General features: G+C 66.3%; 51 protein-coding genes, 1 tRNA gene, 1 other RNA gene, 3 pseudogenes and 1 CRISPR repeat array (1 of these 57 running past the window's edge). Of the genes and pseudogenes, 24 read left to right on the plus strand and 32 right to left on the minus strand.

What is annotated here, in order from left to right:
• The 9 genes and pseudogenes from NS6_RS33035 to NS6_RS33080 form a co-directional block, all read right to left on the minus strand.
• Positions 1-1,920, minus strand: a 1,920-nt coding sequence (locus NS6_RS33035) for an nSTAND1 domain-containing NTPase (RefSeq protein ID WP_443093663.1), incomplete at its 3' end; no start/stop codon positions are given.
• Positions 1,921-2,029: 109 nt separating this feature from the next.
• Positions 2,030-2,404, minus strand: coding sequence for a Het-E N-terminal domain-containing protein (locus NS6_RS33040; RefSeq protein WP_068050221.1), 375 nt, complete (start codon positions 2,402-2,404; stop codon positions 2,030-2,032).
• A gap of 195 nt (positions 2,405-2,599) precedes the next feature.
• Positions 2,600-4,125, minus strand: a pseudogene (locus tag NS6_RS33045) (ISL3 family transposase).
• A gap of 77 nt (positions 4,126-4,202) precedes the next feature.
• A complete protein-coding gene (locus tag NS6_RS33050) occupies positions 4,203-5,192 on the minus strand; it encodes a hypothetical protein (RefSeq protein ID WP_157113082.1) in 990 nt (329 codons plus the stop codon).
• Between the two features lie 63 nt (positions 5,193-5,255).
• The gene (locus tag NS6_RS33055) at positions 5,256-5,771 is read right to left on the minus strand and encodes a hypothetical protein (protein ID WP_157113084.1); all 516 of its coding nucleotides are present in this window, start codon (positions 5,769-5,771) and stop codon (positions 5,256-5,258) included.
• 383 nt (positions 5,772-6,154) lie between these two features.
• Positions 6,155-7,978: a hypothetical protein gene (locus NS6_RS33065; RefSeq protein WP_068050228.1), complete on the minus strand. Its 1,824-nt coding sequence runs from the start codon at positions 7,976-7,978 to the stop codon at positions 6,155-6,157.
• A gap of 10 nt (positions 7,979-7,988) precedes the next feature.
• Positions 7,989-9,251 carry a cytochrome P450 family protein gene (locus tag NS6_RS33070; protein ID WP_068050230.1) on the minus strand — a complete coding sequence of 421 codons (1,263 nt, stop codon included), beginning with the start codon at positions 9,249-9,251 and terminating at the stop codon, positions 7,989-7,991.
• Positions 9,252-9,319: 68 nt separating this feature from the next.
• On the minus strand, positions 9,320-10,483 hold the full coding sequence (locus tag NS6_RS33075) for a cytochrome P450 family protein (protein ID WP_084471682.1): 1,164 nt from the start codon (positions 10,481-10,483) through the stop codon (positions 9,320-9,322).
• 124 nt (positions 10,484-10,607) lie between these two features.
• Complete coding sequence (locus tag NS6_RS33080; protein WP_084471684.1) at positions 10,608-11,498, minus strand: SAM-dependent methyltransferase; 891 nt, start codon at positions 11,496-11,498, stop codon at positions 10,608-10,610.
• A gap of 382 nt (positions 11,499-11,880) precedes the next feature.
• Between NS6_RS33080 and NS6_RS33085 the strand changes: the two genes are divergently transcribed.
• The 3 genes from NS6_RS33085 to NS6_RS33095 all read left to right on the plus strand — a co-directional run bounded on the left by NS6_RS33085 (position 11,881) and on the right by NS6_RS33095 (position 15,669).
• Positions 11,881-13,050, plus strand: coding sequence for a helix-turn-helix domain-containing protein (locus tag NS6_RS33085; RefSeq protein ID WP_068050235.1), 1,170 nt, complete (start codon positions 11,881-11,883; stop codon positions 13,048-13,050).
• Positions 13,050-13,889 carry a class I SAM-dependent methyltransferase gene (locus tag NS6_RS33090; protein WP_068050237.1) on the plus strand — a complete coding sequence of 280 codons (840 nt, stop codon included), beginning with the start codon at positions 13,050-13,052 and terminating at the stop codon, positions 13,887-13,889. The genes NS6_RS33085 and NS6_RS33090 overlap by 1 nt, the downstream gene beginning before the upstream one ends.
• 1,531 nt (positions 13,890-15,420) lie before the next feature.
• Positions 15,421-15,669: a hypothetical protein gene (locus NS6_RS33095; RefSeq protein WP_157113085.1), complete on the plus strand. Its 249-nt coding sequence runs from the start codon at positions 15,421-15,423 to the stop codon at positions 15,667-15,669.
• A 9-nt stretch (positions 15,670-15,678) separates the two neighbouring features.
• Here NS6_RS33095 and NS6_RS33100 read toward each other — a convergent pair whose 3' ends face one another.
• Together NS6_RS33100 and NS6_RS35075 are read right to left on the minus strand one after the other, a co-directional pair.
• A complete protein-coding gene (locus tag NS6_RS33100; RefSeq protein ID WP_068050241.1) occupies positions 15,679-17,295 on the minus strand; it encodes a recombinase family protein in 1,617 nt (538 codons plus the stop codon).
• Positions 17,296-17,333: 38 nt separating this feature from the next.
• A pseudogene (locus tag NS6_RS35075) lies at positions 17,334-17,459 on the minus strand (transcriptional regulator); the annotation flags it as partial.
• A 157-nt stretch (positions 17,460-17,616) separates the two neighbouring features.
• On the opposite strand from NS6_RS35075, the gene NS6_RS33105 reads away from it, so the two are divergent.
• Both NS6_RS33105 and hisN read left to right on the plus strand, forming a co-directional pair.
• Positions 17,617-18,207, plus strand: a complete 591-nt coding sequence (locus NS6_RS33105; RefSeq protein WP_068050243.1) for an NADPH-dependent FMN reductase — start codon at positions 17,617-17,619, stop codon at positions 18,205-18,207.
• A gap of 108 nt (positions 18,208-18,315) precedes the next feature.
• Positions 18,316-19,101, plus strand: a complete 786-nt coding sequence (gene hisN, locus NS6_RS33110) for a histidinol-phosphatase (protein WP_068050245.1) — start codon at positions 18,316-18,318, stop codon at positions 19,099-19,101.
• A 119-nt stretch (positions 19,102-19,220) separates the two neighbouring features.
• Here the strand turns inward: hisN and NS6_RS33115 are convergent, their stop codons facing one another.
• Positions 19,221-19,760 (minus strand): DinB family protein, encoded by a 540-nt coding sequence (locus tag NS6_RS33115; RefSeq protein ID WP_068050313.1) that lies wholly within the window; start codon positions 19,758-19,760, stop codon positions 19,221-19,223.
• A gap of 222 nt (positions 19,761-19,982) precedes the next feature.
• On the opposite strand from NS6_RS33115, the gene recQ reads away from it, so the two are divergent.
• From recQ to NS6_RS33130, 3 genes are all read left to right on the plus strand, one after another.
• A complete protein-coding gene (gene recQ / locus NS6_RS33120; protein WP_068050247.1) occupies positions 19,983-21,845 on the plus strand; it encodes a DNA helicase RecQ in 1,863 nt (620 codons plus the stop codon).
• Between the two features lie 98 nt (positions 21,846-21,943).
• Entirely contained in the window at positions 21,944-22,714 is a 771-nt protein-coding gene (locus tag NS6_RS33125; protein ID WP_157113087.1) for a hypothetical protein, read from the plus strand.
• A 48-nt stretch (positions 22,715-22,762) separates the two neighbouring features.
• Positions 22,763-23,755 carry a helix-turn-helix transcriptional regulator gene (locus NS6_RS33130; protein WP_068050251.1) on the plus strand — a complete coding sequence of 331 codons (993 nt, stop codon included), beginning with the start codon at positions 22,763-22,765 and terminating at the stop codon, positions 23,753-23,755.
• 103 nt (positions 23,756-23,858) lie between these two features.
• Here the strand turns inward: NS6_RS33130 and NS6_RS33135 are convergent, their stop codons facing one another.
• The 9 genes from NS6_RS33135 to NS6_RS33175 all read right to left on the minus strand — a co-directional run bounded on the left by NS6_RS33135 (position 23,859) and on the right by NS6_RS33175 (position 29,704).
• On the minus strand, positions 23,859-24,848 hold the full coding sequence (locus NS6_RS33135) for an alpha/beta fold hydrolase (RefSeq protein ID WP_084471686.1): 990 nt from the start codon (positions 24,846-24,848) through the stop codon (positions 23,859-23,861).
• Positions 24,849-24,882: 34 nt separating this feature from the next.
• Positions 24,883-25,980, minus strand: a complete 1,098-nt coding sequence (locus NS6_RS33140; protein ID WP_068050254.1) for a PDR/VanB family oxidoreductase — start codon at positions 25,978-25,980, stop codon at positions 24,883-24,885.
• Positions 25,977-26,879 carry a metal-dependent hydrolase gene (locus NS6_RS33145; RefSeq protein WP_068050256.1) on the minus strand — a complete coding sequence of 301 codons (903 nt, stop codon included), beginning with the start codon at positions 26,877-26,879 and terminating at the stop codon, positions 25,977-25,979. Before NS6_RS33145 ends, NS6_RS33140 begins: the two co-directional genes overlap by 4 nt.
• A 173-nt stretch (positions 26,880-27,052) precedes the next feature.
• A complete protein-coding gene (locus NS6_RS33150) occupies positions 27,053-27,688 on the minus strand; it encodes a DUF2461 domain-containing protein (protein ID WP_068050258.1) in 636 nt (211 codons plus the stop codon).
• Between the two features lie 50 nt (positions 27,689-27,738).
• Positions 27,739-28,086 (minus strand): hypothetical protein, encoded by a 348-nt coding sequence (locus NS6_RS33155; protein ID WP_245669602.1) that lies wholly within the window; start codon positions 28,084-28,086, stop codon positions 27,739-27,741.
• 153 nt (positions 28,087-28,239) lie between these two features.
• Positions 28,240-28,608: a transfer-messenger RNA gene (ssrA, locus tag NS6_RS33160) on the minus strand.
• Between the two features lie 87 nt (positions 28,609-28,695).
• Positions 28,696-29,169, minus strand: coding sequence for an SsrA-binding protein SmpB (gene smpB, locus NS6_RS33165; RefSeq protein WP_068050260.1), 474 nt, complete (start codon positions 29,167-29,169; stop codon positions 28,696-28,698).
• A 49-nt stretch (positions 29,170-29,218) separates the two neighbouring features.
• Entirely contained in the window at positions 29,219-29,458 is a 240-nt protein-coding gene (locus NS6_RS33170; RefSeq protein ID WP_068050262.1) for a WLR motif membrane protein, read from the minus strand.
• 48 nt (positions 29,459-29,506) lie between these two features.
• Positions 29,507-29,704 carry a hypothetical protein gene (locus NS6_RS33175; protein ID WP_068050263.1) on the minus strand — a complete coding sequence of 66 codons (198 nt, stop codon included), beginning with the start codon at positions 29,702-29,704 and terminating at the stop codon, positions 29,507-29,509.
• 514 nt (positions 29,705-30,218) lie between these two features.
• On the opposite strand from NS6_RS33175, the gene NS6_RS33180 reads away from it, so the two are divergent.
• Positions 30,219-30,962 carry an SIR2 family NAD-dependent protein deacylase gene (locus NS6_RS33180; protein ID WP_068050317.1) on the plus strand — a complete coding sequence of 248 codons (744 nt, stop codon included), beginning with the start codon at positions 30,219-30,221 and terminating at the stop codon, positions 30,960-30,962.
• 46 nt (positions 30,963-31,008) lie between these two features.
• Here the strand turns inward: NS6_RS33180 and NS6_RS33185 are convergent, their stop codons facing one another.
• Together NS6_RS33185 and NS6_RS33190 are read right to left on the minus strand one after the other, a co-directional pair.
• A complete protein-coding gene (locus tag NS6_RS33185) occupies positions 31,009-32,304 on the minus strand; it encodes a D-arabinono-1,4-lactone oxidase (protein ID WP_068050265.1) in 1,296 nt (431 codons plus the stop codon).
• Between the two features lie 70 nt (positions 32,305-32,374).
• On the minus strand, positions 32,375-33,052 hold the full coding sequence (locus NS6_RS33190; RefSeq protein ID WP_068050267.1) for a TetR/AcrR family transcriptional regulator: 678 nt from the start codon (positions 33,050-33,052) through the stop codon (positions 32,375-32,377).
• A 139-nt stretch (positions 33,053-33,191) separates the two neighbouring features.
• Here NS6_RS33190 and crcB point away from each other — a divergent pair, with 139 nt between their 5' ends.
• From crcB to NS6_RS33220, 6 genes are all read left to right on the plus strand, one after another.
• Positions 33,192-33,635 carry a fluoride efflux transporter CrcB gene (gene crcB / locus NS6_RS33195; protein ID WP_068050269.1) on the plus strand — a complete coding sequence of 148 codons (444 nt, stop codon included), beginning with the start codon at positions 33,192-33,194 and terminating at the stop codon, positions 33,633-33,635.
• An 88-nt stretch (positions 33,636-33,723) separates the two neighbouring features.
• Entirely contained in the window at positions 33,724-34,083 is a 360-nt protein-coding gene (locus NS6_RS33200) for a fluoride efflux transporter FluC (protein ID WP_068050270.1), read from the plus strand.
• 47 nt (positions 34,084-34,130) lie between these two features.
• Positions 34,131-35,768 (plus strand): phosphoglucomutase (alpha-D-glucose-1,6-bisphosphate-dependent), encoded by a 1,638-nt coding sequence (pgm, locus tag NS6_RS33205; protein ID WP_068050319.1) that lies wholly within the window; start codon positions 34,131-34,133, stop codon positions 35,766-35,768.
• Between the two features lie 199 nt (positions 35,769-35,967).
• Positions 35,968-37,335: an MFS transporter gene (locus NS6_RS33210; protein ID WP_084471696.1), complete on the plus strand. Its 1,368-nt coding sequence runs from the start codon at positions 35,968-35,970 to the stop codon at positions 37,333-37,335.
• Positions 37,336-37,392: 57 nt separating this feature from the next.
• Positions 37,393-38,127, plus strand: a complete 735-nt coding sequence (locus NS6_RS33215) for a DsbA family protein (RefSeq protein ID WP_245669603.1) — start codon at positions 37,393-37,395, stop codon at positions 38,125-38,127.
• 94 nt (positions 38,128-38,221) lie between these two features.
• Positions 38,222-38,294, plus strand: a tRNA-Ala gene (locus NS6_RS33220).
• Positions 38,295-39,054: 760 nt separating this feature from the next.
• Here NS6_RS33220 and NS6_RS33225 read toward each other — a convergent pair.
• Both NS6_RS33225 and NS6_RS33230 read right to left on the minus strand, forming a co-directional pair.
• Positions 39,055-39,534: a DUF5994 family protein gene (locus tag NS6_RS33225; protein ID WP_068050272.1), complete on the minus strand. Its 480-nt coding sequence runs from the start codon at positions 39,532-39,534 to the stop codon at positions 39,055-39,057.
• A 26-nt stretch (positions 39,535-39,560) separates the two neighbouring features.
• Positions 39,561-40,130 carry a DUF5994 family protein gene (locus NS6_RS33230; RefSeq protein WP_157113088.1) on the minus strand — a complete coding sequence of 190 codons (570 nt, stop codon included), beginning with the start codon at positions 40,128-40,130 and terminating at the stop codon, positions 39,561-39,563.
• Positions 40,131-40,409: 279 nt separating this feature from the next.
• On the opposite strand from NS6_RS33230, the gene NS6_RS33235 reads away from it, so the two are divergent.
• The 5 genes and pseudogenes from NS6_RS33235 to NS6_RS33255 all read left to right on the plus strand — a co-directional run bounded on the left by NS6_RS33235 (position 40,410) and on the right by NS6_RS33255 (position 43,986).
• Entirely contained in the window at positions 40,410-40,895 is a 486-nt protein-coding gene (locus NS6_RS33235) for a hypothetical protein (protein ID WP_245669604.1), read from the plus strand.
• 63 nt (positions 40,896-40,958) lie between these two features.
• A pseudogene (locus NS6_RS33240) lies at positions 40,959-41,393 on the plus strand (LpxL/LpxP family acyltransferase); the annotation flags it as partial.
• Between the two features lie 229 nt (positions 41,394-41,622).
• Positions 41,623-42,042 (plus strand): DUF5994 family protein, encoded by a 420-nt coding sequence (locus tag NS6_RS33245; RefSeq protein ID WP_084471689.1) that lies wholly within the window; start codon positions 41,623-41,625, stop codon positions 42,040-42,042.
• A gap of 368 nt (positions 42,043-42,410) precedes the next feature.
• The gene (locus tag NS6_RS33250) at positions 42,411-43,421 is read left to right on the plus strand and encodes a glycosyltransferase (RefSeq protein WP_068050277.1); all 1,011 of its coding nucleotides are present in this window, start codon (positions 42,411-42,413) and stop codon (positions 43,419-43,421) included.
• 115 nt (positions 43,422-43,536) lie between these two features.
• Entirely contained in the window at positions 43,537-43,986 is a 450-nt protein-coding gene (locus tag NS6_RS33255; protein ID WP_068050279.1) for a DUF5994 family protein, read from the plus strand.
• 197 nt (positions 43,987-44,183) lie between these two features.
• On the opposite strand, the gene NS6_RS35080 is transcribed toward NS6_RS33255, so the two are convergent.
• The 7 genes from NS6_RS35080 to NS6_RS33290 all read right to left on the minus strand — a co-directional run bounded on the left by NS6_RS35080 (position 44,184) and on the right by NS6_RS33290 (position 50,047).
• Positions 44,184-44,348, minus strand: coding sequence for a hypothetical protein (locus NS6_RS35080; RefSeq protein WP_157113090.1), 165 nt, complete (start codon positions 44,346-44,348; stop codon positions 44,184-44,186).
• Positions 44,349-44,929: 581 nt separating this feature from the next.
• Positions 44,930-45,919, minus strand: a complete 990-nt coding sequence (locus NS6_RS33260; protein ID WP_157113092.1) for a hypothetical protein — start codon at positions 45,917-45,919, stop codon at positions 44,930-44,932.
• 299 nt (positions 45,920-46,218) lie between these two features.
• Positions 46,219-46,545, minus strand: coding sequence for a hypothetical protein (locus NS6_RS33265; RefSeq protein WP_068050283.1), 327 nt, complete (start codon positions 46,543-46,545; stop codon positions 46,219-46,221).
• Between the two features lie 1,137 nt (positions 46,546-47,682).
• Entirely contained in the window at positions 47,683-48,543 is an 861-nt protein-coding gene (locus tag NS6_RS34455; protein WP_168443438.1) for a nucleoside hydrolase, read from the minus strand.
• Positions 48,544-48,658: 115 nt separating this feature from the next.
• On the minus strand, positions 48,659-49,138 hold the full coding sequence (locus NS6_RS33280) for a DUF4254 domain-containing protein (RefSeq protein WP_068050289.1): 480 nt from the start codon (positions 49,136-49,138) through the stop codon (positions 48,659-48,661).
• Between the two features lie 5 nt (positions 49,139-49,143).
• Entirely contained in the window at positions 49,144-49,596 is a 453-nt protein-coding gene (locus NS6_RS33285; protein ID WP_068050291.1) for a hypothetical protein, read from the minus strand.
• A 148-nt stretch (positions 49,597-49,744) separates the two neighbouring features.
• Positions 49,745-50,047, minus strand: coding sequence for a hypothetical protein (locus NS6_RS33290; RefSeq protein ID WP_068050293.1), 303 nt, complete (start codon positions 50,045-50,047; stop codon positions 49,745-49,747).
• Between the two features lie 155 nt (positions 50,048-50,202).
• On the opposite strand from NS6_RS33290, the gene NS6_RS33295 reads away from it, so the two are divergent.
• The 4 genes from NS6_RS33295 to casA form a co-directional block, all read left to right on the plus strand.
• Complete coding sequence (locus tag NS6_RS33295; protein WP_068050294.1) at positions 50,203-51,063, plus strand: helix-turn-helix domain-containing protein; 861 nt, start codon at positions 50,203-50,205, stop codon at positions 51,061-51,063.
• 2 nt (positions 51,064-51,065) lie between these two features.
• On the plus strand, positions 51,066-51,440 hold the full coding sequence (locus tag NS6_RS33300) for a DUF397 domain-containing protein (RefSeq protein ID WP_068050296.1): 375 nt from the start codon (positions 51,066-51,068) through the stop codon (positions 51,438-51,440).
• 271 nt (positions 51,441-51,711) lie between these two features.
• Positions 51,712-54,057: direct repeats of the CRISPR family, unit length 28 nt; unit sequence GGACCATCCCCGCGGGTGCGGGGCCGAC.
• A 356-nt stretch (positions 54,058-54,413) separates the two neighbouring features.
• On the plus strand, positions 54,414-57,245 hold the full coding sequence (cas3, locus tag NS6_RS33305) for a CRISPR-associated helicase Cas3' (protein ID WP_210746917.1): 2,832 nt from the start codon (positions 54,414-54,416) through the stop codon (positions 57,243-57,245).
• Between the two features lie 235 nt (positions 57,246-57,480).
• Positions 57,481-57,671, plus strand: the 5' end (the start) of a protein-coding gene (casA, locus tag NS6_RS33310; protein WP_168443437.1) for a type I-E CRISPR-associated protein Cse1/CasA. The gene runs 1,498 nt beyond the window's last position; only the first 191 of its 1,689 coding nucleotides appear in the window; it begins with the start codon at positions 57,481-57,483; its stop codon lies off the right edge, out of view.

The raw sequence follows: 57,671 nt of genomic DNA on the forward strand, positions 1-57,671 counted from the left end.
GTCGGGACTGAACGCCACCGCATTGACGGTGCTGGTGTGGCCGGTGAGTTTTGCGGTGCGTGGGTTGCTGGCGGCGTGCCGGATCGCGTGGAAAGTTTCGTCGCTTTGGTGGATGCGCCATGCGGCCAAGGCGGCGACTCGGGAGCCGTAGGGGTCGGTGGTGTACAGGAGTTGGCTTCTGCTGATCAGGTTTTGGGCGACCGCAATCTTGCGTTGCTTGTCCGATTCCCAGGTTTGTTTTATCAAAACGCCTGCCGCAACAACAGTCAAGGCGACGACGAGTAGCACAAGCGTCGCGGTGAAGGCGGCGCGGCGGCGGGCAGCGCGGGTGGAGGCGGTGAGGAATCGGTGTTCGAGGTCGGTCAGAGGGGTATGGCGGTCGGGTTCGGTGATGATCCGAGCGACGGTGGCAGTGGTGGTGTCGAGGACGGTTCCGGTGAACAGGTAGGAGTTGTCGCGTCCGTGCTCGTCCCAGACGGAGGCCGCGTTGTGTAGGCGTGTGCGTACGGCCCGGTCGGCGCGGGTGTCGGCCAGCCATTCGTCGCGGAGTAGCGGCCACGTACTCAACAGCACTTCATGGCTGATCTCGACGCTGTCATCGCCCAGGGTCAGCAACCGTTCGGCGGCGAACGCTTCCAGTACCGCCTCGACGTCCACGGCCTCACCCGCGATCTCGGTGAGATCGCTACGGCGGGCACGGTCAGCGGTATCGGTGCCGTCCGGGCCGACGACCGTGAGCCGGGTGAATACCGTGCGCGCCACCACCTGCTGCTCGGGAGTGAGGTCGTCGTAGGTGCGCTGGGCACTATGGGCGACCGCGCGGTCGATCCCGCCGACCCGGTCGTAGTCGGTAGCAGTGAGATTGTCGCCGGCCCGTTGACGCCAGGCCCGGTCCAAGGCGTCGGAGACCAGCGGCAACACCCCCGCCCCCGATACTGCGGTGGGTGTGTTCGAGGTGATGCGGGTAGCGGCACGCACCTCGCGCAGTAACTGTTCGGTGAGCTCGTCCTCGACCCGGGACCCGGCTGTCTTGGCGGGCTCGGTGATCGCGAGTCGTAGTTGGCGTTCGGTCATCGAGGTGAGCATGCACCGATGCCGGATCGCCTCGGCCAGCCCTTCGAGTTCGGCGCAGTGAGCCTCGAAATCGGAACGCACCACCAACACCACCAGCGCCGGCGGTGTCCCGGTCTCGGTCTGCGGTGTGGTCGCTGCCGCATGCAGGGCCCCGACGAACCCTTCGCGCAGGTTCGGGTCGGTGCACTGGGTGAAGATCCGTTCGAACTGGTCGACTACCACCAGCAACCGGCGCCCACCATCGGGTGGCGCCCCGGGGGCCACGGTAGTGGCCTGGGCGGCAGTGGCCGCGAATCCGGTGGGGTCGTGGCGCAACTCCCGACGCAGGGTCGCCGCGTCCATGCGGGTTGCGCTGGCCGTCGCGTCCGCCAGGTCGTCGAGGGGCGAGCTGCCTGGGCTGAATACCACGAACGGTGGCCACCGATCCGCTCCTGGTAGCCCGTCCACGGCGCCGCTGCGGATGCGGGGTAGCACGCCGGCCCGCATCAGCGAGGACTTCCCGGAACCGGACACCCCGCCCACCGCCACAATCCTCGGTTCGGTGAACGCCTCGGAGAGCTGGTGCAGCACATCGGTGATCGCGGGATCACGACCGAAGAACAACGGCGCGTCGTGCTCCCCGAACCAGCCCAGACCCCGATACGGGAACTCGACCCTGCCGCCGGCATCGATCAATGGTGCGGGTGCAGGCCGGTCAGGAGACATTCCCCGATACTTGTAGATGGTGATGTTCTGGGTGTTGCCGTCACCGACGATCACGCCCTGGCTGTATCGAGCATCGGTGAACCCGGCGCTACCGCCGGCCCGATACCCGGGTCTCTCGGCACCGGTGCGGTCTAGTTCCACCACGTCTCCGCGTTCACCCGCATGTGGATCGGGCCACCGGCCCGCAGGCCGAGCGCTGCCGGGCGAGGTAACATCACATACCGGGGGTCGCCGTGGAGCTGGCGCGTTGTCACTGGTAGGTGTTGTTGTGGAAGGTGATATTGACGGTGCCTCCGTCGCCGGCATGCACACCTTGTGCATGCCGCAGATCGTTGAACACCTGTTTCGACGGCACCGCATCGAGCACACGCTGCGCGAGCACCTGCCCCTCGACGTCGTCACCGACTCCGGCACGCCGCACCGCTGCCTCCACCACAGCACGATCACCACCGGCGCAGGACTCGTTCGCTTCGAGTGCCGCGGCAACCTCCATGTCCGCGCCGTCACCGCTGATACGGCGACGCAGTGCCCCGTACGCGTCACGCACCGCAGCCGATGCCGCCTCCTGCCCACCCGCAGCAGCACCAGTGAGCAACGCAGTCACAATCATCGTGAACGGATCCATCAACGCTTCCCCTTCAGACCTGTTGCACGGCAACGTTACACACCTCGCCAACATATAGCGTGCAGTTGCCGGAAAGTATCGGTGACACGGGGAGCGACATTGGCAGTGACGGGTCCAGTGCTGTTCGCGGAATTCGGGGTTATGGGACTATCTCGCTATCGGCTCTGGTCCACTTTCGGTGGTGGGCTCCTGAGTTCAGGCCAGGAGGATGCGGTGGCGGAGTAGCCGGAATCCGGCTCGCCCATACATTTGTCGTTTGATCAGTTTCGTTTTCGTGTTCACGCCCTCGACCGGGCCGTTGCTGTAAGGCAGGCAGAGTCCGGCCAGGACCGCGTGGTAGTCGCGGTCGATCGCGCGCAGGAACGGGTCGAGTTCAGGTAACGCCGCAGCATGGGCGCTGGTCATCCAGTCGTCGAGGTCGCGGCCGCGGCGTTCGGTGACGATGCGGGCGAACCTGCTCACCAACTCCGCGAGCACGGTCAGGTCCGGGCAGGTCGCCAGCAGCTCGGTCAGATGAGCGTGCCGCTGCTCGCCCAGTTCGCTGGGGCGGGTGGTGATCCAGGCGGTGAGTCGGCGGGTGAGGGCATGACCCGGGCCGACTCGGCGCGGCCCTGGTTCGGGTACTTGTGCAGGAGGTTCAGGCTGCCGGTGTAGCCGAGGGCGGTGATCTCGGCCAGCAAAGTAGTGACCGCGACACCGGGTTCTGTAGCGCGGCGGATGCGCAGGTGATCACGGTAGGGGTCGACCAGGCTCGCCCGGTATTGCGGTGGCCGGCGCAGCTTCTCGGGTTCGCTGACCCGGGAATACCGTTTCACCGTATTGAGGCCGAGGCCCAGCCGGCGGGCGCAGTCCATGAGCCCGACCCCGTGATCGAGGAGATCGTGGACGGCGTGCCAGTGGGCGAGTGTGGTGGTTTCACGGGTCAACTGCCGGCGTTTCGGGCCGGCAGCAGCCCAGCGGCGGGCATGGGCGGCCACCACCTTCTCCGCTGCTCGCACCAGGTTGTGCCACAAGTGCCAGCAGTCGGCGACCTGGAGTGCGGTCGGGGCCCCGCGGCGGATGGCTTCGGCATAGGTTGCCGACCCGTCACGCACGACGAACTCGACCCCGGGATGGACCCACAACCAGGTTTCCAAGGTGCCCGAACGGCGGTCGGGCAGGACATCGACGCGCTGGTGGGTCGCGCCGTCGATCAGCACGGTACCGTAGCGGTGGCGGCGCAGCAAGGCGAAATCATCCACACTGAGCACCCTCGGCACTTCCTGGGTCTGCAGCGGGATACCGAGCAGTACTCTCACCGCGGTCTGTCGCGATAATCGTACCGACCACCGCCCGAGCATTCGGGCCGCGGCCCGCCCGGCCAGCTCCCGCACCGCCGCACGCACGTGCCCGGTCAACCGGGTAGTGCGCCGCTGATACCGTTCCAGCACGCCGGGGACCTGTTCCCGGAACGTGCGCTGGCATCCCTGCGTCGGGCAGTACAGGCGCCGGACACGCACCCGCACGATTACGCTGCGGCCATCGAACGGCAGGTCGGCCAGCCGTCGTTCGTGAACTCCATGAACCCGAGCCGAGCCCGCACCACAACCAGGGCATTCGGCCACACCACCGGGCGTCCGGGCCCGGACCAACAGACGCGAGCCCGCCATACCCACATCCTCGGCAACCAGTGGCGACAAACCTGAAAACAGCACGCCGACACCAACACTCACCTCATCCACCGGGCTATCGTGCCGCCGTCACCTCACAGGCACCACCGAAAGTGGGCCAGAGCCGAAGAAAATCCACAGTCCCGGGGTTATCGTTCGCGGTTGATACCCCGCTCGCGTTCACGGTTACGTTCGTGTTCGCGGGCGCGTTCGCGAGCGGACCGGCCGCGTGTGGTTTCTGCTGGTGATGGTGGTTCGCGGTGGGGAGAAGGAGCCAGGGGCATGGGGAAGCTCACCGTGAGTATGTCGGCCATCTGGCGTTGGGTCGTGGGTAGGTGGATTCCGTTGCGGGCGGCTTCTCGTTGCTGGCGTGCGGTCTCTGCGAGCCGCTGGGCGGCTTCTTGCTGCCGCCGCAACGCCGCCGCGTCGGCGGCTTGTCCGGCCTGGGTTTTCTCGGCGGCTTCGCGTTGGGCTCGATCGACCGCTTCGGTGTGGCCTCTGGCTGGTGTTTGGTGAGCGGGGGTGGCGATTTCCCGTGCCTGTTGGTGGGCCGGTTCTCGTGCGGGTGAGTGACGTTCGATCGAGTTTTCCCGTGCCTGATTTTCTCGTGCCCGTACGATCTCCCTGATTTTCTCCAGCCGTTTGCGGGCGCGGTCGGCGCGATCGAGCTCGTAGGGGCGGATCAGTTCGAGTTGTTTGGCCATCAGGGACTGGCCGAGCCGTATCGCGCGGACAGCGTCGGCGCGCGATACGACTTCGTGCTGGAATCGGCCGGGGAAGTCGCGGGCCATGTCCGCGAGTTGTTTACGGGTTTTGTCGGGGAGCCTTTCGCCGGCCACTGTTTCCCAGCGGCTGTGGCTCATGCGTCCGGTGGTGAGTGCTGCGCGTTCTCTGGTGAGTTGATCGTTGGCGTCGCGTTCGTTGACCCGGCCTGATTTCCGTTCCACGCCTTGAGTACTACGTCCGTGGGTGCGTGCGGAGTCCAGGATGCGGGCACCGGCACCGGTCCGGACTTCGAATTGCCGGACCCAGCCTTTTTCCGGTGTTTCTCCGCGCTCGCGTGCCCGGCCGAGTTCGAAGTACAGTCCGCGTTCGTATCTGGTCAGCCGCCGTCGGACGGCGTCGTATTCGTCGGGCACGGCAGTACCCACCCCCGTTGCAGGCGAAGCGACATCAGTGAATCGGTGAGGTGGCGAACGGGGTCAGGTGGCGGACCGTGTTCGGCGGGCGCGGCGGACGGCCTCGGTGATGTTGTATTCGATCATTTCCGGTCCGTCGTCGTCGCGGAACAATCGTTGCGCCATGATCATCATCGCGACATCGGAGACGTGGTCGTTGCCGAGCCGGACGGTCGGGCCGATCTCGGTGTAGAGGGGCGGACCCCATTCCGGGACGTTCATCCACCTGTATCCGGCGCGTCGGACGTAGCATTCGCCCTGGAGCCGGATGTAACCATCGGCGAGATCGTGGTTTTCCGGTGCGGTGAATCCGGCCCAGTCACCGAACAGCGGTATCGCGGCTTTCATGATCTGAGTGGAATGCGGTTGCTGCCACCATTCGGCGTCTGCGGGCAGGTCAGGGACTGCCACGGCGAGAAATGTCCGTATCCGCGTGTCCATGTGCTCGGGTGCAACCCAGTCCAGCCAGGCTCTGGTCTTGTCGTCGAAATCGAGTGCAAACCCGATCTGGTCGTCGTTGTCCACGAAAGATGCCTCCATAGTGTCGTCGTAACTTCGGTCGCCTTCGCCTGCAAGGCATTGTCCCGGAGCGAAGCGATTCAATACCTGCGCAGCCCCGTTGCGATAGAGGAGCGGTCGGGCGTGGTGGAGGGTCAGGAGTTGGTGTATCGCCAGCGAGTTCACGATCATCTCCGATGGCCGGTGGGGTTATTCGTAGTGGTCGTCGTCGTTGTGGCCACCGAGGTAGGCCACCGCGCTCAGTGATTGCAGGCACCACGGCCCGTGACCGGCGTGGGCGGTTCGAACGAATATCGCCTCACCGAGCGAATCGAACCTTGTCTCACAGCTGGTGCAGTCTCCGTGCTGGATGGTCCACAGATCTCGATCCGGCCGACCGGCCCGGACACGAGGGAGAGGTGGGTTCATTGCGCTGTGAACGTGTGCTCGCCCCACTCGGCGAGGTGGCTCCACGCTTGTAGGTAGTCGGGGGCGAACATCGGCGCCCCGGACAGTTCCGGGATATCGAAGGCGGCGGCGAGTACGGTCTGGTTGGCGACAATGATCACCCGGTTGCGGCGCAGTTCGTCGTGGATCTCCTCAGCGAGGTCCGGGGACTGCTGGCTGTGGGCGTTGTACCAGCCGCTGTGCCGGTCGAGGTAGGTCAGCGCCACCACCGCCGCACACGCTCGGGCTATGGTGGCGGCGGCTGGGTCGGTGGCCTGGTCCCCGGCGATCAAGGCGGCGGTGACCACGAGCCGGACCCCCGTTGTACGCGCGAGGTCGGCCCTTGTGGAGTCGATTCCCAGCGCGGTACCTTTCGGTTCGTATTCCTCGTCGTAGGAGCCGGAGTGTTCGATCCCGCTCGCGATATAAAGGTCGAGGGCCAGAGTGTGTTCCCGGGTAATGATCATGTCGAGCCACCACGACGACACGGTCGGGGCGCCGGGCAGCTTCAGCGTCGACAAGGCGTGATGCGTGCGGCCGGCCGCCTTCTCCAGGACTTGGGTATCGCCCTCGGCGGTTTTGGAACCGCGCGCGCCTGCGATCCAGTCGGGGTAGTAGTTGCAGCGCAGTTGTCCCTGGGCGCCCGCGCGAGCGCTACACGTGCGCAAAGCTTTCTCCGCGATGGTGGTCAGGACGGGTTTGACCACCGTCATCCACAGCGGCAACCGGGCCTGCTGGGCGGGATCGACGCTCAGGTCGCGGATCATCCGGCCCAGCACGCTGCCCGCGTAGACATGGGCGGCGGAGGTGACGAGGTCGCGTTGCAGAACGTCACTGTGACCGTGAGGCCGCTGTTTGCTGTAGTTGATCAGTCCGGCGACTCCGGCGCGGGCGGCGGAGATGTTGGCGGTGGACAGGTCGAGGCGGCCACCGATCAGCGGGCTGATGGAGCGGTGGCAGCGCTGCCGTATATCGGGTTCGTCGCAGCGGAACTCAGCGCCGTCGTCGGTGATCGTGGCCCATTGCCCGCCGAGGAATCCGGCCCGTGGCACGAACAGCCGGTCGGCGCGGGCCCAGGCGTGGTCCATGGCGGCACCGAGTTTGCTGGACATCTCGCCGACCTCGACACCGTCGGCCAGTCCTTCGTCGAGGGTGCGCAGGCGGGACAGGAACAGGAACACGCCCTCGTCGCGGCCCTCGAAGATCAGGCGCGCGCTGAACACCACGATCTTCGGCACCGTGGGGTCGGCGATGTTCGGCGGGCCTTTGACCGACCCGATCGTGGGGTTGGACAACCAGAACCCGTCCGCGTCAGGGTCCCACCTCGCTTCCATTTGCTGGTCGGCGCCGTTGGTGCCGCCGAGTTCGGTCAACGCGAGGACACCGACGGCCGCGCCGGTGTCGAGTTCGGTCAGGCAGTTCTGTTGGTAGGGGGCGCCGGTGCCGTGGGTGAGAATCGCGCCAATGGCGAGGTCGAAGTGCCCGGTCCACACCGTCAGCAGGTGTGGGGCGGCGACCGCGGCCCAGTCGCCGAAGGCACCCCGCAGGTGGATATCGGCGGTGATCTCGTGGGCGGGGAGCCCGATCTCGCCGAGGACCGCGCGCAGCAGGTCCGGGGCGATGCCGGCCTCCATCGCGTAGGTCAGGTGGTCTGGGGGAACGTCACCGAGTCGCATGATCAGCTCGCGGGCTTTGCGGTGGGTGGCCAGATACGGGCCGTAGATCGAGTCGCGCAGCGCGGCCACGGTGGGGTCGTCGCCCTGGTAGCCGATAGGGCTGATCTGGTCGAGTGTTGTTGTCATGGCGGGCAACTCATTTCCGTGAGGCAGGACCGACAGGGATCGGCAACGGCGGTGCAGGCGGGAAGGCGACCGGCACGGCGGCCGGTGCCCGGTGGAATGGTCCCGGCCGCCACGGGACCTCGTCGGTGGTGGCCGCGAGTTCGGCTTCGGGGAGGGCGTCGAAGAAGTGCGCGATGGCCTCGACGGCGATCTGCTGCGACATCTCCCGGGCGATGTGTGGGCAGGCGTGGGGGCCGCTGCCGAAGGCGAGGTGGGAGTTGTTGTCGGTCCAGCCCTTGTTGCCGACGATCGCCGGGTCTGTGGTGGCGGCGGCCATGCTGACGAGCACCGGCTGGTCCGCGGGCAGCCATACGCCGTCGATCAGGACGGGTTGGCGGGGGTAGGAGTTGCAGAGGTTGGCCATCGGTGGGTCGTTGGCGAGGGTCTCTTTCACCGCATCACGCACCGGTGGCGTGAACTGGGCGGTGTCGGGGCGGTATCGGGGGTCGGTCAGCATCCGCCGCATCGTGTTCGCGATGAGGTTGCGCACCGGTTCGATGCACGCGGAGTAGATCGTGACCAGCTGCGACATCCGCTCCTGATCACTGAGCCCCGGACAGTCGTGCACCAGCACCGACGCGATATCGCGGCCCGGGTCGCGACGCTTGTTCTCGATCAGCTTGAACAACCCCGACGCCACCTGCATGTTGACCTCGTCGGTGTTGACGCCCTCGAACATCGCTGCGAACGCCGGCCGCAGCCGGTTACCGATTCCTGGTGGGCAGCCCACGGTTTCGTTGAGCACGGTGATCACGACCGGGGTGATGTAGTCCTCGATCAGCTCAGCGTCCCCGTTGAGGCAGAACTGGTTGATCAGCTCGGTAGCGACACGGATCGTGTGCTCCCGCACCGCGTGAAGATCGACGACCGCCAGTGCGTGGATGAGCGCATCCCGGTAGAAGGCGTGTTCCTTGCCCGCGGTCCGCAGCGGGTTGGGCCGCCACTCCAGCATCGGCCGCAGCGGATGATCGGCCGGGAGACTCTTCTGCCAGTTCCGCGGATCGGCCGGAAAACGGTCCGGATCATTCAATATCCGCACCGCCGTGTGGTAGCCGAGGACCAGCGTGGCCGGGACGTCGGGGGCGAGTTCGACCGGGGCCAAGGTTCTTCCGCCCTGGCGCATGCGTTCGTAGGCGGCATACGGGGCGATAGCGAAGGCGGGGGTGTAGAGCTTGGTCCTCGGGCCGAGGCTTTCGATCGAAACTCCACCGGCCCGGGACTGTCGGGTGATCATCGTTCTTCGGGTCCTCACGAAACAGGCGTCACGACAAGACGAAATGGCGAAAGAGGGGGAGGGGGAGATCAGTACGGCAATGGCCGGGGCGGGGCGAACCTCACCGGTAACGCCGTCACACAGCGGTGAAACGGGCTCGCCCGCCACACCAGGTCGGCGGCCAGCCGCATATCCGGCACAGCGTCCATCAACTGATCGAGAGCGGCGGTGGCGATCAAAATCGCCAGACCACTGGCCGGACAGGCGTGGGTCCCGGCCCCGAATCCGAGGTGCGAGCGGTTACCACGCCGATCCCCCTGGGCCACGGCAGGGTCGCGGTGACACGCCCCGAGACCGATCACGACCGGCTGGTGTGCAGGCAGCCAGACGTTGCCGATCAGCTGCGGGACCTGCGGGTAGCGCACACACCACTGCGCCAGTGGCGGATTGTCGAATAGCACCGCGTCGAGTACGTCTCGCGTGGACAGGCTGCCGCCGAGCGCCGCGTCCATCCGGTCGTCGGTCAGCATCGACGCGACCGCGTTCGTGATCAGACCGATGGTGGATTCGACCGCCATCTCATAGATCAGCACGAGCTGCGCGACCACCTCGGCCTCCAGCAACCCCGAATCGTGCGCGAGCAGCCACGACACCACATCAGCGCTCGGCGCGGTGGTCTTCCATACCACCACCTCCTGCAACACCGATTCCAGTGTTCGACGTCCGGCCACACCCGCATCCCCGGCCTCAGCCAAGGCCGGGACTGCTCGAGCCACCTCGTCCACCAGTTCCTCTGGCACACCGACCAGAGCGTTGACCGCAGCCAGCGCCAGTGGGGCGGCGAACTGCGTACGCAGCTCCGCCTCACCGCGAGCCCAGAACTGGTTGATCAGGTCGACCGCGGTTCGCTCCACGCCCGCCTGTACCGCGTGCTGGTCCACCCGCCCCAGCACCGCCGTATGCGCACCCCGAAACCGGGCATGGTCGGTACCGGATGTCCGCGCGGGCGTCGGCCCCGACCCCAACATCGCCCCGACCGGACACCCGGCCCCCGTACGCCGCTGCCACCCGTCCGGATCGGGCGAGAACACCTCCGGGCTGTGCAGGATCTTGAGCGCTTCGGCATGTCCCACCACCAACGTCGCCGCTACCCCCGGGGCCAGCTCCACCGGCACCAGCGCCCCGAACTCCGCCCGCCACCGCCGGAAGAACCCGCGCGGATCCGCCGCGAAATCGACGGTATACAACGGCACCGCCCTCGCATCAGCCTCCACCGGCGACCCATGCACCACCGGCTGAATATCCCCGTGGCCAATAGACCTCGTCACAATAATCTCCCCTGCTCACAGAACTTTTCATAACGCACCGAACCAGTGCTCAGCCCCTGGACAACCACAACAAGGGCGGACGCTTGTAACCCACCGCACCGCGCATCGTCCGCTCGGCCAGCGACCTTCCCTCCTGGCCGGGGCCGGGGCCGGGGCCGGGTCCGGGTCCGTCCGGCCACCATTCGTCCAGCTCGACGAGACCGGGAGGCAGTACTTCGAGACCGTCGAAGAATTCGAGAATTTCTTCGCGGGAGCGGTACCAGCCCGAACCCACACTTTCGACGAACACCTGTTCGAGCTGTCGAGCCAGTTGGTGTGCCTCGGGGTGCTCGGGGCCGGGGTCGTAGAAATGGGTGACCGCCACATATGACCCGGTCGGCAACCGATCGATCAGCTCACGCATCGACTTGACAGGCACGAGGTCGTCGCCGAGGTGGTGCAGCACCGCGCCTGCGAGCACGCCGATGGGCCGGTCGAGGTCGAAATACTGGCGGACTCTGTGGTGTTTCAGCAGCGTGCCGGCTTCCAGGAAATCCGCCTGGACATAATGGGTGCGATCGTTCCGCTCGAGCAGCCCATGCCCGTGTGCCACACACAGCGGGTCGTTATCGACATACACGACTGTGGCGGCCGGATTCTCCAACTGCAGGATCTCGTGGATGTTGCTCACTGTGGGGAGCCCGGCACCGATATCGAGAAACTGATCGACCCCGGCGGGCCCGGCCAGATACCGGGCCACCCGATGCAGCCACCGCCGATTCGCCAACGACACCTCTCGCTGGGTAGGCGCGACCTCGAGGACCCTATCGAAAGCTGCACGGTCGACCGCGTAATTGTCCTTACCGCCCAGGCTGTAGTCATATACCCGGGAATTACTGGGCCAGGTGGTATCCGCTCCAACCGGGGCACAGGCACCGGTTCGTGGTGCTGTCTTGTGCATGAAAGATCCGCTCCAACGTGGCGTGAGGGTGAGGTCAGCAACGGACCTCTGGGCGGGTGTTCGGTGACGCAAACGCGCGTATCGTCACGCTGTCGGTCCGAGGGCCACGTCGGCTCGCGTTTCGCTCGTGTTGGGCTACTGTCGCAGGCGATATGGCGATAATCAGTTCCATGTCCAGCACCTCTTCGGCTCCGTCGACGGTCATGTCGGGCGCCTCATGCCACGGATGGCGACCGTAGGCCGCACACGGCTCGTGCGGCAGTGGGTACTGATGGGAGACGGGAACACCCCGCCCGGCACCAGGCGCTGGTCTTGACGTTAAAGGCCAGATCGTCACCGAACTTTCAAATTTTCTTCAAATTGAAAGTGCTAGGGTCGGGGCATGAAGAAGGGCGACAGCATCGGCGTGCGAATCGCCACCCAGCGGAAGATGCGCGGCTTGTCGCAACATCAATTGGCCACGGCAGCCGGTGTCAGCTACAGCATGATCAGTAAGGTCGAGCGGGGTCACGCCTCCGCGAGCCCAGCGATGATCGGAATGATCGCGCGAGGACTACGAATCGACGCCTCCCGCCTCTACGGAGATGAAGACGAAGAGCAGAGACGGGCGTTCGATTTCGCGCCGATCATCCGTCGCACCCTGGCAGCAGTGGATCTCATGTCCGACGATGTCGAACCGATACCTTTGGATCTCCTCAAACCACAGGTCGCGCAAGTCATGAACTGGCGACGAAGTACCCGCTACCGGAAGGTGGCCGAGATCCTGCCCGACCTCGTGGACCACTTGCTGGTATCGGCCCAGGAAACAGGGGAGCCCGCCTATGCGTTGCTCACCGACACCTATCGTGCCGCGAATTCACTCGCGCACAAGTTCGGGTACACCGACTTGTCGATGACAGCAACTGAACGGATGGAATGGGCAGCAATGAAAAGCGGCGACCCGTTGCGGCTCGCGACAACGCATTTCGTCAAAGCCTCCACCCTCGCGCGCATCGGGGCCACACCGCAGGCGATGAAGCTGCTGATGCGGGCGATGGCCGATATCGAACCGTTCGTCGCTGACAACCCGATGGCCGAAGCAGTGGCCAGCACCCTGCATATGAAAGCGGGCACCATCGCAGCGACGCTGTCGGATACCGACGCTTCTGCGATGCATTTCACCGAAGCTGCGCGTCTCGCAGCGAAGTTCGGGGACGGCATCGTCTACGACACGGTGGTCGGGCCGGCCAACGTGCAGATCTACCAGGTTGCCGCGGAGACCGAGTTGGGCCGCCCGGACCGAGCTATCCAGATCTCACAGAACACGCAGCTACCCACCGGGATGGCCAAAGAGCGCCAGACGTACTTCTGGCTCGACTCAGCACGCGCACACCTGTTGGCCGGTGATCCCGACGCGGCGATCGACGCGCTGTATGAGTCCCGCGCTGCAAGTCCGGAACACTTCCGCGGATCCCCGACAGTCAAGGCCACAGTCGAAACAGCCGCCAAACAACAACGCCGGGTAGACACGACTCTGCAATCCCTGGCGAACTCGGCAGGAGTCAACTACTGATGCAACACAAATCCGATGAACTGTTCCAAGGCGCAGCGCCCTACTATGCACGCCACCGGCCCGGATACCCACCGGAGTTCTTCTCCGAACTTCGCCGCCGGTTCGACTTGGACGGTACTCAAACGGTCCTCGACCTAGGTTGCGGCACGGGACAGATCGCTATTCCAGTGGCTGCCGCGGTCGCCAGAGTGTTCGCTGTCGATCCTGACCCCGATATGCTGGTCGAAGGAAAGCGCAGCGCCGCCGGTACCACCAATATCGAATGGTTACGTGGTGATTCCAGCCAGCTCGCCTCCCTGAACCTGCCACCTCTCGACCTGGTCACCATGGGCAAATCGTTTCACTGGACCGACCGCCCGGCCCTGCTGACCGAGCTCGACACCCGCATCCGGCCCCACGGCGCGGTGGTAGTGGTCACGGCAGCCTTACACGACGCCGCAACCGTCGCCCCATGGGACGACATTGTCCGCACTTTGCGGGATAAATACCTCGGTGCACGACGCCGCGGCGGCAGTACTTACCGGGGATACCAGCATTCGGAGGAAACACACTTGGACGTCCTGGCCCGCTCGCCATTTTGCGAAGTCGACGTCACGCGATCAGGCTGGAGTATCGAGCGCGACATCGATGCAATCGTCGGTTTGCAGTTCTCCTTCTCCTACTCCAACCCAGCACAATTCGGCTCCGACGAGCGCTGCGCAGCATTCGCCGACGAACTGCGGGAAGCACTGCTCGACAGGTACCCCAACGGCACAGTCACCGAACCCCTCACCATCGAAACCCTTATCGCCACCCGCCCTACTTCACGAACGACCACACGATCAGCGACACCTGTGTGACCTCGAGGTGGACCACGCGGCCGACGGCGACGACAGTACGGAAACAATCGTGGAAGGGGGTCGCGTGGCCACCCTGCACGGCCGAGAAGGAGTACGAGCCCGGCCCGAAGTGTTCTTCCTATCCCTACAGGGGTAATCCGGGGTAAGTGCAAGCCGCGGATACCGGCGTCTACCTGCCGGTTTACGGTGTTTTAGTGGGTCAGTTTGAATGATCCCCCGACCGAGCCCCGGAATGACCCGCTGGCTGACCCGCCAATTGACCGCAGGCATGTCGGCGAGTGGCGCTGCTTCCGGGTCGATGGTGGATTCACCCCATACATGGGGGATCCCGGGCAGCAGCGCTGGAAAGTTTGGGTGGTCGACCTGTGGTGCTGGTAGAGGGTGAGTGGGCCCCGCCGAGCGGCCCGCCGGGTGGCCCGGGCCTACCCGATCCCGTCGACACGGAGAAGCGAAGCCTTCGGCCGGCGCCGCTCGACTCGGCGGGTCCTCGATCGGCTCCGGCAGATATCGTCCCGTTGAGCTGCGGTTGCGTAGGGCAGGATATGAAACGGATAGGTTTGGACGCGGTCCGGAAGTAGTCTGGGTGCGGTTCAGCGACTGGCATTTCAGGTGGGACGAGCGGTGAGCCAGGTCGCTGCCGTGAGGTCATTCGGTGGGAATTAGGCGTTCGGCAGCGGGGTTAGCGGACTTGTTGCTGTCAGGGTGGGGTGTTCGTTTCGGGCCGTGGTCAATTCGTGGGGTTTTACATGGGGAAGTACGTGGGGAGATACGTGGGACGATCAAATGTCCGCACCCCCTACCTCGGATATTCGCAGGTAACGGGGCGCATACCCGTGCGGAGGTCATCCAGGATTGTCTATTCATACATAGTGAATAGACATCCGTGGGTGGCGCTGGCGGGCGCCTGCTGACCGCGGGCGGCGCTCGGGCTGCCCGCCTCGGTGCCAGTTGTCCGACGTCCGCACCACTCGGTTCGCGGTGGTGCTGTTTCGGTGTGTTCGGGTTGGTTGCCTTCGAGCTTCGGCTGCGTGCCGCGGGCAGTGTGCGATGCCTTGAGTGCGTCGGCGTGCTGTCCTGCCGGGGCGGCAAGCCACGCGCTCGTCGTGAGCCGGTGATCAGGGGTGCAGTGATGAAAAAATTTCCGTGCCTGTTTCGGTGGTGAGGTTGCGTGCCTGTTTCGGTGCACTGATCAAATCGAACCACCCGTGCCCGGGGTCTCCGCTGCTCACCGGCGGTATATCCATGCGGATGTTACCCGGGATTGTCTATACATACTCGTTGTATAGACATCCGTGACGGTCATATTGGCGCCTCCGGTCTCTTGTTCTGGCTGATCATGTGAGCGCTTCCCGCCTCGTGCTGCGCCTGGTTCTCACGGCCGGTACCGGCGAGCGGCGCGTTGCCGATAGTGGCTCGTCTCGGCACGAAGGGATCTCGGTTTGGGGAAATCCTTGCCGGGTGTGTCCCGAAATGGCGTTTTCGGCGGGAGTAGTAGATGAATGCATTCGTCTGCGTGAGGGAGCTGCCCGCCATGACCGGACAACCGACCGAACCCGACTCGCCCTCGCCCGCGCCGGACTCCGACCGGCCGGCGGTGGTGGTGCCGCTGGATCCCGAACGGATCGGCCACTGGCGTCGAGTCGTCGCCGAACGCGAACCCCTCGACCGGGTCGAACTCGACGCACTCGCGGCCATCCTCGACCGTGTCCGGGCACGGAAACGGGCCACCACCGACACCGACACCGGTAGCGACCCGCATCAGTACCCGAACGCCGCCTGACAGCGCGCGTCAGGCCACAGAAACCCCGTCCCCGGCCCCGGTGCCCGCCTCCCGCGCGGCGCGGGCACCGGGGCCGTCCAGTGGCCGGGGCCGGGGTGTGGTCTTGTCCACCAACCGGATCCGGGACGGATCGAACCTCGGCCCCGCCGTGGTGGCCGGGCCGACCACGAGACGGCTGCCGCGCAACGCACGTTTGATCATGGCGCGCTTGTCCGCAGTACCCGCGTCCTCCCACTGCGCCGCCCACGCCTGCGCGGACTCCGCCCGTACTGCCCGGGAGTCCTCGACATCGTATTCGGCGTCGAGCGCGTCGAGTTCGGCCTCCAGCTTCGCAATTCGGGCATCGACCCCGGCCATCACCGTGTCGTAGCGGTCCAGGCTGATCTCCCCGTTACCCAGACGCGCCGACATCACCGTCGCGGTCTCACGCGCCTCGGCCAGCGCGTCGGCGATCGGGCGGCGCCGCCGGGCCAGATCGTTGGCTGCGGCGATCAGCGCATCTGCGTGGCGGGGATCGGACAGGGTCGCCACCACCAACGCACCCACCTCCCTATCCAGGGTCCGGGCGTCGATCGAGATACGGTTGCAGCCGCCCCCGGTCTGCCGCTTCTGACACCAATACCGGCGGCGTACTTCACCATCGGGATACGTGCGCCCGTACTGAGGGCGGCCGGTCAATCCCCGCCCGCACAACCCGCAATGCACCAACCCCGAGCACAAGTAGTCCGCGCTCGCGGGCCGCCCCACCCGGGTCGTATCCCGCAGCAGGCACAGCCGCTCCCACTGCTCAGGCGTAATCAGCGGATTCGCATTCTCCATTGCGGTCACGATCTCGCCGTGATGGGTCACGAACCCGGCATACCGTGGGTTGAACACCAGCCGTTTGACCTTTTCCCCGCTCCATGCGCTGCCGGTACGGGTGGTGATCCCACGCCGGTTCAAATCGACCGCGATCGCCTTGTAGCCGACCGCCTCCTCTCCGATCCCAGTCGTCGTGTCCCGGCCCGCCGCTGCGGCTTTCGCCTGGATATCCGCATGCTTGTCCAGCACGCGGGCCACCATCTCGCGCACGATCGCCGCCTCGGACTCACGGATAGTGATTCCGTCCTTCTCATACCCGTACGGGCGGTGCGTGTGATTGGACTCCCCGCGCGCGACTTTCACCCGCTTACCGCGCTTCACCCGCGAGGACAGGCGATCCGATTCATAGGCAGCCGCGTTGAGCTGATCTCGAAAAGTTTTGCGGCCGTTGGCTGTTTCCAGGTCGTATTCGCCCTCGCTGTCCAGCACGACCAGGCCCCGCTCGGCGGCCAGGATCAACCGTTCACCCTCGATCGGACGACGAGAGAACCGGGCCATATCGAACACGACCACCCCACCGGTCTCCCCGGACTCCAGCCGCGCCATCAACGCATCCCACTTCGGCCGCCGCACCCTCGGATTCCACGCCGACCGCCCATCATCGACATGCACCTGCCCCACCGTCGCACCCAAGTCCTGCACCCGCACCGTGCAGTCATCGACCTGCCCACCAGTAGACCGCTGCCGCTCATCACCCACCCGCGACACCCGCGCATAAATATCCAACACCAGACCACTACCGGCCGTAACCAGCGGTTTCGCCATGAAATCACTCCCCAACGGTTAGGGGCTACTAATCACATGCTAGCCCCGGCCAGCGTGGCCAGCTCCGCACGGCGCAGCCCGGGGGTTCGGCGCCGCGGCCCGGTGGGCAGCCCCACCTGAGCGGGGCCGACCGCCTCACGCCGGCTGCGCAGGAACAGCCCCATCTCGTTCTCGCTCACCTGTTCACGGTATCCGGGCGCGCCCCGCCGTGGGTGTCCCTGTCACTACCACTCTCCGCGCGGTCTCCCTACCGGAGCAGCGGCGCGGCAGATTCGAGATCGGACGGCGGCCGCCGGGTCGCCCGACAGGAGGGAGCACACCATGTCCGTTACCCCGTTGCGTCTCGCGGTGATCATCGGAAGCGTCCGGGAGGGCCGGTTCGGCACCGTCGTGGCCGCGTGGTTCGCCGCACAGGCCGCCACCCACGGGCGGTTCGAGATCGACGTGATCGACCTCGCCGAGGCCGACATACCGCTGGTACTACCCGCGGTATCGCCCGCAATCGAGCCGAACCCCGAACGCCCCGCCGGTATGCGCGACCTCACCGAACGGCTTTCCGCCGCCGACGCGTTCGTCATCGTGACACCCGATTACAACCACAGCTACCCGGCCTCGCTGAAAGCCGTGATCGATTGGCATTTCACCCAGTGGCAGCGCAAACCGGTCGCCTTCGTCGGATACAGCGGCGCCACCGGCGGGCTCACCGCGATCGAACACCTGCGGCAGGTGTTCAGCGAGCTGGATGCACACACGGTCCGCGAATACGTATCGTTCCCGCGCTACTACCTGCTCTTCGGGGCCGACGGGCAGTTGCTTGCGCCTGCCGAACCCGAAGAGGCGGCGCAGCAGATGCTGGACCAGGTGCACTGGTGGTCGCAGGCGCTGGTTGCGGCGCGGGCGGTCGCGGTGTGAGCCCTGCTCGGCGTGCCTCGTCCTTGCCGTGCGGGCTGCCGGTGGGAAGTACGACGAGTTCGGTACGGCGCCGTGGTGACGCGGCGCCGACTCGCTAGGGTTTCCGGTGTGGCTGCTCACTCCTCTGACCTCGAACTCGCGTTACGCCTGGCCGACGAGGCGGACACGATCACCCGCGAACGGTTCGGCGCGCTGGACCTGAAGGTCGACGCCAAACCCGACCTCACCCCCGTCTCCGACGCCGATCTGGCGGTGGAAGAGGCGATCCGCCGGATGCTGCGGCACGGGCGCCCGGATGATTCGGTGCTGGGGGAGGAGTTCGGAGGCAGCGCCGAGTTCACCGGCCGGCAATGGGTGGTCGATCCGATCGACGGCACCAAGAATTTCGTGCGCGGGGTTCCGGTGTGGGCCACGCTGATCGCGTTGCTCGAGGACGGGGTGCCGGTGGTGGGGGTGGTGAGTGCGCCCGCGCTGGCCCGGCGCTGGTGGGCCGCCGCGGGGCAGGGTGCGTGGTCGACGTTTCATCCCGGTGCCCCCCGGCCGATCACCGTTTCGGCTGTCGCCGAACTGGATTCGGCCAGTCTCGCGTTCTCCAGCCTGTCCGGTTGGCGTGCCCGCGGTCTGCGTGAGCAATTCCTCGGACTGACCGACGACGTGTGGCGGGTGCGTGGCTACGGTGATTTCTTCAGCTACTGCCTGGTTGCGGAGGGGGCGGTGGATATCGCTACCGAACCCGAGGTTTCGCTGTGGGATCTGGCCGCCCTGGACATTCTGGTCCGGGAGGCCGGTGGCACCTTCACCACACTCGACGGCCGGCCCGGCCCGCACGGCGGGGACGCGGTTGCGACCAACGGACGCCTGCATCAGCCGGTTCTGGATTATCTCGCCCGGTAGACCGGTCCAGGAGTCGATGAACGGGAGGCGAGGCGGTGGCTCACCCATACCGGCCGGTCGGCCGCGCAATGCCGGGTGAGCTGGGCCCGCCTCATTCCGAGACGGGCCGGACCACGGCTTCAGCCCATTGTCTTCGCTCCGTCGATGGCTTCGCGGATGATATCGGCGTGGCCGGCGTGCTGCGCGGTCTCGGCGATGATGTGTAGCAGCACCTGGCGAGCCGACCAGGAATCCTCCTGGAACCACGGTGCCTTGGGCAGCGGCCAGGCGCGGTCGAGATCGGTGGTGGCGATCATGGCGTCGGTCCGGGCCGCCACGTCGGCATAGGCATCGAGGACTCCGGCGAGTGTTTCGTCGGGCAGCAACTGGAACTCGGTGGCGCGCTCGGCGAAATCCTCGGCGGTCATATCGTCGAAGTCCTTCATGGCCCCAGTGCCCTGCACAATGAAGTCCACCCAGCCGCGTTCGACGCCGGTGACGTGTTTGATCAGGCCGCCGAGGCACAGCTCGCTGGCTGCCGGACGGCTCGCCGCCTGCTCGTCGGTCAGCTCGCGGGTGGTGAATCGCAGGAAATGGCGTGTCTTGCTCAGGACGGCCAGTAGATCGGCGCGTTCACCGGTCAGCGGGGTGGTCTTGTCGAGGGCGGCGGTCTCGGCCATGGTCTGCACCTTTCATCGAGGGCTGGTTCGTTCTCTCCGTGTTCGATGGCCACGCTATTCCGTATAGCGGCCACTTTTTGACCTCAATTACCCCGAATGTAGAAAACCGGGCACCAGGTGTGTGTGCCGTCAGTTGTCCCCATGTGTACAACTCGGGCGATCCGGCCCGTCCAGTCCTTCTGCTCGCGGCGCGGGAATCGCGGTCGCTCGTAGGATGGCCGCGTGGATACCGCCGAAGACACCGCTGTGGCAGCTCCAGCACACTCCGACGACGCCGCCCATGAGGTGTTACGCCGGGTCTTCGGGTACGACAGCTTCCGTGGTGAACAGCACTCCATCGTCGAGCAGGTGATCGATGGTGGCGACGCGCTGGTGCTGATGCCCACCGGCGGTGGCAAATCGTTGTGCTATCAGATTCCCGCGCTGGTCCGCGCCGGCGTGGGGGTGGTGATATCGCCGCTCATCGCGCTCATGCAGGACCAGGTGGATGCGCTGAGCGCGCTCGGCGTGCGGGCCGGGTTCCTCAATTCCACGCAGTTCCCGGACGAGCGCCGGGCCGTCGAGGCGCAGTTCGCGGCAGGGGAACTCGATCTGCTGTATCTGGCTCCGGAACGCTTGCGGATGGAATCCACGGTTGCGCTGCTGGGCCGCGGCCGGATCGCGCTGTTCGCGATCGACGAGGCGCATTGTGTTTCGCAGTGGGGTCACGATTTCCGGCCCGACTACCTGGCGCTGTCGGTACTGCACGAGCACTGGCCGGATGTCCCCCGGATCGCGTTGACAGCCACCGCCACCGAGAAGACTCGCGACGAGATCATCACCCGGCTCGATCTCGGCGGAGCGCGCCGGTTCGTCGCCAGTTTCGACCGGCCCAATATCCAGTACCGGATCGAGCCGAAGAACCGGCCCGATCGCCAGTTGCTCGATTTCTTGCGCACCGAACATCCCGGTGACGCCGGAATCGTCTACTGCCTGTCGCGGAATTCGGTGGAGAAGACCGCGGCATTCCTCAGCGAGAACGGTATTCGCGCGTTGCCCTATCACGCGGGCCTCGACCATCGCACCCGTGCCGAGAACCAGGCCCGGTTCCTGCGCGAGGACGGGCTCGTCATCGTCGCGACAATTGCGTTCGGAATGGGTATCGATAAGCCCGACGTCCGTTTCGTCGCCCATCTCGATCTGCCGAAATCGGTGGAAGGTTACTACCAGGAGACCGGCCGTGCCGGCCGCGACGGCCTGCCGTCGACGGCCTGGATGGTCTACGGACTACAGGATGTGGTGCAGCAGCGCCGGTTGATCGATTCCTCGGACGGGGACGCCGCGCACCGCAGGCAGTTGCAGCTGCATCTCGACGCGATGCTGGCACTCTGCGAGACAATCGATTGCCGCCGTGCACGATTGCTCGCGTATTTCGATCAGCGCGCACAGTCGTGCGGAAACTGCGATACCTGTCTGAGCCCGCCCGAATCGTGGGACGGTACCGTCGCCGCGCAGAAGCTGCTGTCGGCCGTGCTGCGCCTGAAACGTGAACGCGGCCAGAGCTTCGGCGCGGGCCACCTGATAGATATCCTGCTCGGCAAGACGAACCAGAAGGTCCAGCAATACGACCACCACGAGCTGAGCGTGTTCGGTGTCGGTACCGATCTACGCGATACCGAATGGCGCGGAGTCGTCCGGCAACTCCTGGCACAGGGTTTGCTCGCGGTGCACGGTGACTACGGAGTGCTCACCTTGACCGAGGCCAGCGAAAGCGTCCTCTTCGACGGCCGTACGGTGCGCTTCCGCCGGGAACCCGAACGCCCGGCTCGCTCGCGGGCGGCGCGTAGCGCCAAGGCGGCGAAATCGGCGCCGATCGACCTCACCGATGCCGATATCTCCCTGTTCGACAGGCTCCGCCAGTGGCGTGCCGATACCGCCAAGGAACAGGGTGTCCCGGCCTATGTGGTGTTCCACGACGCGACCCTGCGCGAAATCGCGGCCCGCAAACCGGGGGATCTCCCGGCACTGGGAGCGGTGAACGGTGTGGGCGAGAACAAGCTCGCCCGCTACGGCGAGCAGGTGCTGGAGGTCGTCGCCGCGGAGTGATCGGGACGCGAAAGATACTGCCTGCGGGGCAGTTTCACCCGATGGCTTCTCCCCGCCAGTGACGATAGGGGACTGAACAGACCACCTAGCCTGGCACTATGCCCAGCAAGCGCACTCCGTGGTCAGGCTCACGCCGCGGAGTCGACTTGCCTGCCGACCGGTTCGGTCTCCTGGACCCGCGAGTAATCGATGCGGCGCGGCGCGGTTCGGCCGGCAACCGGACGCGGGGGGCCGACGCCTACGGATCCGCCGTCACGGCCGGCTCACCCGGTTCGAGTCCGGCCACCGCCGATGTCATCCTCGATGAACAGCCGCGGGCCGCCGGTCACGCGGTATCACCCGGAACGGGCGAGCCGGATCCGGCCGGGTATCCGAAGCGGGACGGTGGCGTGCACCCGGCGTATTTGGGTGGGCACGCCCTGCTGGGACTTGTGCTCGGGATCGCGATGCTGCTGGCTGTCGGTGGCTTCTGCCTCGGTCGCGCTACGGACCCCCATGCGGCCGGGGCACCGGAAGTCACTACTTTTGTCGCGGCCACTCCGCAAGTGGTCGCCGCCGAGTCGGCCCCCGCGGTTGCATCGCCCCGGCCCGAGCCGGTCCGGCCCGCATCGCCGGAGGTCGGTGTCGGGTTCGTCTTCGGCAAGGTTCGGGCCAACGACGGCGGGGTTCTCATCGTGAACAGTGAGATCACCCGGTCGGAGGTCGTCGTGTACTCCAACAGTTCAACCAAGCTCTACGTGCTGATCGCGAGCGATCCGGCCGGTATCGATATCGGCGCTCCCGTGTGGATCTACGGCCGCAAACACGCGGACGGGTCGCTCACGGCCCGCACCATCGCGGGTATCTCGATGCACGGCAACACCAGTTAGTCGTACCCAGCGGTCAGAAACCGGCCGCAATTCGACGACAATCGAAGTATGGCCAATACGAGCACGCGGACCCTGCGCCTGCTGTCGCTGTTGCAGACCCACAAGTACTGGCCGGGCACCGAGTTGGCCGAGCGTCTCGACGTATCGCCGCGAACATTGCGCCGTGATATCGATCGACTGCGTGACCTCGGCTACCCGGTCGAGGCGCAACGCGGCGTCGACGGCGGCTATCAACTGGCGGCAGGCGCGGCGCTGCCCCCGCTGATGGTCGACGACGACGAGGCGGTCGCGCTGGTTGTCGGACTGCAGGTGGCGATGCAAGGCATGGTCGAAGGCGTCGCCGAATCCTCGGTGCGGGCGCTGGCCAAGGTGGTGCAGGTAATGCCGCCGCGACTGCGCCGCCGGGTCGAGGCGATCCGGGCGATGACCGTTCCGGCCGATTGGGGTGGCCGGTCCGATCCGGGGCCGGATCCGGCTGTGCTCACCACTGTCGCCCTGGCTTGCCGGGACAGCGAGCGCCTGCGCTTCACCTACATCGCGGCCGACAGCCGGCGCAGCGAGCGCCACGCCGAGCCACACCGCCTGGTCGCCCTGGGGCGTCGCTGGTATCTGGTCGCCTTCGATCTGACCCGGCACGATTGGCGCAGTTTCCGGATCGACCGGCTCACCGGGCCCGCTGGCGACGGTTCTCGTTTCCGTCCACGTGAGCTGCCCATCGCCGACGCCGCAGAGTTCGTCCGGGCCGGGGTCGACCGGATTGCGCGCCCGTACCGCATCGAAGTCATGGTCGAGGCCCCCGCCGACGCGGTCCAGGAACGGATCGGACGCTGGGCTTCGGTCGAGGCAGTCGGCCCCGGCCGCTGCCGGGTCTCGATGACCACCGATTCACTGGACTGGCCCACCATGGCGCTGGGTTCACTCGAGGCCGAGTTCCGGGTGCTCGAACCGCCGGAGTTGATCGCACAGATCCGTGCCTGGGGCGAGCGTTTCGGCCGCGCGCAGGCCGGCCCGGCAGACCATTGCGCGGATCGCGAGTCGTGACCCGATCCGGATTTCGGGGACGACGGCGCAGCGGGACTCTCACCGCCGGACGTGCCCGGCCGTGCCGACCGGTTTCAGCTCAGCGCATCCCGTTCCCTCGGACCTACTCGCTCGGGACAGGGAGTTGCCGGCCTCGACCGAGTGCTTCACCGGCAGTCACGGCTGATCCCGCCGCGAGCTCGCCCTGCTGCACCGCGTCCACCAGTTCGGTGGTCGCGGTCGCGAGGAGGCCGGGATGGGAGAACGGCATCCAGTGCCCGGCCGAGACGTCACGGCGCCAGAGTCGCGACACCCACCGCGCCGAATCGTCGTATCCGGCCGGCCGGACCGCGATATCGCGCCCGGCGACAATCAGCTGGACCGGAACGTCGGTGGTCCGCTCGCGCGGCTTCATCAGATGCGCGACGATATTGGCCCGATAGATGAGCAGGCCGTTCACCATGTCCTGTTTCAGGGTGGGGCCGAAGAAAATCGTCGACGGCGCAGTGTTGTTCATGAGCTGGATGAACCGCCGCCAGCGCTGTTCGGTGGCGAGCGCACCGAACGCCAGCCGCGGCAGACCCGGAGTCATGAAGAACCCGGTGTAGGCCGACGACAGCAGCTGAGTGAACGGCTGCCAGATATTGCGTGCGCTCGGCCGGCGCAGCCGGTCCCGCACCCAGGCGGCCAGATGATCCAGATTCGGGCCGGAGACCGAGGTGAACGAGGCGATCCGGGCGTTCGCTTCCGGTTCGCAGACCGCCTCCCACACCTGCACCGAACCCCAATCGTGGGCGAGGACGTGCACCGGCCGGTCCGGACTCACGGCCTCCGCGACGGCGAAGAAATCGGCGGCCAGTTCGGTGAGCCGGAAATCGGCGACTCGTGCGGTGCGAGTGGAGGCGCCGTGGCCGCGCGTATCGTAGGCGACCACGTGAAAGCGCTGGGCCAGCAGCGGAATCACGCCGTTCCACAGGTGGTGGGTATCGGGCCAGCCGTGGACCAGGACGACGGTTTCGGCGTCAGGATCGCCGTATTCGTAGACGGCGAGGTCGAATCCACGGTGGTGCACCGTCTGTTCGGTTGCCGGGTAGTCGGATATCGAGACCGTCACGCTGCTCTCCTGCTGCTGTGGTCGGGCGGTTGGGCTAGAGGTCGAGGACGAGTCGTCCGCCTGTGCTGCGTGATACACACGCCAGCATGTCGCCGTGGTCGCGTTCGGCGGGAGTCAGGACGCGGTCGCGGTGGTCGGGAACGCCTGCCGCAACCCGGACCTTGCAGGTCCGGCAGAACCCCTGGCGGCACGAATACGGCTGGTCGGGCCGATATTCGAGTAGAACGTCGAGTGCGGAACGGTCTGCGGGCACATCGATCACCGCACCGCCGGCGCCCAATTGGATCTCGAACGGTGCACCGTTCACGATCGGTGGTGCCGAGAAGCGTTCCGAATGCAGTTCTACATCGGGTATTCCACGCACCATTTCGGCGATGGACGCGACCATGGGGGCGGGGCCGCAGCAGTACACGGCCGTTCCGGCGCCGGCCCCGCCGAGAAGTTCTCCTGCCGTGGGCAGCCCGCACCGGTCGTCGGTGCGGACCGTTACGCGATCGCCGAATCGGTGCAGTTCGTCCAGGAAGGGCAGAGTCTCCGGCGCTCGCCCGGTGTACACCATCGACCAGTCGACGCCGAGGGTTTCGGCGAGCCGCATCATCGGCAGAATCGGCGTGATGCCGATACCCCCGGCCACGAACCGCGCCCGGCGCGCGGGCGACCCGTAACCCGGCGCGGCGAACGGAAACGCATTGCGCGGCCCTCGCACCATCAGCGCCGTGCCGACAGACAGCGCGTCGTGTACTTCGTTCGAACCGGTACCGCCCGGGATACGGCGCACCGCGATCCGGTACTCGCGGGTGGCGGTGGGGTCGCCGCACAGCGAGTACTGCCGCAGGCGTCCGGACGGTAGTTCGATATCGAGGTGCGCACCGGGCCGCCACCGTGGCAGGTCACGCCGGTCCGGTGCGGCCAGGCGCAGGCTCACGACATCTTCGTCGGAGGCTTCCGCCCGGCGTCCGGCTACGACCACGGGGATTCGCCGGTCGTCGGCACGCGGCCTCAGTTCGCGCCGGTTGGTCATTGCCGTCCAGTTCAGCCGGGCGTTCACGACGGCGTCGAGTACGCGCAGGGTCCGGTCGCGCCGGCGCCGCCCGTAGAGGTCGGCGGGCAGCGGTAGCGTAGGCCCGGTCACGAAGCCGCCCGGGCTGCCGGTGATTGCGCCAGGTACGCGACGGCCTGGGCGGTCGAGCCGACAGACTCCGGACTGTATCCGGGCTTGAAGGTCGACAGCGCGCTGACCAGCAGGGCCGGGATGCCGGGGAGCGCGCCGCGCCACATCGACCGCAGGATCTGCTGGAGCAGCCGTGGGTATCCGAGGCCGGGCAGGGCCGGGTCGCGGTGCACCAGGTACTTGGTCCCGCGCACCAGCAGCACCAGGAACGACGGGAAGACCAGCAGCATCACCGCGCCCCGCCGCAGGTAACCGACGCCGAAGTATTCGGCCACATCGTGCGCGACGTTGCGGTGCTCGACCTCTTCGGCGCCGTGCCAGCGGTACAGGTCGAGCATGCGCGGGTCGGCGTCGAACTTTTCCAGCTCGCTGTTGAGTACCCAATCACCGAGGAAGGCGAAGAAATGTTCCAGCGCGGCGATCACCGCCAGCCGGTCCACCAGCTGCTGCCGGCCGGCCCGGGTGGCTGTGGACTGCCGGGGGCCGATGGTTTTGCGGAACACGTACTCGGCCTGTGTCAGGTAAGGCTGCGGATCGATCCCATTGGCGGTGAGCAGCAGTTCGTGGGACCCGGCATGGGTTTCGGCGTGCATCGATTCCTGGCCGATGAATCCGAGCATGTCCGCACGCAGCTTCTCGTCCCGTACGAAGGGCAGGGCCTCGCCGAAGGTCGTCAGGAAGCTACGTTCCCCTTCGGGGAGGAGCAGGTTCAGGGCGTTGAGTACATGCGAGGCGATCGGCTCGGATGTCATCCAGTGCAGTGGAATGCCGGTCCATTCGAAATGCACATTACGGGCATTGAGCGAGACCTCTCCCGGGTCGGTCATCCGTCCGGAGGCGTGGTTGCGGAACAGCCTCATCGATCCTCCTCGATCGTCACCGGCACCCGTCCGCGCGGTTACAGGGACGTGCGGACGCCGGTGCTTGTGACGATACACATTAGTGCGACGACAGGTAACAGACAATGCTGTGAAAACTCCGCGCGGGGATCGGTCCGGCGGCTTTTATGCCGTCACCAGGCTCGGCAGCGGACTCAGTTGCCTACCACCGCCCCGAGCCATTCCACGATGGCTCGCAGCGATTCCCACGACGTGCGGATCTTCGCGGCGGCCCCCGGTGTCCCCAGCCAGTCGGGGGTGCCGAACTCACGGCTCATCACGAGCGATCTGTGCCGCAGCAGGTCGATGCGGGGGTGGTCGAGTGGGTAGCCCTTGGGGCGCGTCTTCAGCTTGTCGCCGCCGAGGGTGTAGCCGGCCTGAACGAGCGTGTTCACGATCTGCTCGAGCTCGGCGCCGCGAACCTCGTCGTCGAGGGTGGTACGCAGGCGGGACAGCTGTACCGGTGTCGCCGCGTAGAGACCTCCGGCCACGAACAGTCCGGGCGCGCCGATCTGGACGTACCAGCCGACCCCCGGCGCCGTGTGCGCGACCGCGCCCTGATGGGTCTTGTATGGCGATTTGTCCTTGGCGAACCGCACATCGCGGTAGGGGCGGAAGATCTTGACCGGGCCGAAGTCCGGTTCGAGGTCGGCGATCAGCGCGGTCATCGGGCGCTTCACGGACTCCTCGTATATGTGCTTGTTGGCGGTCCAAAATATCCTCGAGTTATCGGCCTCGAGGTCCTCGTAGAAGTCCGGCCCTTCGATCGGGAACCCCGCGAACTCGCTCATGACATCGAACCTATCGCCCACCGCGCGAGCAGATGGCAGGGGTCTGCCCGTCAATCCCCGGGTTCGTCGTGAATCTCCATGGCCGCCGCCTCTGCGGGACGTTGATCCTCGGCGCGCAATTCCTCGCGATGCCGGCGGCGGGTCCACTCCTGATCCAGTTCGCGTGCGATACCCAACCGGCCGGTGTCATCGTTCTCGTGATAACGGATGATCAGCTCGTTCGGGGGGTCGGCGATATATCGCTCGTATTCGCGGACCTCATCGGCCTGATCGTCGTCGCCCAGATCGTAGTCCAGGTCCTCGTGGTCCTCGTCGCCGATATCGAGGACCTCGTCCATCAACCGGTAGCCGGAGCTCACTCCGGAGTGCTCTCGACCGGGATCGCGCATGTCGGACATGGCGCCCACCTCTTTCGCAGACCGGCTCGCCAATGGCGGCCACCGTGAGCTGTGACTCTCACGCTACCGCCGACTGCCCAGCGTGGGAACCCGGCGCCGCGGTCTCATACCGAGATGCGACGAAGGCCCGGTCCGTGTGGACCGGGCCTTCGTGAGTGGAGCTGCCGGGAATCGAACCCGGGTCCTCCGCCGCTTTTCCAGGGCTTCTCCGTGTGCAGTTCGCTAGGCCTCTGCTCGGATCTCCCGGTCTCGCGAACAAGCCGGGATGACGATCCCAGTCGCTGTTCGATGTCCCGCGTTACTCCGCGACCGAGTCGCGCGGTGAGCCCTCTAGCTGATGCCGGCACCGAAGCCGAGGGCGAACCTCGGGCCGACAGAGACGCTATCGCTTAGGCAGCGAGAGCGTACTCGCGCTGATTGGAATCGGCGCTTAATTGGTTGCAGCGACGCTTACGGTGGTCTCTTGCCTGCACCGACACGCTTCCCCTGAATCTACGTACGCAGTCGAAACCGTTCAGCCCCGTACGTCCCGGCACTTTGCCAGGCCAGTCATATTAACACTTCGGGCACCGGCGTTCATTCCCGTTTTCCCGGTACCGTCCGCGCCGGTCAGCGCATCCCTTTGATACGCCGGCCGAGTTCGCGGGTGACCTCGCGCTCAGCGGTGCGCCGGGCCAGGTCCTGCCGTTTGTCGTAGTCCTGCTTACCCTTGGCGAGGGCCAGTTCGACCTTCACCTTGCCATCGGAGAAGTACATCGACAGCGGGACCAATGTCTGGTTGCCTTCACGGGATTTGCCGACGAGGCGTTCGATCTCCCGTTTGTGCAGCAGCAGCTTCCGGACCCGGCGCGGCGAGTGGTTGGTCCAGTTTCCGTGACTGAACTCCGGGATGTGCAGGCCACGCAGCCAGACTTCCCCGTTGTCCACGGTCGCGAAGGCGTCCACCAGTGAGGCCTTGCCCTCACGCAGACTCTTGACCTCGGTACCGACCAACGCGATCCCGGCCTCGTAGGTGTCCAGGATCGTGTAGTTGTGCCGCGCCCGGCGGTTGGTCGCGATGACCTTGCGCCCCTTCTCCTTCATGACGACAACCTTAAAGCGCCGCGGCAACCGGATTATTCCCGGCCGCTGCTCAGCCCGGTTGCAGTAGCAGGTAGAGGAGCAGGACGGCGGCGAACGCGCTGACGAGTAGCACGGTGGAAAGCCGCGGCAAATGTGTGCCGCGAGGGAGGGAGCGGCGATTCAGCCAGCCGTGGTCCACTACGGGGTCGGTGCTGGGATGCCGGTTCGGTGCGTCGACCGGTTCGGCCGGAGGGCCGGGACCTCCGCTGTCGCCCTCGATGCTTTCCTCGGACCCGTCCCCGGATGCCATGCTCGCAGGCTAGTCCTGCGGACAGGTATTCGGGAACGGGGCGCGCGGTCAGCGGGGGGTTCTCAGGATGCGCAGGGTGATGCCCAGGCCGACGAGGATGCTGGCGGTGGCAATCATTGCGGTGGAAAACGATTGGGTGATGGCGGCGATTCCGGTACTGAAAATGAGGCAGGTGGCGAGCGCCAGCAGTGCGGTGCCCCATTCCATACCGGCGATCCGGGTTGGTCGGTTACGCAGTGCTGTCATGTTTTTCGGGTACCCCGCTGCCTGGGTTATCAAACCGTTATTGCTGTAGTTCCGGGCCGGTATGTGCTGGATTCGCTGTTCTGCCGTACGGGGTGCGCGTTGGCGAACCATGGCGGGACCTCCGTCTCGGTCGAGTGTGGCAACTGTGTTCACCGTAACGGACAAATCTCTGCTTGGATACCGGGTGGCAAATCTCGAGACAACCGTCACAGCCGGTGGGATCGGGTTGCCGATCTGCTGTGCTCGAGCCGTGATCTATCTAGAAAAATGCCTGATCAGAATGTGTAGGTATGCCCGACACGCCCAAACCGTACTCAAGGAATGTTTCCTGGTTGATCACGCGGATCGGACACCGAATTCTATTTGCTGAACGTTAGCTATCTCGGCCCGGGAGTTGCTGCGTGATGAGCGCAGCTCGGCTTGCCTAAGCTGGTGATATGCGGATTCGATGCCGGTGCTCACCCCGGTCGAGTGCCCACCCCCGCGGAGCAACGCCGGCCTCGGGGGTGCTCCGGTGACCCGGTGGCATCAACGCACGGGCCGTATTGCCGTACTGACGGGCGCGGGAATATCCACCGACAGCGGGATCCCCGATTTCCGCGGTCCGCGGGGAGTGTGGACCGAGGATCCGGTGGCGGAACTGTTGTCCACCTATGACAATTACGTCTCCGACTCTGCCCTGCGTGAACGCTCCTGGCAGGCCCGCCGCAACAACCCGGCCTGGGGTGCCGAACCGAACCCGGCGCATCTCGCGCTGGTGGAGTTGGAGCGGGCCGGGCGTGCGCTCACGATCGTGACTCAGAACGTCGACCGCTTACATCAGCGGGCCGGTTCCGGCTCGCGGCGGGTGATCGAGATCCACGGCAACATGTTCGATGTGGTGTGCGTGGATTGCGCATACTCCGCGACCATGGCCGAGACGCTGGACCGCGTCGGCTCGGGGGAACCCGATCCGCCGTGTCCGCATTGCGGTGGCATCCTCAAGGCCGCCGTCATCATGTTCGGCCAGGCGCTCGACCACCGCACCCTGCTCGAGGCCTCGCTGGCGGCCGAGACGGCGGATATCTTCCTCGCCGTCGGTACATCGCTGCAAGTGGAACCCGCAGCCTCGTTGTGCGGCCGGGCGGTGAAGGCCGGCGCCGCGCTGATCATCGTGAACGCCGAACCCACACCGTACGATTCGATGGCCACCGAGATCGTGCGTGAACCCATCGGCGAAGCGCTACCCCGGCTGGTCGACCTGATGCTGGGGCGGTGAGGCGCCCGGCAGGCGTGCCTCGGGTGTCCGCAACATCGGAATCGGTCTACACGGGGCCGAGTACTCGGTCGAGGTAATCGTTGGCGAAACGACCTTCCGGGTCGTAGTGCCTGCGCACCGCAGCGAACCGGTCCCAGTCCGGGTAATGCGCGCGCAGCGTCTCCGCGGTCCGGTAATGGCGTTTCCCCCAGTGCGGACGGCCCTCGTAGCGGTCGAAAACCGTTTCGCAGGCACGGAAGAACGGTTCGTGGTCCATACCTTCGTACTGGTGTACGGCGATATAGCAGGTCGCGCGGCCGCCGGCGGGGGAGAGGAAGGCGTCATCGCCCGCGACCCACCGCACTTCGATGGGCATGGGTGAGTCGAAACGGCGGGCGATTTCCTTGATCTCGCGGATCGCCTCGACCGAATGTTCGCGGGGGATCGCATATTCCATTTCGGTGAACCGGAACAGCCGTGGGCTGGTGAACACCCGGTAGGAACGGTCCACCTGGCGCCGGTAGCTGAAGGCGTACGCGGCGGCACGCTGTAGCGGTGGGATGAGAGCCGGCCGGCGGCGGGCCAGCCGGCACACTGCGTCGCTGGCGTAATTGGATACGGCGATATCGGCGAACCAGTCGACCGCCTTGTGTCGTGGCGCGGGCGGTAGGTCGACTCGATTGTTGCGTTTGGTCATCGCGATCGGGCTGTGGGCGAACATGTAGAACTCGAAATGTTCGTTACCGTCGACATAGGAGTCCAGATCGTCCAGGATCTCTGCCACCGGCACCGGCCGCTCCACACCCTCGAGTACGAAGGAGGGGACGAGTTGCAGGGTGAAGGCGGTGATCACGCCGAGAGCGCCGATGCTCACCCGTGCTGCCCGCCACGCCTCGGCGCCGGACTGTTCGGTGAGTTCCACCGTTCTGCCGTCGGCGGTCATCAGTTCTACACCGTGCAGTTGGGCGGAGAGATTGGGTAGCCGGGCGCCGGTGCCGTGGGTTGCGGTGGCGGTGGCGCCGGCGATGGTCTGGGCGTCGATATCGCCGAGGTTCGGGAAGGCGAGGCCGTACTCGTCGAGCCGGTCGTTGAGCGCGGCGAGGGTCATCCCCGCCTGGACCTTGGCCAGGCCGGTCTCGCGATCCACCTCGAGTACCCGGTTCATGCGGGACAGGTCGAGCAGCAGGCCATCGGTGAGGCAGGTGCCGGTGAAGGAATGGCCCGATCCCGCGACGCGGACCCGGTGCCCGTCCGCGGCGGCCCGGCCCAGCTCATCGGCCAGTTCGGCGTGGTCGCGCGGCGCGGCCAGCCGAGCCGGTGCGCAGTGCTGATCGCCGGCCCAGTTCACCCATAACTTGGTCACATGTCCAACACTAGGGGATGGCGTCGCCGGCCGCCGGGCAAACCTCCTGATACGAAAAACCCGGATCGGCTCAGCGCCGCCGGGCCACGCACGGTTTTGCTGCTTTGGCCCGCTCCACCTGCACAAGGCTGAGCGCATTCACCGCCAGCGGTTGTGGGGGTGTGTCCTGGGCGCGAATGCCGTTCAGGGTGATCGCCATATAGCGGCGCCAGATATCGGAATCGACGGGGCGAGCGAACTCGGCGAGCGAATCGACCATATAGATCAAGGCGAACAGATCGGTGTCCTCGATCCCCGGCTGCAGCACGCCCGCGTTCCGGGCTCGCTCCATCACGGCCGCTACTGCAGGCCCGAGCTGTTCGCGCGGAAGGGTGAGGCGATCGGGATCATCATGCATTGCGAGCATGACTTCGCTGAACCCGCGGTTGGTCGCCATGTGCCGGCACGCATAGTCGAAGAGTCGTACGACTCCCTCCCACGGATTCGCCTCGGTGAGCGCGTCCTGTGCGGCTTCCGCGAATTCCCGTACGTGGACCGCGAAGACCTCGGAAATCAGTTCCCGCTTGTTGGCGAACCGGCGATACACGGTGCCCACCCCGACCCCCGCGCGGGCGGCCACGTCGTCGAGCGTGATCTCCAGTCCGCGGTCGGCGAACAGCTCCCGGGCCGCATCGAGGATCCGCTGTTGATTGCGCGCCGCATCCACCCGGAGCCGGCGCGGCCGGGGCGCAGTGGTGGCGAGGTTCACATCCGGAATGGTAGCAAGAGCGAATCAGCGCAAACCGTTTCGATCCGGCTGAACGTAAACCCCGCCGGGCCTGCGGATACCGTTGCGGCACGATCCATGCGCACGGCTCGCCGCCGTGGAATGCAGGAGGTACCGGAACATGAGAGAACCCGTGCGGCCCGCGCCGATCGATCCTGTCGTCCTGGCGGCCGTCGCCTGCGGCGGTGGGCTCGGTGCCGGACTGCGCTACTGGATCACGCTCCGGATTCCGATCCGGCCCGCAGGTTTTCCGTGGGCCACCTTCCTCGCCAACACTCTCGGCTGCTTGGCCATCGGCGTCCTGATGGTGATCATCACCGAGTTCGTCTCGCCGCCGCGGCTCCTGCGTCCCTTCCTCGGAATCGGGGTACTCGGTGGATTCACCACCTTTTCCAGTTACAGCGCCGAGGTTCGTACACTGCTCGAATCGGGTGCCACGGGTGTGGCGCTCGGATACCTCGGGGGAACCGTGGTGACCTGCCTGACGGCGGTCCTCGCGGGAATGACGGCCACCCGGTGGATCGCGGGAAGACGCGGCGGGACAACGCAGTACGGCACGAGCTGAACGTAAGACGGGACAACGAGAGGGGTCGGGTGATGGCGGTGTCGGTAGGTCCGGAGCGCCGGCGGACGGATACCGGGCGGAGCGGCCGGTGACCGCGGTCTGGGTGGTCCTGGGTGGAATGCTGGGTGCGCCCGCGCGATATCTGCTCGATCGCGCCGTCACCGCGCATACCGATTCCCGGGTTCCACTCGGCACGCTGGCGGTTAATATTGTGGGCTCGGCGCTGCTGGGTGTGCTGATCGGGTCGGGTGTGAGCGGCGCGGTGGCGGCAGCCGCGGGAATCGGATTCTGCGGTGCGTTCACCACCTTCAGTACGTTCGGCTACGAAACGATCGGGCTCGCCACCGGCGGGGCCGCCGGGCACGCATTCGGCAATATCGTGCTCAACACCGGGATCTGTCTCGGTGCGGTCTATCTCGGCGCCGCCGGCGCGGGACTGTTCGGATGATCACGATGACCAGCCGGGTACGGCCGACCACGAAGGGAGCTCCGAACATGGCGCACAACCGAGCCGGGCGGCCTGCCCGCCCCGGCGATCTGGTGGATGTGCCGGGGCTGGTGACCGCGTACTACAGTCACGTACCCGACCCCGCCGAACCCACCCAGCGGGTCGTCTTCGGTACTTCCGGACACCGCGGTTCGAGCCTGGACGCCACCTTCAACGAGGCACACATCCTGGCGATCACCCAGGCCGTCGTCGAATACCGTGCCACGCGCGCAATCACGGGGCCGGTGTATCTGGCCCGCGATACCCACGCCCTGTCCGAACCGGCGTGGACCACCGTGCTGGAGGTTCTCGCGGGCAACGATGTCAGCGCCGTCGTGGATTCCCGCGGCCGCTACACCCCGACCCCCGCACTCAGCCACGCGGTGGTCCGCCACAACCGCGACAGTGCACGACCGCAGGCCGACGGCATCGTGGTGACCCCCTCGCACAACCCGCCGCGCGACGGGGGTATCAAGTACAACCCACCCCACGGCGGCCCGGCCGATACCGGCGCCACCGATGCCATTGCCGAACGCGCCAACGAACTGCTGCGTGGCGGACTGGCCGGGGTGAAACGCGCCCCGCTGGCACAGGCGATGGCGGCCGCCGGCCGGTACGACTTCCTCGACCACTATGTCGCCGATCTGCCCGCCGTACTCAATCTCGACGCCATCCGCGGCGCCGGGATCCGCCTCGGCGCCGACCCGATGGGCGGTGCCAGCGTGGACTACTGGGAAGAAATCGGGCAGCGATACGACCTCGAGCTCGAGGTCGTGAACCCGACGGTCGACCCCACCTGGCGTTTCATGACGCTCGACGGCGACGGCCAGATCCGGATGGACCCCTCGTCCCCGTATGCGATGGCATCGCTGGTGTCGATTCGCGACGACTACGACATCTCCACCGGCAACGATGCCGACGCCGACCGGCACGGCATCGTCACTCCTGACGGAGGCCTGATGAACCCGAACCATTTCCTCGCCGTCGCGATCGACTACCTGGTGGCGAACCGGCACCGCTGGGATGCGCTCACCAAGATCGGCAAGACCGCGGTGACCTCGGCGATGATCGACCGGGTGGTGCGGGTGCTGGGCCGCGACGTCTACGAGGTGCCGGTCGGGTTCAAATGGTTCGTACCCGGCCTGTTCAGCGGCAGTCTGGCCTTCGGCGGCGAGGAGAGCGCCGGTGCCTCCTTCCTGCGGATGGACGGAACCGTATGGACCACGGAGAAAGACGGCATCCTGCTCGCGCTGCTGGCCGCCGAGATCGCCGCTGTCACCGGTCGAAGCCCCTCGGCGCGCTACCTCGAACTGGAACGCAATCACGGCAGTCCCGCCTACGCCCGAATCGACGCCCCCGCCGACGCCGAGCAGAAGAAACTCCTGTCGGCACTGGACCCCGGTCAGGTCACCGCCACCGAGATCGCGGGCGAACCGATCACCGAAATCGCCACCCGGGCCCGCGGCAACGGCGCTGCACTCGGCGGCCTGAAGGTGAGCACCGAAAACGCCTGGTTCGCCGCGCGCCCATCGGGCACCGAGAACAAATACAAGATCTACGCGGAATCGTTCCACGGGCCCGACCATCTGGGCCGGGTCCAGGAGGCGGCGCAGGAGCTGGTCGGGCGGGCCCTGGCGGCCCGCTGATCGCCTCCGGCGCCGCGAACCGGCGGCGGTCCGGGGCCGGTCCATCCGCCGACAGGAGGTGTGACCGGGAATTGTGACGACGGCCCCGGCGTTGATTGCCGGGGTGAGTGATGAGGCCCGGACGAACGAACGACCCCGATCGGACGGCGTGAACGGGTCGGATGCAGCGATCGTCAAGGCAAAGTTCGCCGGGCTGCGTATTCGGCGGCGCGGTCGCGGCGCCCGGAAGACGGACCGGCCACCACTGCCCAGCGAGATCTGGGTGCTCATCGCCGCCGCGTTCTGTGTCGCCATCGGGTTCGGCCTGGTATCGCCGGTACTACCGCAGTTTGCGTTGAGCTTCGGGGTCGGGGTGGCGGCCGCGTCGGCGATCGTCAGCGCGTTCGCCGCGATGCGGCTGCTGTTCGCGCCCGTGAGCGGGCGGCTGGTGCAGATGCTGGGGGAGCGGCGCATCTACCTGGTGGGGCTGCTCATCGTCGCGATCTCGACCGGCGCGAGTGCCTTCGCCCAGACCTACTGGCAGCTGATGGTGCTGCGTTCGCTGGGCGGCATCGGTTCGACCATGTTCACCGTCTCCTCGATGGCGCTGGTGATCCGGTTGTCCCCGCCCACCGAACGCGGACGCGTCACCGGGCTGTGGTCGACCTGCTTCCTGATCGGCGGACTGTCCGGTCCGCTGATCGGCGGCGCGCTGGCCGGGTTCGGTCTGCGCGCACCGTTCCTGATCTACGCTGTCGCGCTGCTGGCCGCCGTGGCGGTGGTGTACTTCAATCTGCGGGATACGCGGATCACCGAAGCCGAATCGGCCGCCGACGCCGCCACCGTGAGTTTCATGCAAGGCCTGGCCCGGCCCGAATATCGCGCGGCACTGTGGTCCAACTTCGCCAACGGTGCCGCGGTGTTCGGCGTCCGGATGGCGCTCGTACCCCTGCTGGTGGTGGAGGTCCTCGGTGAACCGTCCGGTATGGCCGGGGTGGCGTTGACCGTTTTCGCCGCCGGTAACGCGACCGTCCTGTTCTTCTCCGGCCGGCTCTCCGACACGTATGGCCGGCGCCCCCTGCTGATCTCCGGCGCCCTGGTGTGCGCGGTCGGCACCACCGGTCTCGGCCTGTCTCCGAACATGGCGTGGCTGCTGGTCACCTCGTTCGTCGCCGGTATCGGATCAGGACTGTTCACCCCCGCCCAGCAGGCCGCTGTCGGCGATATCATCGGCTCCCGCGCCCGCGGCGGCACCATGCTCGCCGGATTCCAGATGTCGCAGGACCTGGGCACCGTCCTCGGCCCCATCGTGGTCGGCGCCATCGCCCAGCAGCTGGGCTACGGTGCCGGACTGGCAGCCACGGGTTCACTGCTGGCCGTGGCCGCTATCGCCTGGTTCGTCGTTCCGGAACCGATGAAGCGTGCGAGCCTCGAACCCGAACGGGAGTCGCCGAGGACGGCCGAAGGTCCGGAGCCGACCGTGATGGACGCTGCCGGAGACCCGCACAACGCCACCTTCGTCGGGCCGAGGGAAGCCGGCCACAGCGCAACATCCGCCGGAGAAGACACCGCGAACTCGAAGCACTGAACCCCCGCGCCACCGGGTGCACGTGACCGGTTCGCCCGGATACGGCAGAGTGGTCGCGTGAGCAAACCGCCGCCCGATTACACCCCCCGGCCGATGTCCAACGGAACCACCTACGCCCTGGGCGGGGTAGCCCTGGCGCTGATCGCGCTGATCGTCTTCTTCGCCTTCCGCTGGGGCGCCGACGACGCCGAGGTGCGCAACGACGGTTACGGTCCGGTCCGCAACACCGCCGTCACGGCGGCGGTGCAGAGCGACGGCGGCATACGTCTCGGCCTACCCGAGGCTCCGAAAACTCTCGAAATCTACGAGGACCCCATGTGTCCCGGCTGCGGCAGCCTCGAACATCTCTACGGCCAGGAAATCGCCCAGAAAATCGACGAGGGCAAACTCGCCGTCCGCTACCGTTTCGTGAATTTCCTCGACACCGAATCCGACAGCGGCGACTACTCCACCCGCGCCACTTCCGCCCTGCAATGCGTCGCGGAGACCGGTTCCGGCGTCACCTACTCGAAGTTCCACGACACCCTCCTCACCACCCGGCAACCAGAAGAAGGCTCCGGCCTCACCGACGACGACCTTGCGGCCCTAGCCACTGAATCCGGCGCGCCCCAGTCCACTCGCGACTGCATCGCCACCGGCGCCCGCACCGACCAGGCGCGGCAGCAGGCCACGGAAGCCGTCGAAGACCTGAAAACCGCGCTGGACGGCGACGCCGCCACTCCCAGTGTGTTCGACGTCGCCACCAAGCTCGACACCCAGAACCAGGAATGGGTCCAGCAGGTCGCACCCTGACCTCGCCGTTCATCCGAAATCCAGCCGATTTGGTGCCTGACGTGGAGGTGGTGTAACTTCGTTCAGGCAGCCGGGGAACCGGCGGCAACCATCCGGGGCTATGGCGCAGCTGGTAGCGCACCACACTGGCAGTGTGGGGGTCAGGGGTTCGAGTCCCCTTAGCTCCACAAAAATAGCAGGTCAGGCCCGGTTTTGGACCGGGCCTGACCTATTTATTGTGTCTGGCCCCCCGCTTACCCCCCGTTTTGGTCCTAGATCCTGTTTGCCTGTGCTGCCTACGCGGTCTGTTATCTCCTATGTCCACCGTAGTTGGGCTGTTGCTTTCGGTGGCTGACCAACCACCATGGATACCGCGCGGCTGCGCCGAAATAATCGATGAGCGATGATCACGATTTGTTGGTTGTCGAGCAGGACCACGACAGTGGTCGGGGAAGCGCTCAAACGGGTCCGTATCCAAGCTGTTCCGCACATGGCGGAGTGTGAGCGGCCAGGAAGGCGTCGCAGGTTCGCGACCTCGGCGGGGCACGTCGAAGATGGGAACGGGGAAGACCTGCGGTTTTCGTGCGGTCAGTTGAAAATCGAAGCCGATCATCAACTGTAGGGTGGCCCGGAGGTGATTATGAGATACCCGAATCGCTGAGTGGGGTCAGGGGTTCGAGGACCCTTGGCTCACCAAGAGAGTTGGACAGTATTTTCTTTCTCTTTTATTTCAATTTGAAGCCGGGGATCGCGCTACATCGGGGCAGGCTGTCGCGTATCTTGGGGGAACTCTCGAGGCCTTGCACATGCTGTGGTCGGCCGTCGGCGAACCCCTACCGATCCCAGTGTCGGCTTCGATGACTGACTGAGTGGCCCCGGCCAGTATCGATGTGGCGGTACCGGGCGGTCGGAATCACTTCCGTCTGGGGGAGGTGCCCATGCACCGGGTCAGGATTGCGGCCGATCTGTAGTGGCGCTGATGGCGTTGCGCATCTGCGCGTCGGCGAGGTCTGCGTTCGTGGCGGGGTCGATCACCAGCAGGCGGAGGCGCCGTTCGTGAGAGCCGAAGGCATACATCACGTGGGGTGACTGGTCTGGGAGCGGCCCGGTGACCTGTATTCCGTCTGGGGCGTCGATGCGGCGTTGGGACAGACTCAGCGAATTCCAGTCGAAGCTGATGCGGGCTGTCGCGCCCAGTCGTGGGGTGAGGGTGGTGACCAGGTCGTGCAGTTCGGTGGTGAAGTTGTCTGTCCTGGGCCACCAGACCCCATCGACGCCGCCGGATTCCTCGTCCCGGTCGCGCAGCAGCAGCCGCGGTGTACGGGTCGGTGTGTCGAACGGTTGCCCTCCACCGGCAGTGGCCTGGAATCGTCCCAGGCCGCGGTCTGCGGCAGCGTCGCCGCTGTTCGGCGGCGGGTTCTTTGTCATATCCGGCCTCCAGTAAGGGGCGGGGATCACGGGAATGAACCGCGCCGGTCTGCCGGGCTCAGCTGTGCGAGGTGCCCGCCTTCGTCGTCCCAGCGGTACAACGCGGCGGCGTTATGGTTGCGTTCGAGACGGTGCCGGGTGTCGGCGGCCACGAGTTCGCCGGCGGTGAGTTCGTTGTCCGGCCGGGATGCGGCCGACAGCAACGCCTGCGCGGTGTCGGTGGCGGTAGCCGCCGGGATAACCAGGAGGACGAGGCGGGTGCGGTCGAGGCCCAGGACACAGAGTGTGTGGGCGGGCAGGTGCCGGTATCCGTCCAGGCGAACCGACTGCCCGCCGAGCATTGTGTGCCTCGGGGCCGGCTGCCAGGTGTCCAGGTTGTACATGATGCGGTCGACGTTGCCGGCTCGGCTGCCCAGTAGCGTCTGCAGATCGGCTATTTCGGCGACCAAGTTGTTCGTGTGGGGCCACCAGGCCCCGCCGACCACCCCGGGACGGGAGCGGCGTGGTGTCGGTAACCGGCGTGATACGGGTAGTCGGTCACGGAGGGAAAAGCGTGCAGAGCGGTCCAGCAGGATCGGCTCGTGTTGTGGCGTCATCACGACGCTCCTGACCGGGTCCGCGTGGCGGGCCCTGTTCATCGGCCGGGTGACGACGAGGCCACGGGTCGTCTCGTACGAAAATCCCCCGGCATTTCCCAATCCTACCCGGCGTCCGCGCGGCGGACACCGGGCCGATAGCGGGCCTGCGCCCCGTGCCGACGTTCGAAGCATCGCAGGAAACCTCTCCGTGCGTATCGGCCCGTCGGGCCTGGACACCGTGCATGAACCCGGCGTTGACTGGGGGAGGTACGCGCTACTCCAGGCTTGGGAGGCGTCATGATCATCATCTTTGGGCTCGTCGTTCTGCTCGCCGCGGTGATCATCGCGGTGGCTGGGGTGCTCGGCAACGCCGGGAGCGCTCACATGCTGACCGATAACTTCTCCGTGTTCGGATACCACGTCACCGGATCGACCGGGACATTGTTCCTCTACGGCATCATTGTCGGCGCGGTCGCCGCGGCCGGGCTCGGCGTGCTGCTCGCCGGTGCACGACGGACCTCACGCCGCGGCCGCCTCGCCCGTCGTGAACTGAAGCGAACCCGCGAGACCATCGCAGGGCCGACGATATCCGCACGGTCACGACAACTGCCGACAGCCCTCACACATGGCGGCACCCATTCGGAGGCCATCAGGCCACCGGCACGACCACCGCCCCACGCTGAACAGGACACGCGCTTTTGCGAACACGGCCGGCTCCTGCATGCATCCCGGCGACCGCGGCAAACTAGAACTATGACGTTATCGGCCGACGGTGACCAATGACCATAAAGGACCGAGCCTGGGATCTCGGGTACGCGGCCGGCTGGCAGCTGCTTCGCGCCTTGCCGCCGCTTCGTCCGATTCCGGGAATGCCTCGGTTTCGAGATCATCCCGCTCACCGGCGGCACGGCACCACCGTTCGAACAGCTGACCGCGCGGCTGCGGCAGGGGCGGATTGTGGGGTTGCTCGGTGAACGTGATTTGACCGGTGCGGGGGTACCGGTCACCTTCTTCGGTGAACCGGCCTGTATGCCGTCCGGTCCGGCCCGGCTGGCGATCGACACCGTACCGGTGCACTGCTGGTTCACCATCGACGGCTGGGGTTTCCATGTCGGCGCGCCCATCGACACCACCGGTGGTGTGCAGCCCACCACCCAAGCCCTGGCCGACCGGTTCGCCGCCGGTATCGCCGCGCACCCGGCCGACTGGCACATGCTGCAACCGGTGTGGACCACCGACCATCGCACTCGTGAGCAGGCGCGTAACAACCCACACCACTGATGTGCGCACTCGAACCGGACCGGTTCCCGGTGCTACCGCCGGGCGGGCCGCCCATGGGCGTAGGCTCGACAGTATCCGGCGGTATCGCGTGCGCTGACCAGCCGAGGTTGCGTCGTCACCGGATCCGACAATCCGGCCTCCCACCCGGCCATGACGGGAGCGTCTCATGACGCCGTCACCGATATCCACACTTTCCTCACCACCACGGGGCCCTGTCCCGATCCCTCGATTGCATCTCCATTCGAATCCAGGCGACTACATCGACGCCACTTGGTGGCCACGAACGAGCAACCTCGCCACCGAGCTCCCCGACCTGATCACCGCACTCCAGCTACGGACAGGGCCGATATCGCACGTGGTCTACGACCCGACTGCCTGGGACCCCACCGGCCGGCACCTACTCATGGTCGACCGCGCCATACAACTCGACCCGTACCCGTTCGAGCTGTTCGACACCATGTACGTGTACGGAACCAGCAGCGTGATCGTGCTGCAGGTCATCCACCCGAGCACCGAGACCGACCCGGCGCCCACAGCGACCGGTGCACCCATACCCACCCGAATTCCAGCACCGCAAACGGCGAACCAGAATCACCAACCCCGACCCGTCACCGAGCACGCAGCGATGGGCGCCGCCGCCGATCGGTGACCCCCGCCGACGCGGCACCCGCAACGGCTTTGGAGCGAAAGTTTCACGGACGCTGTGACTCCGGGCCCGACGACGTCCAGGGCAGTGCACCCGCGGGATCGGTTCGCCGACGAAACTTGCGCTCGACACTGCACGCGATGGCGCGGCGCCCGACAGCTGTCCCAGGGACACCAGGAACTCGTCACCGTGAGCCCCGGCACCTCGACGGCGCCGAACGGCCCTGCAGCGCTGACGACCTCGGTGGTATGTATCGGACTACGAAGAAAGGTAAACAATGTGCAGGTTCGAGCCCACAGCCGGCCGATTACCGCGTCGAAGCCCCGTAGCGGCAGGTCACCGTCAGCGAAAAGCGAAGTGACCACATGCCCATGAGTACGCAGGCCATCTCCTACGCACATCTGTTCCGGCTCAGTGACGACCGGGGGATCTTCGAACACGCACGGCTCACCGAGCCTCGTATCGACGGCGGGTACTGTGTCGACGACGTCGCACGCGGCCTCGTCGTCGCCGTCCGCGAACCCGAGCCTTCTCCTGAATTGTTCGACCTCACCACGGTGTATTTCGACTTCCTGATCGACGCGCTCACCCCGGACGGACGGTGCCACAATCGACGTGGGTCGGACGGGCATTGGCAGGACGAACCGAGCCTCGATGATCATTGGGGTCGCGCGCTGTGGGCGCTCGGTGCCGTGGTCGCGCACCGGCCCGACCTGGAGGAGACCGCGCTGGCGTGCTTCATGGTCGCTGCCCGGCCGCGGGCCCGGTCGGCCCGTGCGATGGCATTCGGTGCCTTGGGTGCGGCCGAGGTCTTACGGGTGTATCCGGGGAATCGTTGTGCTCGTGAATTCTCGAGCGATACTGCGACGGTGATCGGTCCCCCGACGCGCCGGTCCGATTGGCGGTGGCCCGAGCCGCGGCTGCAGTACGCCAACGCTGTGCTGGCCGAGGCGTTGCTCGCTGTCGGCTCGATACCCGGCAAGGAACGCATCCTGGCCGATGGATTGGCGATGCTGCGCTGGCTGCTCGCGACCGAGACGGCCGGTGATCACCTTTCCGTGACCCCGGTTGACGGCTGGGCGATCGGGGAACCCCGGCCGGGCTTCGATCAGCAGCCCGTCGAGGTCGCGTGCCTGGCCGACGCCTGCGCCCGCGCCTACGACGCGACCGGCGACCGGCACTGGAAGGATGCGGTCATGCTGTGCGAAGCCTGGTTCCGCGGCAGCAACGATATCGGCGTCCCCCTGCTCGACCCGGACAGCTTCGGCTGTTCCGACGGGCTCGAAGCCACCGGCCGCAATGAAAACCAGGGCGCGGAGTCGACGCTGGCACTGATTTCCACTCAGCAGCAGGCTCGGCGCCTGGCGCGGGAACCGTTGTAGGAAGAGGCGACTCGGCACGCCTTTCAGTCGGTCGATTCGACGCTCGGACAACCATCGGTTCCCGAACCGAATCACCGTAGTCGGCCTGACCGCGGACGAGACAGGAGTACAGAATATGACGTCACGATCGAACCGGATCAAGGCTTATCGGCAGGACTGGTCCGCCTGGCAGGTGCGGCTCGAATTGGGTCCCGTCGGCATCGGAAATCCCGATGGCTTCTGGTGGCCGCACAGTCGTGACCTCGTCACGGAGCTCGCGGGTCTGTTGCCGGTTCTGCGGCCCGGGTTCGGCCCGGCTCGTCGCGTGGCCTTTCGCCGGGACGAGTGGACCACCGCACCGCGGGGCATGATCAGCGGCGGGCTGCGGACTCTGCTCGACGGATACCGGCATATGCCCGCGCGTACGGTCGACGTCATCGGTGTCGGCGCCACTCTGACCCTCCGGCTCATCACCCCGGTGGCCGGCGCCGCAACGAATACGGCACAGCACCGCTCGATCCGAGATGACAGGGCGGGACCCGAAATCGGCGCGTGGCTCCGAGACCGGCACCGGCGAAGCCGCTGATGAGGCCGTAAAATGCGGAAGCCGGGGCGCTTCGCACGAGCTTGTGGTCCCGTCGCACCCCGGCGAGGTCCTACAGTCAACGGCGGTGGCCAGGGTGTGTAGATCGCATGCCGCGGGCTTCGGTCGCGGCGATTGGTCGGTTGGTGACTGGATCTGGGCTATGCGTGGGTGGTGCGGCCGTCTTGGTGGGCCGCGTGTCATCGGGCGATTTCACGGAAGGCGTTGGCCTGTTGCTGCGTGAGGGCCTCGCCCTCGGCTCCGTCGACGAAGGTGAGCTGGAAGTCTGGTTCCGGTTGGCTGGTTCGCCGTGGCTGCCGATCGGCACGGTGCGGCTCGACCGGTGTGCTTTGATCGTGCGGCATGTCGTGAGTATCTCGCTTCGGCCGGCCTGCGGGGTCCGGACGCTCCGAGCTGGGCCGGCTCAGCTCGCGTTCTTGGCGAGAAGCGGAGTGGCCGTGGGGCTTTGGCTCGGTCAGTGTGTTGACCTGCGGTGTCAGCTGTCAGCAACCCCGAGGGCGCGAACCTGCGACGCATAACCTGCGGTTTTCTGAGCGCCCGCGATATTTGTTGTTATGGGGACCGCGTTGACCTGCGCGAACGCGTTGCAGATTTGTGCCCTCGGCGGGGCACGTCGAACATGGGAACGGGGATGACCTGCGGTTTTCGGGTGGTCGACTGGTAGTCGAAGCGGATTTTGCGCTGGGCTGATCGAGCGATGCCGTATTCAGCGTGTGGCCATCGTCGGTGACTACTTGAGTTTGACGTCACGTCGCCTTGCTGGTCGTATGCTGTCGCCCACCTCCGGTCGGTGGGGTGCGGTTCGCGATCCCCACCGTCGACCGTGGCGGCTATATCGAAACCTGGCAGTGGTGTCCCGCGCATGTCCTGACCCGGAATGCCGACACGACGCCCTGACTCTCAGGGTCCCGGTTGCTCGTTGCTGTCAGTCGCGCCGTTGGGGTGGGCGTCGGCGAAGGATCGGACTGAGCGCGCTCGTCGGTTCGGGTAGCTCCCGAGCCGACGGGCCCATGTCTACGGCGGGATGTGGGGGTTTCTCCGGGAGTTCGATCTGGTCGAGATCCACCACGCCCACCAGGTCGGGCGCTGATTCCTCGACAACGGCGTCGACGATCTCATCGGTCCGGTTACGGCTGGCGGCGTGGCTGTGTTTGTCGTCGGCAGGGTCGCCGCCGAACAGCCGGCCGGGGACCCGCCGCACGATCCGGGTCAGCACCGGCCCTTTCCGGATCAGTCGGGACTCGACCGCCACGCGGGCGTTCTCGGCTTCGTCGCGGTTGCCGTGCAAGGAGACGTGCAGGATCTCGCCGAACTCGCCCGCGGCGACCAGCACGCACTGCGCGGTGGGGTCTTCGGCGCGGGCCAGGCCGGCGCGGAGGGCGAGTGCGCCATTCGGGGTGCAACCGAGCCGGTCGGCGATCTCGGCGTAGGAGGAACTCAGCCCGAGTTCCACGATGCGGTCGGCGATATCGGCCTCGCTCACCCGAAGCGCCGCCGACAACTCGCTCATCCCAGCACCCTGGACCTGTCCGCGGCGCAACCATCCCCACCGGCCCGGGGCGGGCGCGGCGGACCAGACGCCGCGCACGTAGGTGTCGGCGGTCTCATCCCAATAGGGCAGCTGTCCCCCGGCGTGTTTGCGGCGAGCCACACTTTCCCAGTCGTAGTCCGGCTCGATCGCGATCCGGTCTTCGAGCCGCTGCCACGACCGGCGCCGCCGCGGCCCGCGCTCACCGTCGGTTTTCTCGATGAGGTAATCGGCGCGGCCCCGAACCGCCGATACGGTGCGCCCCACAGTCCGCGCGATCTGTTCCCACGTGTCCCCGCGCTGCAAACCCTCGATGATGTTCCGGTACTCGTACGCGGTCCACCGCGCTCCGTGCATCGGCCAAAGCAAGCCATTGTCGATGTCCACCCTGGTGCCCTCCTGCCTCGATCACTCAACACCTTCAGCCAGGATAGAAATCGCCACCGACAATCCAGTGCGGTTCAGATTGACAGCAACACAAGAACGTTCGGGATCGGCACGCCGGATCCGAACCGGGACCGGGCCGCGATATCGAACAGTGTCAGCCTTTCCGGAGCCGCCAGAGCGCGCTTCTCGTTGTGTCTCCGCGCAGCTCAGGTCGGGGCCATGCCCTCGGCGATCGCACCCGTTTTCCTTGGCGATGTCGGCGCGATCGTGTGGATCGCGCCGCTGGCAGCATCGTTCGTTCAAGCTCGCCGCGGCCTTCCGCGGCGAGTGGTGGGTTTTTTCGTGTCCGGGTAGGTGAGGTGGGCGGCAATGAATGCGTAGTCGGCGTGGTGGTCCACCCAGAATCGGTCGGGTTCGAAGGGGTCCTGCTGTGCGAGGAAGAAGAGCCAGCTGCGGGCTTCGGACCCGGCGGACTCGCGGGCTTCGCGTCTGGCCGCGGTGATCTCGCGACGCAGGGCCGCACGAAGTGTCGTTCCCCATGCCGACCAGTCGATGACCACACGGTACGGACGCGCTATTCGCGCCCGGTTGTCCGGGTCTCGGTCGCCGGCATACAGCGATATCACCGCGGTGTCGGCCGAGTATTCGGGCGGACTTTCTCCAGGCCACCTCGGAGTAGAAGATCCGCTGGTGGGGGTAGTCGGTGATGGCGTAGAGATCGAGTCGCTTGAATGCGTACTGGTAGTGCTGGGCGTCCACGCCGGGGAGATCGATACGCAGGACGGTGCGGCTGTTCGGGTAACGGATGAACATGCGGCAGAAGGGGCGAATGGTGGAGGCGGCGGCTTCCCGTAGGCCGGGTTTGCCTTCGCTGGTGGTCGAGCTTGTTCTGCTCTGGCTGGATTGCCGTTCGGGATCTCGCGGAGCATGAGGATCGACTTGCTCACGGCGTTCGGCGCGAACAAGTTGGTAGGGCACGCTCACCCCACCGCCCAGACGTTCGGTGCGCGCGGGTCCGAGTGGACCGGAACTTCCCACCAGAACCGAGTCCCCGGCGATCTGACAGTCAGGTAGATGCGGCTGCTGTCTTCCTGCTCGAAAATATGGTGTGACGTGCTTGGATGTCAATGCCGCCGCAGTAACCGGGCAGCCGCAGCCGACGCATTCATAGGGACCGCTCGTTGCCTCGGTGCGGTAGCTCAGCTCGATCGCGTCCGCGATGACCCGCCGACCGACATCCCACGCCTGATCCATCCCGACCCCTTCACCGCACCGACCGTATAGGCACCTCCCTTCCATAGTGCCTCGGCCGGCGCGAATCGTGCTGCGCGCTAACGCGTTCAGAGGTCTACATCGGAGTGCAGGGTCTCAACTTCGTGACATCACACGGAGCTGTCTCCAAGGGAGACCAGGATCCAGCGGACTGGCAGTCGCTGGTGATGGGCACCGCTGGAGCTACACGGCGATGTGGGGCGCGGTGCAATCGGCGCGGGACCTCCCTCTTCAGCAGGCAGCAGCGGCACCGTCGCGCATCAGGGGGTAATGCAGGTCAACGGTGCCGCTGCTCATCGCAGCCAAAGCTGCGGAGTCGACCGGCCAAAGGGGGTCGACCGGCCTGAGATCAAGGCTAGCACCGGTTCTCGCCGCTATCACGTCAACGCTTCTCCTCATGTTTCCCTGAAGCGCGCGCCGAGAATTCGATCAAGCGGGTATACCGCTGATCGAGTCCACATGGTAGTCCTCTGCCAAGAGACCAGGAGCGGTTATATGCGTATCGCGTCGTGCATCCAGGTCCGGGCCGCGGCGCAGTCGATAGCGCTCGATACTTGTATCGGCCGCCCGTGGGGTGTGCGGGAGAGACGCCCATCAGGGTGTATTCCGATTCGTTCGGTATGGAAGGCAACGAACGGAAGCCCGAGAGCGGCACTGAGAGACAACGGGTCCCGCAGCCAGGCCGTGCGTTCGCGGGCCAACCATGCCCGCAGGTGCATCGCCAGCAGGGTTGCCCACCTCGGCGCATTGGGCTGTTCGAGCATCTCGAGCAGCGGGGAGTTGGCAGTCATCTGGAGGGCGTCATGGTCGGTGTGGTCGACCAGCAGTAGACGCGGGTTGTGTAGTGCCCGCAGGGCCAGCCCGGCAGATGTGGGATCGACACGGAAATTCTCCGAGACGGCGGTCCTGCCGGGGTGGCGGTCGACCACCCCGCCCAGCTGGGTGACCTTTACCCGGTCGGCGATCTCGGGCAGGCGGGAGATGATAGCGGTCAGATTGGACATCGGGCCTAACCCCACCCATTGGATCGGGCCAGTGGTGGTCTCACAGAGTTCGACAATAGCGGCGATCATGCGGTCGAGACCGCGGATGCGTTCGAGGAAATCCTCGCCATGTTCTGGGAACGGGTGGTCGGTGTCGAGGAGGAAGCGATCTTCGCCACCCAGATAGAAGCCCGGGATGACCGCAACGTCGACGCGGTCGAGCAGGTTCAGCGCGTGGCGGGCCAGCTGCGCACGGCGGCCACGGGTTTCGTCGGCGGTGACCACGACCAGATTCGGCACCACCCGCGCAGCGGCCACCAATGCCACGAGACCTCCTGGCTGCCACCCGATATCGGTATCAAGAATCACCAACTCATCGGCTGTTCCGACGGGTGGTGACAACTGGTGGCCGGATGGGGATAGGCCGGGGAGGGAAATGTCGGTGCTCCTTCCAATGCGGGGCGAGTGGAGCTGCCCAGGGTGATTACGGTCGGGCTGTGCAGGGCAAGCGTCGGGACCGGTGTGCGACCGCGGCCGTCAGATCGGTGTAGTCGTCGACCAATTCCGCGAGGCGATACCACGCAGCGTGCACGATCGGGTCGGACGGTTCGGCGTTCATCAGCAGGTGAAACGCCTGGACCTGCTGAACGGCGAGCCGATCGATCACGGTGGCCAATGTTTCGGAGTGCAGGGTCGCCTCCGGGTGCGGGGGTGGGACATGGTCGACCACCCAGAGATCTGTCTGGCGCGACAACTCGGCGCGGCATGGGCATACCGGGCGGGCTGGGCCGTGGAGATGCTGCTGCTGGTGTAGTTGCCCGAACTGATAGGCGATCGAGGTGAGTGGGTGGGGGCCGACGTGATGGCCCCGGATGGCTGATAGCAGTGCTTCTCCGGTGGGGAACAACGATTCCGACGGATCGGTGAGACGGGCAGGCCGCAGGGTGCGAGTGCTGGTGCGCATCTCGGTTACCGCCGCTCGGTCAGGAGTTGGCGGCGGGTCGTTGCGAGCACGGTGGACCGGGAGGGTAGGGCTTGGGCGGTGGTCGGGGGCCAGATCCAGCACCAGGTGAGGGGCTGGTCGGACATCGGCAGCCACACCTGCTGCCCGGCCGTCAACACCCGCACCCCCGCGCTGCGCAGCGCCGTACCGGCGGCCTCACCGAGCGCGCCGCCCGATCCGGAACCGACAACGAACACCCAGTCGCGACGTGGCCGATGATAGGTCAGCACCGACGCCGTGATTCCGTGGTCGTGCTCGAGTTCCTGCCGGACCACGGTGCCCAAATCCGGTGGCATCACCACCGCACCCAGCGATCTGGAAGCGGTCACCGCGACCCGGCCGAACTTGCACGAAACCGGAAATCCCATACCGCGATAGACGTGCGCCACCTCGAACGGGGAGTGACAGTTCTCGAACATCACTCCGCCCTCCGATGACGCCCGCCGGTAACCACCATGAAGCGAGGCCCCGGTACCGGCCGCACCGAGGCCACCACACGACGTCCGCGAGCCGCGCCCGCGCTGAACACCACGATCGGGCTCACCACCGACCATGCCCGCCGCGCGATCACCGCGACACCCCCGCCCAGGCAAGCGCACGCGCAGCAAACCCTTGCTTGAGGGGCGCCGACCACAGGCACTCCCGCGCTGCCATGCCCATGATCTCCAGCACGGTCAGTCCCAACAGCCCGGCGTGTGCCCGCAGCGCCGTTATGTCTTCGAGGGCGAGCAGGGCTGCTTCCGCTTGGGCGCGTGACAGCGTCCGGCCGGGCAGATAACTCACCACCCATCCGTCGTTACCGGTTGATCTGGCGTGGTGTTTCGTGTGGTCGCTCAGCATTAACGAGTTGTCGATGACACGCACGGTCATGACCGCCTCCTGCCTCGATCGAGTGGCTCCGTTTGGGCCGCTGATTCTTGACGTGACGAATCGATTTAAGCGTAAATAGAATGATAACGCTACGGTTGCGGTGAAGTTCATGCGGTATCTTTTCCGCAGGTACCCGGCAGCTGGGAAAGGACGACATGCGCGACGAACGCTTCGACCCGTCGGCGTTGCGTTTTCTGGTCGGACACGACCTGCGCTCAGCCCGCGAACTGGCACGGGTCAAGCAGGCCGAGGCCGCCAAACACATCGGCTGCACGCCGGCGAAGCTCAGCTATATGGAAAGCGGCAAGACCCAGCAGGCGCCCGACGAAGTCGCTGCACTCCTGCGCTACTACGGCGTCAAGGTCGAAGACGTCGACCGAACCGTCACTCTGGCCGGACGCGCGGACCACGGCACCTGGTGGGCGCCCTTCGGCGAGGTACTACCGGACTGGTTCAAAACCTTCGTCGGTTTGGAGGGCCTGGCGACCCAGCAATTCGAGTACGCCGACAAGGTGCTACCAGGACAAATGCAAACACCGGACTATGCCACCGCGCTGCTCGGCGACAGCCTCCACATCCCGGCCATGGACTTGGCGCAATCGGTCCGCGCGCGGATGGCCCGGCAACGCCTGTCCGGAACCGACAACCCGCTCCAGCTCAGCGCCGTCGTCGAGGAGGCGGCGCTGGACCGCCCCGTGGGCGGCCCGCGCGTTATGCGTGAGCAACTGGAACACCTGCTCACATTGATGGACCAGGACAATGTCCGGTTCCAGGTGATCCCGACTCAAGTGGCGGTGCACGACGGGCTCCCCGGCTCGTTCATCGTCCTCAACTTCGCCGAAGCCCGCGGCATCGCCTACGTCGAATACCACACCGGCGCCCTCTACCTCCAGGATCACCCGCAAGTAGACTTGTACACACTGGCCGCCGACAGGCTCCGCCAGAAGGCGTACACAACCGAGGACACCGCGGCAGCCATCGAGCACCGGATCTCGCAGTTCAAGAACATGGAGTAACAATGACCACCCAGATCCGCCGAGGCTGGCGGAAAAGCTCGTTCAGCAACAACGGGGGCGCCTCGTGCGTCGAGGTCAACTTCATCGGCGACCACGTGCTCCTGCGCGACAGCAAATATCTTCGAAACCCGGACAACGACCCGACAACCCAACCGCAGATCTCGATCCCTGCCGATCTGTGGACGGTATTCTGCGATCACTCGACCGACCCGACTACGCAAGCCACCGCGGGCATGCCTACGATCGACCGTCGAAACGACGGCTGGATTACCGTGAGTTGCCGCGACACCGGTGTGACGCTGGTCTTCACCCCTGGTGAATGGGCCGCATTCATCGCTGGAATCCAAGCGGAAGAATTCAGCCTCGTCGTTGCATAACGGTAAGCCGCCGGTGTAGGGCCTCGAAACTTGAGACGGAATCTCAGAATGTGTGGCGGTGAGGTGGCGGATTCGCCGTGGTACTGAGACTTCGTATCCTGCGCTGGCAGTTGGCAGGCTCTGCCGGGGGCGGTGATCCCCTACTCCGACTTCTCGTCGGGATATGCTGGCCTAAGACCGACTGCTCGCGACGTCGCGACAACAAAGGTAGGAGAGTCGTCGAAGAACGTGTCCCCTGCCAGCACGACACGGTGACATAACATTGGTCTCCCAACCATCCCCGCGGGTGCGGGGCCGACAACCTGGCACCCAAAGCACCGGTCCGGTGTCGAGGACCATCCCCGCGGGTGCGGGGCCGACTCAGCCGACGAGGGCGAGAATATCTATCAGTGCGGACCATCCCCGCGGGTGCGGGGCCGACGCGTTCGTTGCCGCAGTGGAGGGGCAAGCGGCAGGACCATCCCCGCGGGTGCGGGGCCGACGCGCCCAGCACCGACTTCTCGGCGTATTCGTCGGGACCATCCCCGCGGGTGCGGGGCCGACTTGGTCAGCAGTTGCCCCAGCAGCGTCGGTGGGGGACCATCCCCGCGGGTGCGGGGCCGACACCGCCGGAGTCGATCGGTGGCAATATCGACTCGGACCATCCCCGCGGGTGCGGGGCCGACCCACCGAGGGGCGATCGTCGTCAAGTCCGGAAAGGACCATCCCCGCGGGTGCGGGGCCGACCAAACGATAAGCCGACAGAAGCGTGAGTCGCTAGGACCATCCCCGCGGGTGCGGGGCCGACCTTGCTCGCGACCGAGCCGACACCAGCGATCGAGGACCATCCCCGCGGGTGCGGGGCCGACCCAAGATGAACGCCAATGCCGCCGACCATGTGAGGACCATCCCCGCGGGTGCGGGGCCGACCCGAGACCCAGACCGCCAGCGACCACCTGCCGCGGACCATCCCCGCGGGTGCGGGGCCGACTCCAGTTCACGTCCGGCGTCGAGGATCGTCTGCGGACCATCCCCGCGGGTGCGGGGCCGACTTCGTAAAGGTCCTCGACGGCTTCCACGGTGTCGGACCATCCCCGCGGGTGCGGGGCCGACACGGTCCCCTGAGAGGAAACGGACCCGAGACGCGGACCATCCCCGCGGGTGCGGGGCCGACCCACCGAGCCTTCAAGATCTGTTCGCGTAGTTCGGACCATCCCCGCGGGTGCGGGGCCGACAGAGTCATGCAGTGTTTGCGTTGTTTGCCTCACGGACCATCCCCGCGGGTGCGGGGCCGACGCGACCCGGGCCAACCTGTTCGACCGCTGGTGCGGACCATCCCCGCGGGTGCGGGGCCGACCCTGGTCGGCATCTTCGACGACGTCGTGATCGAGGACCATCCCCGCGGGTGCGGGGCCGACCGCGGCATGCGGAGTCGTGCTCCCAGCCCGGAAGGACCATCCCCGCGGGTGCGGGGCCGACCTGGTCACCGACGACGAAGCCCGGCTCATCGCCGGACCATCCCCGCGGGTGCGGGGCCGACGACGCGATGTGGGTCCCTGCCCACCACTATGAGGGACCATCCCCGCGGGTGCGGGGCCGACACCGGTGAAATACGCCCACAGCCGCTCGAACCGGGACCATCCCCGCGGGTGCGGGGCCGACCTCGGTGGGGGACTCGGTCTCGGCGTCATGACCGGACCATCCCCGCGGGTGCGGGGCCGACAGCCGCCAGCCCGTCAAAGTCCTCGCGCAGATCGGACCATCCCCGCGGGTGCGGGGCCGACCTAGCTACGTACAAGGTCGCAGTAGAAAAGCAGGGACCATCCCCGCGGGTGCGGGGCCGACTTTCTGGGAAGACACCGAACCGTACGACAGGGAGGACCATCCCCGCGGGTGCGGGGCCGACGACACATCAATAATCGAGTTGTCGTGAAGACCAGGGCCATCCCCGCGGGTGCGGGGCCGACCACCGAGACCGCGCACTCGCTGATCAGCAGCGAGGACCATCCCCGCGGGTGCGGGGCCGACTCCACCAGGCGGGCGTGGCTGATCGCGTCCGGGGGACCATCCCCGCGGGTGCGGGGCCGACCAACCACGGCACCAGACGATACTCCCAGACGTAGGACCATCCCCGCGGGTGCGGGGCCGACGGCGGCGTCGGCAAGACCGCGACGACCCTCGGCGGACCATCCCCGCGGGTGCGGGGCCGACCCTGCGTGACCGCTCCGAGTTGATCGGGCCTCAGGACCATCCCCGCGGGTGCGGGGCCGACCCCGCGCTGGTGGTTCTGTTCCTACTGATGCTGGGACCATCCCCGCGGGTGCGGGGCCGACAGGGGTTAAAGACCCGTTCAATAACCCGATTGAGGACCATCCCCGCGGGTGCGGGGCCGACGCGCGAAACTTTGGCCTCGGCGGCCAGTGCGGGGGACCATCCCCGCGGGTGCGGGGCCGACCAGCGGGCGGCTCGACCTCGGCACTGTGCATGAGGACCATCCCCGCGGGTGCGGGGCCGACCGAAGCTACTTCGTCGGTTCCGACTGCTCAGGAGGACCATCCCCGCGGGTGCGGGGCCGACCGCGTACCGCAGCGCGTTCGACACTGCCAAAGCGGACCATCCCCGCGGGTGCGGGGCCGACACTTCCTGACCTCGTCTTATGTGCGCAGTGTGGCGGATTTTCATTCACTTCGCCTGGACGGGATCTATGTGTCTGAACACGTGGCCGAGGCTACTCTCAGCCATGTTTCCCGGCCATCGGGTGAGCGGTGTCGCGCAACGCCTTCAAGGGAGACAACCTTCACAAAGAGGCGCTCGATAGTGGGTGACGCTATCGGGCGGGTTGCTGGCGCCTCGACCATGAGGCCAGGGATTCGCACTCGGCGGTGGTTTCCCGGCTGGAGTTCTGTGGCTTTGTAGGTTCGCTGGTGCGGCAGCTGACGGCTCTGGTGGCTCAGCGGGGCGGTTCCGGGGCTATTTCTGTCGGTGGGGCTTTTTATGGTGGGCGCCATGACGATTGACGGGGATGCGAGATCGACTGGGTGGGAGGACTTGTCGGGTCCGCAGAGGGCCTGGTTGGGGGCGTTGTGGGGGAAGTCTGCTGGTCGTGCCGGTGGCACGGCGAATCTGTTGTTATCGCACATGCTGGATACGGCGGCTGTCGCGGAGTTGATCTGGGACAAGTACTTGGCGGATTCGGTGCGTCGTCAGGTGGCTGTGGTTGCTGGTGGAAGTGATGCGGGGCGGCGGTTGTTCGTGTGGCTTTGCGGTGTTCACGATCTGGGCAAGGCGACTCCTGTGTTTCAAGCTGTTGATCGCGATGGCGCGGCGGCGGTGCGTGGTGTTGGGCTGAGCTGGGATGATCGCGCGGTCAAGGCGCGGCGGTGGCGGCACGAGAAGGTCGGCGCGAGGATTCTGAAGGACCTGGCTCAGGAGGCGGGGTGGAGTGGAGAGCATCGGGATTGGGTGTGGCCGTTGGTGGCTGGGCACCATGGGCAGTTTCCGTCGCTCGGTGATCTAGGGCCTGGCAGGCGACATGAACCTGGCCTGCGGGGTACGGGTGATTGGCCGAAGGCGCAGCTAGCGTTGCTTGCCGCATATACCAGGGCACTGGGTTATGGGGAGCTTCGGGATGTGGAGCCGCGGGTCGTGCCGTCGCGGGCGCTGCAGTTGCAGCTGAGTGGGTTCATTGTGATGGCCGACTGGATTGCGAGTGGTGATCACTTCCCGGGCATCGATCGCCTGGACGAGGTCAGTATCGACAAGGGGCGTTCGAGGGCAGTGGCGGCCTGGGCGCAGCTCGGTCTGGCACGTGGGTGGGGCCGGATTTCCGAGCCGTCGGCCGCTGATTTCAAGGAGCGGTTCGATGTGTCGCCGCGACCGTCGCAGCGCGTGGCGATCGAGTGCGCGGCGCGGATGGCGCGTCCCGGGCTGATGATCGTGGAGGCGCCGATGGGGGAGGGTAAGACGCGGACGGCGTTGGTGTGTGCGGAGGTGCTGGCGTCGCGGTTCGGGTTCGACGGAGTCTTTGTGGGGATGCCCACGCAGGCGACGAGCGATCCGATGTTCACGCAGGTGCGTGCATGGGTGGAGGCCGTGGCTCCGGATGCTGCCGGTGGGGTGGCATTGCTGCACGGAAAGCGTCGCTTCAACTCCGAATGGCAGCGGCTAGTCGAGTCCGCCGAGGATGCTGATGCGGGGTTTGTGAGTGTGGGTGAGGATGAGTTCGGGCTCGATGATCCTTACGGGAGTTCGGAGTTCGACCCGTGTACGTGCGAGCGGCCGGTGCGTACCGTGCCGGCGGAGTGGTTTCTCGGAGCGAAGCGAGGGTTGTTGGCGCCGTTCGTGGTCGGCACGATCGATCAGTTGCTGCTGGCGGCGACCCGGACCAAGCATGTGATGTTGCGAATGGCGGGACTGGCGGGCAAGGTCGTCATCCTCGACGAAGTGCATGCGGCCGATGTGTACATGTCAGAGTTCCTCATGGAGGGGTTGCGCTGGCTCGGCCAGGCCGGGGTACCGGTCATCCTGCTGTCGGCGACACTGCCACCGCAGCAACGCGAACAGCTGCTCAGCGCTTACCTCGCCGGAGCCCGCAGCAGCGAAGAGCTCGAGCCGGTAACCGTCGAGGCGGAACCGGGCTACCCGTGCGTGACCACGGCGTGGGTGGACACCGACGGCAGCCCGGTGGTCGAGCAAGTCGCTGCACCGGCCTGGCGGGCAGAATCGCTGCGAGTCAACGTCGAGGTGGTCGGGGAAGGGTCGTCGATTGCCGAGCTGCTGACCGATCGGCTGGCAGGAGGCGGCTGCGTGCTGATCATCCGCAACACCGTCGATCGTGCACAGAAGACTTACACAGAGTTGAAGGGGATCTTCGGTTCGGCAGTGGAGTTACTGCACGCGCGGATGCACGTCTGTCGACGCGCGGTGGTGACCGAGACCTGTCTCGATCGCCTGGGACCGAAAAAGGACGGGGTGCAACGACCTTTGACGATCGTGGTCGCCACCCAGATCGCGGAGCAGTCGTTCGACGTGGACGCTGACCTGCTGATCACCGATCTGGCGCCGATGGACTTGTTGCTTCAGCGGATCGGGCGTATGCACCGCCATGACGGAGTCCGCCGCCCGTCGGGCCTGCGTGAGCCGACCGTGGTGATAACGGGCTTCGCTCCTCGCGGGGAAGGCCCGCCGAGCATCGACGATGCCAGCGAAGCGATCTACGGGCGCTACCCACTGCTGCGAAGCGCTGCAGCGACTCTGCACGCCGACGGCGATCACTGGAAGGTCCCCGCTCAGGTCCCCGAACTGGTGGCCGCTGCCTACGATCCGCAGGTGGCGGCTCCCGAGGCATGGGCAGACGAGGTCGCCGATGCGTTGCGGACGTGGACGGCCGATCAACGGAAGCGGGCCGACACGGCAGCCCAGTTTGTGCTGACCCGGCTCGGTGAGCACGAGTACCCGACGTTGGAAGGCCTGCATCGCGGGGAGTATGTCAAGGACGACGACGTTCGCGTGCGTGACGGTGAGGAATCGATCGAGGTGATCCTCGTGCGCGGGGACACCCGCGGTTATCGCGCCGAAAACGGGCGCCGGCTGGGGCCGAACGGTGAGGTTCCCGCCGAGGTGCTCGATGACGTCCTAGGTGGCACCCTCCGGTTACCGATGCGGCTTGCCCGGTCGGGGCTCGAGTCGCTGAGACCGCTGGACGGTTGGCGGGATCATCCGTGGCTGCGCTACAGCCGTGCACTCATTCTCGATCGTGACAGCCGAGGAGCGGTGGGGGAGGCCCGGGTTCGCTACGACGAAGAACTCGGCTTGGTCGTCGAGTGACGTGGTGGGCACCGGAGGTACGCCACCACGCCACTCCCCGCGACTGCGGGGCCGACGGAGGGTCCAAACACTGTCCTGGACCATGCCCGCTGAAACATACCGGCAGGTTTCACCTCAGTTTCGCATACAGCCGAACCGGTGACCGAAGTACTCTGCCGCTAAGGATTTAAACAATGTCCCTTATTGAATGGATGAGAGCGTGGATGAATGCGACTTGATTCGGACAATTCCACTGTTGCACTGCAGGTTCGACAACGGTTCCGTCAAGGCTCTTCCGGTGTGGCAGGCGTTGACGGACAGTCACCGGATCGTCGGCATCGACGTCGAGGTGCCGACGATGCTGCCGGCCATCCTGCGCCAGCTCTTACTGCCGATCACGATGCACGCGCTCGGGTCGCCGTCCTCCCGGGAGGAGTGGGGTCAGCG

The organism is Nocardia speluncae NBRC 108251 (assembly GCF_001613245.1).
Classification (GTDB): Bacteria; Actinomycetota; Actinomycetes; order Mycobacteriales; family Mycobacteriaceae; genus Nocardia; species Nocardia speluncae.

Bases quoted from the DNA above. Each gene is read 5' to 3' on its own strand.
- NS6_RS33040 (WP_068050221.1), bottom strand. From the start codon at position 2,404: ATGGATCCGTTCACGATGATTGTGACTGCGTTGCTCACTGGTGCTGCT.
- NS6_RS33055 (WP_157113084.1), bottom strand. From the start codon at position 5,771: ATGGAGGCATCTTTCGTGGACAACGACGACCAGATCGGGTTTGCACTC.
- NS6_RS33065 (WP_068050228.1), bottom strand. From the start codon at position 7,978: ATGACAACAACACTCGACCAGATCAGCCCTATCGGCTACCAGGGCGAC.
- NS6_RS33070 (WP_068050230.1), bottom strand. From the start codon at position 9,251: ATGATCACCCGACAGTCCCGGGCCGGTGGAGTTTCGATCGAAAGCCTC.
- NS6_RS33080 (WP_084471684.1), bottom strand. From the start codon at position 11,498: ATGCACAAGACAGCACCACGAACCGGTGCCTGTGCCCCGGTTGGAGCG.
- NS6_RS33085 (WP_068050235.1), top strand. From the start codon at position 11,881: ATGAAGAAGGGCGACAGCATCGGCGTGCGAATCGCCACCCAGCGGAAG.
- NS6_RS33090 (WP_068050237.1), top strand. From the start codon at position 13,050: ATGCAACACAAATCCGATGAACTGTTCCAAGGCGCAGCGCCCTACTAT.
- NS6_RS33095 (WP_157113085.1), top strand. From the start codon at position 15,421: ATGACCGGACAACCGACCGAACCCGACTCGCCCTCGCCCGCGCCGGAC.
- NS6_RS33100 (WP_068050241.1), bottom strand. From the start codon at position 17,295: ATGGCGAAACCGCTGGTTACGGCCGGTAGTGGTCTGGTGTTGGATATT.
- NS6_RS33105 (WP_068050243.1), top strand. From the start codon at position 17,617: ATGTCCGTTACCCCGTTGCGTCTCGCGGTGATCATCGGAAGCGTCCGG.
- NS6_RS33115 (WP_068050313.1), bottom strand. From the start codon at position 19,760: ATGGCCGAGACCGCCGCCCTCGACAAGACCACCCCGCTGACCGGTGAA.
- NS6_RS33125 (WP_157113087.1), top strand. From the start codon at position 21,944: ATGCCCAGCAAGCGCACTCCGTGGTCAGGCTCACGCCGCGGAGTCGAC.
- NS6_RS33130 (WP_068050251.1), top strand. From the start codon at position 22,763: ATGGCCAATACGAGCACGCGGACCCTGCGCCTGCTGTCGCTGTTGCAG.
- NS6_RS33145 (WP_068050256.1), bottom strand. From the start codon at position 26,879: ATGAGGCTGTTCCGCAACCACGCCTCCGGACGGATGACCGACCCGGGA.
- NS6_RS33150 (WP_068050258.1), bottom strand. From the start codon at position 27,688: ATGAGCGAGTTCGCGGGGTTCCCGATCGAAGGGCCGGACTTCTACGAG.
- NS6_RS33155 (WP_245669602.1), bottom strand. From the start codon at position 28,086: ATGTCCGACATGCGCGATCCCGGTCGAGAGCACTCCGGAGTGAGCTCC.
- smpB (WP_068050260.1), bottom strand. From the start codon at position 29,169: ATGAAGGAGAAGGGGCGCAAGGTCATCGCGACCAACCGCCGGGCGCGG.
- NS6_RS33170 (WP_068050262.1), bottom strand. From the start codon at position 29,458: ATGGCATCCGGGGACGGGTCCGAGGAAAGCATCGAGGGCGACAGCGGA.
- NS6_RS33175 (WP_068050263.1), bottom strand. From the start codon at position 29,704: ATGACAGCACTGCGTAACCGACCAACCCGGATCGCCGGTATGGAATGG.
- crcB (WP_068050269.1), top strand. From the start codon at position 33,192: ATGAGAGAACCCGTGCGGCCCGCGCCGATCGATCCTGTCGTCCTGGCG.
- pgm (WP_068050319.1), top strand. From the start codon at position 34,131: ATGGCGCACAACCGAGCCGGGCGGCCTGCCCGCCCCGGCGATCTGGTG.
- NS6_RS33225 (WP_068050272.1), bottom strand. From the start codon at position 39,534: ATGACAAAGAACCCGCCGCCGAACAGCGGCGACGCTGCCGCAGACCGC.
- NS6_RS33230 (WP_157113088.1), bottom strand. From the start codon at position 40,130: ATGACGCCACAACACGAGCCGATCCTGCTGGACCGCTCTGCACGCTTT.
- NS6_RS33235 (WP_245669604.1), top strand. From the start codon at position 40,410: ATGATCATCATCTTTGGGCTCGTCGTTCTGCTCGCCGCGGTGATCATC.
- NS6_RS33250 (WP_068050277.1), top strand. From the start codon at position 42,411: ATGAGTACGCAGGCCATCTCCTACGCACATCTGTTCCGGCTCAGTGAC.
- NS6_RS33255 (WP_068050279.1), top strand. From the start codon at position 43,537: ATGACGTCACGATCGAACCGGATCAAGGCTTATCGGCAGGACTGGTCC.
- NS6_RS35080 (WP_157113090.1), bottom strand. From the start codon at position 44,348: ATGCCGCACGATCAAAGCACACCGGTCGAGCCGCACCGTGCCGATCGG.
- NS6_RS33280 (WP_068050289.1), bottom strand. From the start codon at position 49,138: ATGCGCACCAGCACTCGCACCCTGCGGCCTGCCCGTCTCACCGATCCG.
- NS6_RS33285 (WP_068050291.1), bottom strand. From the start codon at position 49,596: ATGTTCGAGAACTGTCACTCCCCGTTCGAGGTGGCGCACGTCTATCGC.
- NS6_RS33290 (WP_068050293.1), bottom strand. From the start codon at position 50,047: ATGACCGTGCGTGTCATCGACAACTCGTTAATGCTGAGCGACCACACG.
- NS6_RS33295 (WP_068050294.1), top strand. From the start codon at position 50,203: ATGCGCGACGAACGCTTCGACCCGTCGGCGTTGCGTTTTCTGGTCGGA.
- NS6_RS33300 (WP_068050296.1), top strand. From the start codon at position 51,066: ATGACCACCCAGATCCGCCGAGGCTGGCGGAAAAGCTCGTTCAGCAAC.
- cas3 (WP_210746917.1), top strand. From the start codon at position 54,414: ATGGTGGGCGCCATGACGATTGACGGGGATGCGAGATCGACTGGGTGG.